Raw genomic sequence first — 55,173 nt, 5'->3', positions numbered from 1 at the left:
GAAAGCTATTAATCCAGGCGTACATTTCCGCATTACCTTTTAGCGATAAGCGTTTCATGGCGCTGTTCTTCTGAGCGCTGATGGTTTTATTACTTTTCTTAAGCAACTGGGCTATCTGGTTAATACCCCAGCCTTTTCCCAAAAGGCGTAATACTTGTCGTTCTGAAGAGGTTAAAGTACAAGCCGCACTAACTTGACCGGGTATTTTTACCTCATGAGGAGAAAGCAATAACTGGCTGATACGTTCCGCGCGTTCGCTGCCAAGACGTATAGCCTCAATCAAGCCCTCAACCGACTCCGTCGTCGCCAGAAGCGTAGTTTCAGGGCGCATTAAATACTCTACCGCCAGGCTGAATACGTTCTTTGGCACCATAAAAATCCAGTGGATGCCGGGCAACTGGGCGATCAGCCGATAGCAGGCCTCACACTCCGCTCGCGCGTCGTCTGCTACTGGCGGGATTTCCTGAATAATCAGGTTGGCGCGCCGCATTAGCAACGGAGAAAGCCCACAACTGCTCTGATAATGATGTAATTCCATGTCAGGGAAATGGTGGGCGATAATAGCTTTAAGCCCGTTATGCATAACGGGTAACGCGCTGACAATAATGCCCTGCTTGCAACGTCCTGGTATCATATATCCTCCGGCTAAACCCTTCCGGCAAAAGCATGACGACTAACTAATAACAACGCTTATAATAATGAGGTAATTAAATATAAAAAGAAAAAGCCATCGACGTCATTGTTAATAAAACGCGCCAGGACTTTTATTCAAAACAGACAATTAAAATTCATCCGGGATGAGCGTCAGTAGTTTATGAAGCCTCCAGGCGAGTGTCAATGCGTTAAAAATAACAAAACCGTGCTTCTCTACACACTGATATACTCTTATTTAAAATAATTAAAATTATGTAGATTAATACACATTAAAAAAGCAAAGCTTTAATAAGTAATATCGCAATTAGATTATCTAAAACAGAGTTTTTAGTTTATTTATTTCTTTAGCAAAGCGTTTACCGCGCCCGCATCGCGAAACGCCTTCGGCGTAACGCCAACCGTACGGCGAAAAAAACGGGAGAAATAGGTGGCGTCGCTAAACCCCAGATAATCTGAAACCTGGCTTATGGTCATGCTGGTATAAAGCAATGTGCGACGAGCTTCCAGCGTGAGGCGCTGGTGAAGAAGATTCAACGCGCTGGCGCCATGAAACTCGTGACATAACGTATTGAGATGCGTGACGGAAAGCCCAAGCTTTTGCGCATATGCCGTTACAGGCAACTGCTCACGGTAGTGGCGTTCCAGCAGCTTTGAGAACTGGCGCATCGCCGCCTTGTTGCGTTTTGGCCGCTCCGGCAGCGCTTCGCTCTGGGCGCACTGCCGATTTAGCCAGACCAGCAGCGCGCTGATAAGCGAATGCAGCATCATCTCTCGTGCCAGGTTGTCGCCTTCATATTCGCTCTGCAGCGTGTTGAATAGAGCGTTAATACGATGGCGCGACGCTTTTACCGGCAGGCAACGCGGCCGGGTAAGCACTTCCAGAGGTTGCCCAAAACGTTGCTCAAAAAGCGCGACCAGCGGCGAAGAAAAGGAGAGCGAGTAACCCTGCGCGCCTGGCGAAAACTTAAAGCTATGCACGCAGAGCGCAGGCACGACCTGAATACAAGCCTCAGAGACGCGCCGCTTTCCTCCCTCAATTTCGATTTCCGCACTGCCTGTATGCAGGTAAAGCAGTTGAACGATATCCGCATGCTGATGGATGCGGATATGCCATTCATAAAGGCTGCTGCGGCTGTGAATAGATTCGCAGTGCAGCAGGTCCGGCGTTGGCCAGTTAAGGCTTTCGCCATAAAGCGTAAATACGGGAACCGGCGTTACAGGCTTCATGTTCTGACTTCTTCGCTCATTTTTAAAGAGTGTAGAAAAGATCCTGCCGGTTACCGCACCGCTTCAAACGGCAGCCCCACGTAGTTTTCAGCGATGGTGGTAAGCCCGGCCTGCGATCCCAGGAAATAGTCGCGCTCAGCCTGTTGCATCCGGCGGTCAAAACCGCTTTGCTCCTGAAAATCATGCAGCAAACGCGTCATAAACCAGCTGAACCGCTCTCCCTTCCATACCCGACGCAGCGCCAGTTGCGAGTAACACGCCAGCAAGTCCCGCCTTCCCTGATGGTAAACGCCGCATAAAATGCGGTAGAGATAATTAACGTCTGACGCCGCCAGATTTAGCCCCTTCGCCCCTGTCGGCGGGACGATATGCGCCGCGTCGCCCACCAGAAACAGCGAGCCATACTGCATAGGCTCCACCACAAAACTGCGCAGCGGCGCGATGCTTTTCTCAAGCGAAGGGCCGGTAACCAGCTTACCCGCAAGCTCTTGCGGCAGGCGGCGCTTCAGTTCATCCCAGAAGCGTTCGTCGGACCAGGCTTCGGCTTTATCGGTAAGCGGCACCTGCAAATAGTAGCGGCTGCGCGTTAGCGAGCGCTGGCTGCAAAGCACAAAACCCCGGTCATGGTGGGCGTAGATAAGTTCATGGTGAATGGGCGGCGTATCGGCAAGCAACCCCAGCCAGCCGAACGGGTAAACGCATTCATACTCCCGCAGTACGCCTGTGGGGATCGCTTTGCGCGAAACGCCATGAAATCCGTCGCAGCCGGCGATGTAATCGCAATCAATGCGGCACGGTTCGCCGTCCTTACTAAAAGTGACATACGGCTTATCACTTTTAAGGTTATGCAGCGCAACGTCACTGACATTGTAAAACGTTGGCGCCCCGGCTTCGCTTCGCGCCTGCATCAAATCACGCGTGACTTCGGTCTGGCCGTAGACCATGACCGATTTGCCGCCGCTCAGGGCTTTGAGCGGCACCGGAATACGCCTGCCCTCGACCAGAAATTCAACGCCGTCATGCACCAGACCTTCGGCGTCCATACGCTGATGCGCGCCCGCTTCCCGCAGCAGCTCGACAGTGCCGCTTTCCAGAATGCCGGCGCGAATGCGGCTAAGCACATAGTCCGGGGTCTGGCGTTCAAGAATAATGTTGCTGATGCCAGCGTTATGCAGCAACTGGCCAAGCAGCAGGCCGGACGGACCGGCGCCAACGATCAGAACCTGAGTTTTCATAGGGTCGCTCGCCTCGGAAAGGTGATTGAATTGTTATTTTTATGTTTCACAAATGAGTGAAAATGCATTTTTCACCGTTCCCCATGCGAAAAGAAGGTCAATTTCGGGTTAAAAGCTGCACTTTTCGACACTCACGCAATTTTGCGGACGGGTTCAAATTTTCCACCTCCAGGTAAAAACGTCTGCAACCCGCTGAAAATTTGATCTGCCTGCGCCCGTGCCGTTTCAGCCCTGTGCTACAACCTTTTTTCGCCTTTTCGCGCCACGGGCGCCTTACTTAACGGCAAGGTCAACTATGGAAGTTGAGTGTTCATCGCAACGCGATATCACCCGCCTCTGCATTGAGTGCGGGCTTTTCCTTTTACAGCACGGCGCGGAAAGCGCGCTGATAGATGAACTCTCTACCCGGCTTGGGCGCGCGCTCGGCATGGATAGCGTGGAGAGTGCCATCTCAGCGAACTCCATTGTGCTCACCACCATTAAAGACAACCGCTGCTTAACGACCACCAGAAAAAATATCGATCGCGGCATTAACATGCACGTGGTAACCCAGGTGCAGCGCATCGTCATCCTGGCTGAACATAAGCTGCTGGATTATCGCGATGTGGAAAAGCGCTTCGCGCAGATTAAACCGCTGCGCTACCCGCGCTGGCTGGTAGTGCTGATGGTAGGCCTCTCCTGCGCCTGTTTTTGCAAAATGAACAACGGCGGCTGGGACGGCGCGCTGGTCACTTTTATCGCCAGCACTATCGCCATGTACGTTCGTCAGGTGCTGACCAGCCAGCACCTGCATCCACAAATCAATTTCTGCATTACCGCATTTGTGGCCACCACCGTGTCGGGGTTGATGCTGCGGTTGCCGCTTTTCGCCCAGGTGCCGACTGTAGCGATGGCGGCCAGCATCCTGCTGCTGGTGCCCGGCTTCCCGCTTATCAACGCGGTAGCGGATATGTTTAAAGGACATGTGAATACCGGACTTGCGCGTTGGGCTATGGCGAGCCTGCTGGCGCTGGCGACCTGTATTGGCGCGATAATCGCGCTGGCCTTATGGGGGCTGCCAGGATGGGCATAATAAACATTGCGCTGATTCTGCTGCAGGATATGGTGCTGTCGGCAATCCCCGCGGTGGGCTTTGCGATGGTATTTAACGTGCCTTTGCGCGCATTGCCGTGGTGCGCGCTGCTCGGCGCTATTGGCCACACGTCACGTACGGCGATGATGCTTTGCGGGCTCAACATCGAGTGGAGCACTTTTCTGTCGGCGATTCTTGTCGGCAGCATCGGCATTCAGTGGTCCCGCTGGTATCTGGCGCACCCGAAAGTCTTTACCGTCGCGGCGGTGATCCCGATGTTTCCCGGTATTTCCGCCTACACGGCGATGGTTTCCGCCGTTAAGCTCAGCCACTTCGGCTATGACGAGGTTTATCTTATCGCGCTCGTCACCCATTTTCTGAAGGCATCGTCCATTGTCGGCGCGCTCTCCATCGGCCTTTCGTTGCCGGGTTTATGGCTTTATCGTAAACGTCCGCGCGTGTGAGCCGCCCGACTCTCTTTTTGGTTTAACGCAGAGAATTGCCATCGCGGGCTTGTGCATCGCGCCCGCGCTGCCATAATCGCCCTGCTCATCCCTGCGGGACCAAGGAGTTGTAGTGGAAAATCATGATGTTTATCTGCCCACGCGCTTTGACGAAGCCAGCCTGAAAGAGAAGATTTTCTTCAGCGCCATTGAGCTGTTTGCCGAATACGGCCTTAACGGCGCGCGCATGGAGCAAATTGCCGAAAAGGCGGGCACCACCAAGCGCATGGTGGTCTACCACTTTAAAACGAAAGAGCGGCTCTATGTGCAGGTGCTGGAGTATGTCTATACCCAAATCCGCGCCAGCGAAAAAGCGCTGAACCTGTCGGCGATGCCGCCGGTTGAAGCGATGGTGCAGTTGGTGGAAGCTAGTTTCGACTACCACGCCGCCCATCCGGATTTTGTTCGCATCATTTGCATGGAGAACATGCAGCGCGGCCGTTATATGCGAGAATCGGCCTGGATCCGCGATATCAACCGCAGCGCCCTGACGCTGCTGGAAGAGATCCTGGCCCGCGGCCAGGCACGTCAGCTCTTCAGCAAACAGGTAAACGCCCGCGACGTTCATCGGCTGATAAGCAGCTTCAGCTTTCACCACGTCGCCAATAGCTACACCTTCTCTATGCTGTTTGAAGAAGAGACCGACAGCCGCGCCCAGCTCGACTATTACCGGGAGATGGCCGTCCAGGTCGTTCTGCGCTATATCTGCCCTTAAAAAATAACTTGCAATTAAATTGCGCACTATCTATATTGAAAGCCATGAAAACGACATTACCTGCTGATGAAGAGAAAACGCTCAGGCTGGATAACCAGCTCTGCTTCGCGCTTTACTCCGCGAGCCTTGCGTTGAATAAGCTGTACCGGCAATTGCTGGCGCCGCTTGGCATTACCTACCCGCAGTATCTGGTGTTGATGGTGTTGTGGGAGCAGGATGACATTACCGTCTCGCAGATTGGCGAGCGGCTGTTTCTGGACTCCGCTACGTTGACGCCGTTGCTGAAGCGGATGGAAAGCGCCGGTTTGTTATTGCGCCAGCGCTCACGCGAAGATGAACGCCAGGTTGTCGTCACGCTGACCGAGAACGGACGCGACCTCCAGGCGAAAGCGCTATCGCTGCCGGAATCGGTGCGTTGCGCCGCGAACTGCGACGTTGATACGCTGGTTAGCCTGAAAACCCAGCTTGAAACGTTCCGTGACAGCCTGAATAAAGCTTAACGCCCTCCTGCGGGAGGGTTTTAAAAAAACCATATATATAGCGCGCTATTTTATAGCTCAATATATTTACTTTAAAACGAAACGACGAGGAACCTGCCATGTCATTAGAAAAAGTGATCTACACCGCTAAAGCAAAAGCCACCGGGGGCCGTGATGGCCGCGCTACCTCCTCTGACGGCGTGCTGGACGTGAAGCTTGGCGTGCCAAAAGAGATGGGCGGTATGGGTGGCGACGTCACCAACCCGGAACAGCTTTTTGCCGCAGGCTACTCCGCCTGTTTCCTGGGCGCGATGAAGTTCGTTTCTGCGCGCGACAAAATCACCATGCCGAAAGAGGCGTTCATTGAAGGTGAAGTGGGGATCGGGCCGCTGCCGACCGGCTTTGGCATCGAAGCGAAGCTGAATATTCACCTGCCGGGAATGGACGCAGCGGAAGCGAAAAAACTGGTCGATGCGGCGCATATTGTTTGCCCTTACTCCAACGCGACCCGCGGCAACATCGACGTTACGCTGAACATCATTAGCTAACTCGCTGCATTAATTTAAAATACTGCCCTGCCGGGGAATTCAGGCGCGTAAAACGACTTGCGCGCCTGCGTTTTTTTTCAACATATCTGCCCTTTCCTGCGCCTGCGGCCTCAAACACGCAGCCCGACTGTGCTACTATGAAGCCATAAACGCTATGACGCGTTCCCCCTCAAGCGAATCTTAGCTAACCCGTTGATTGAGATAGTTTTATGTCTTCCAGAGTATTAACCGCAGACATCGTCGATATTAACGCCTTCCGGCGCGATCCCGACAGCGTGCTGGCGCAGGCCGAACGCGGCGCCGTGGCGGTTTTCGATAATAATGCGCCCGCTTTTTACGCCGTTACGCCGGAACGCATGGCGGAACTGCTGGCGAAAGAAGCGCAACTTGCCGCGCCGCAAACGGATGTCGTCCTGGATGCGCAGTTGTATGAAGAGTTTGTCGACCCTGCGCAGCCTGTCCCTGCGCCGGCGGGTAAATTTCGCATGTACCTGGGCTGGCAGCCTGACGCGGAGTTCCAGCGCATGGCGGCGCTATGGGGCATCCCGCTTGCTCAGCCGGTCACGCCGCAAGAACTCGCCTCTTTCGTTACCTACTGGCAGGCGGAAGGCAAAGTGTTTCACCATATCCAGTGGCAGCAGAAGCTGGCGCGCAGCGTGCAGATGAACCGCGCCGCCTCTGGCAATGGAGCGCGACGCGATGTGAATGCCATCGCGCAACCAGACGACCACATTCCTGACGGATTCCGAGGTTAACGATGAAAAACGTCACTGACCTGATGGCACGTCTTAAGCGGCTTATGCCGCCCGACGTGACGCCCGCGTTTAAAACCGGCGAAGAACTTCTCGCCTGGCAGCAGGAGCAGGGGCGTCTTCGCTCAGAAGCCATCGAGCGTGAAAACCGGGCGATGAAAATGCAGCGTACGTTTAATCGCTCCGGCATTCGCCCGCTGCACCAGAACTGCTCTTTCGACAACTACAGAGTTGAAAACGAGGGGCAGATGAATGCGGTTAACAAGGCGCGTCAGTATGTCGAGGCATTTGATGGCAACATTGCGAGCTTTGTATTTGCAGGCAAGCCAGGAACCGGCAAAAACCACCTTGCCGCCGCTATCTGCAATGAGCTGCTGCTGCGCGGCAAGTCGGTCATGATAATCACGGTGGCCGATATTATGTCCGCGATGAAAGATACCTTTGGCAATCGTGAAACCAGTGAAGAACAGCTGCTTAAGGATCTCAGCAACGTCGATCTGCTTGTCATCGACGAGATAGGTATGCAGAGCGAATCGCGCTATGAAAAAGTGATAATCAACCAGCTTGTGGATCGCCGTTCCTCCTCTAAACGTCCCACCGGCATGCTCACTAACCAGAACATGGAAGAGATGACCAGGCTTCTGGGCGAGCGCGTGATGGACCGTATGCGCCTTGGCAATAGCCTGTGGGTGAATTTCAACTGGGACAGCTACCGCAGCCGCGTCACCGGCAAAGAGTATTAATTTTTAGGCTCCCGCCCACGGATAGCTCTCCCCCACCCGACGTTACTTAATACGCACCGCCCGCTGTCGGCAGCGGGCGAAGGCGTTAATACCAACATCGCCCTGCGTGAAGCCGATGGCCAGCGCCCTTTTGGTAAAACGCGCCCTGCCGCCTAAGAAAAAACTGGAAAGTGCCGTTGTGCAGGCCGTTTTGCGAATTAGCGCGCAGTGAGAGCTTATTTACGCCGCCAGCGTCGTTATACTCGGGCCAGTTTTCCGGCGTTATTGCCATAAAAGAGAGTAAGCGTGATGAAAGCAGTGAAAAGTATTTGCCTTGCGGCGATCGCCGCTGGCTTGATGAGCGGCAATGCCCTGGCCGCCAGCTGGCAGGAATCCCTTTCCAGCGCCGCCAGTCAACTCAGCCAGCAGAGCAGCAGCGGCGCAACCGCCTCCACTACCCAGCAGGGCGGCCTTTCGCTCTCCTCGCTCACCGGCCTGCTTAACGGCGGCGCCTCAACGCTGAGCGCGGAAACCATGCCTAACGCGGCAGGCATTCTGCAATATTGCATTAAGCAGAAGCTGGTTTCCGCCACCAGTACGGAGAATATTAAAAATCAGGTGATGGAAAAGCTCGGCATCACGACGCCGCAGGAGCAGCAGCAGGAGCCAGATTTCCTGCAGGGCGCTCAGGGCCTGCTTGATACAGGCGATGGCCAGCCTTTGAATCTGAACAACATCGGCACTACGCCGCTTGCCCAGAAGGTGAAAACCAAAGCCTGCGACATTGTGCTGAAACAGGGCGTGAATTTCCTCTCCTGACGCCTCTCCCGGCGCGCGTCGCCGCGCCGGGTTCGCTTTTGCTCCCCTCGCCTGTCTGGCTTACAAAGCGCCCTGAAGCCCCTGCTTATTTCGTATTGACCGCATTGTGCAAACCGCCAGGCAGGAAAAAGGCTAACAGACGGCAAACCGCCGCCGCACAGCGATGCGATACGCGTCAAAAAATAACGTATCTAAACCAATTCCGAACAACAGCACAAAACCATGACACTAGAATTGCAGGAGCGTGACAGCAAAGTTAGATTGTAGCGCTAAAAAAGTGGGATTAAGCCTGTCGGCGTGAGCCGTCTGTGAGGGTGCAGTAGTGTCAGAATTGCTTTCCGTGGTCTTTTTTCTCGCCTCCGTGGCGATTTATGCGCTAAAAGCGGGCCGCAATACCTGGTGGTTTGTCGCCACGCTGGTGGTGTTAGGGCTGTTTGTCATCCTGAACATTACGCTTTATGCCAGTAACTATTTTACCGGCGACGGCATTAACGACGCGGTGCTTTACACCCTTACCAACAGCCTTACCGGCGCAGGCGTGACCAAATACATTCTGCCCGCCGTCGGGCTTATCGCCGTCCTGGTGGCCGTATTCGGCCTGCTCGCCTGGATATTGCGCCGCCGTCGCCATCCGCATCACCTTGGCTATAGCCTGCTGGCGCTGGCGCTGGCGCTCGCCTCGGTGGACGCCAGCCCGGCGTTTCGCCAGATAACCGAACTGGTGAAATCGCAAACCCGCGAAGGCGACCCTGATTTCGTCACGTATTATAAAGAGCCGAATAAAACGATTCCGGACCCGCAGCTGAACCTGGTATATATCTACGGCGAAAGCCTGGAGCGCACCTATTTTGACGATCAGGCGTTCCCGCAGCTTGCGCCGGAACTGGGCGCGCTGAAAAACGAAGGGCTGGATTTCAGCAAAACGATGCAGCTTCCAGGCACCGATTACACCATCGCCGGTATGGTCGCCTCCCAGTGCGGCATTCCGCTTTTTGCGCCGTTCGAGGGCAACGCCTCGGCCTCGATGTCGAGCTTCTTCCCGCAAAATATCTGTCTTGGCGATATCCTGAAAAACTCCGGATACGAAAACTACTTTATGCAGGGCGCGAATCTGCGCTTCGCCGGCAAAGATGTCTTCCTGAAATCCCATGGTTTTGACCACCTGTACGGCGCGGAAGAGCTGAAAGGCGTCGTGGCGGACCCGGCCTATCGTAATGACTGGGGCTTCTACGACGACACGGTGCTCGAGCAGGTCTGGAAAAAGTATGAAGAACTGTCGAAAGCGGGCAAACGCTTTTCCCTTTTCGCGCTGACGGTGGACACCCACCACCCCGACGGCTTCGTCTCGCGCACCTGCCAGCGTAAAAGCTACGCCTTCGAAGGCAAACCGAATCAGTCATTCAGCGCCGTAACCTGCAGCCAGGAGCATATCGCGGCGCTTATCAACAAAATCAAAGCCTCGCCGTACTTCAAAAATACGGTCATCGTGGTCTCTTCCGACCATCTGGCGATGAACAACACGGCTTATAAATACCTGAGCAAGCAGGACAGGGAAAATCTGTTTTTTATCGTGCGCGGCGATAAACCGCAGCAGGACGTGGTGGCGGTGAAGCGCAGCACCATGGACAACGGCGCAACGGTGCTGGATATCCTGGGCGGCGACAACTTTATCGGACTGGGGCGCAGCAGCATCTCCGGCCAGTCGCTCTCGACCGTATTCCTGAACATGAAAGAGAAAGTGCTCGCCTGGAAGCCGGACATCATCCGTCTGTGGAACTTCCCGACCAAAATCGATGATTTCACGGTCGATCAGCAGAAAAAAACCATCGATTTCTCCGGCAGCCGCTTTCACTTGCCGCTGCTGCTGCGCGTTGCCGATAAGAAAATTGAGCCGCTGCCGGAGAGCGAATACTCCGCGCCGCTGCGCTACCAGCTGGCGGACTTCGCCCCGCGCGATAATTTCCTGTGGGTGGATAACTGCTACAAGATGGCGCGCCTCTGGGCCCCGGCGCTGGCGCTCTCTACCGACCTCTGCGTCTCGCAGGGCCAACTGGGCGGCGAGCAGAAAGTGCAGCGGGTGGATAAAGCCATCTGGCAGGGCAAAGCGGCGTTTCGCGATACCGTCATCAACACCGACCGCTACCAGCGCAACGTCGACCTGCTGAAAATCGTCGATAACGATATTCGCTACAAAGCCGACAGCTTCGTCTTTAACGTGGCGGGCGCGCCGGAAGAGGTGAAGCAGTTCACCGGCATTTCACGTCCGGAATCCTGGGGACGCTGGTCAAACGCGCAGCTCGGCAATGAAGTGAAGATTGAGTATAACGCGCCGCTGCCGGAGAAATTCGACCTGGTTATCACCGCGAAAGCCTTCGGCCCGAACGCCAATAAACCGATTCCGGTGCGGGTGGGAGACAAAGAGCAGACGTTGACGCTTGGCAACGATGTCTCAACCACCACGCTGCATTTTGAAAACCCGTCGCGCAGCAACACGCTGGTCATCGTGCCGCCGGACCCGCAAACCACTAACGAGGGTAATATCCTCGGCCACTCGCCGCGCCAGTTGGGTATCGGCATGGTGGATATCAAAGTGGTGAATGTCGAAGGGTGACAGACCGCGCCGCTGGCCCTTTTACGCCAGCGGCCTGACGCCGTTTCTGCCTCGCCGCACATGCTGCTATGCTGCTCTTTTCCTTTTCGTACGCGAGAACGCCATGACCACGCCTTCCCCTGCCGAACTGGCCGCCGCTTTTCCCTTACTGAACGATCTTATCGCCCTGAGCGAAACCGCCTGGTTTAACCCCGCCGCCACTACCCTTGCTGAAGGGCTGCCTTACGTCGGACTGACGCAAGCCGACGTGCGCGACGCCGAAGCGCGGCTGGCCCGTTTTGCGCCTTATATCGCCGAGGTGTTCCCACAAACGCGCGCCATGCAGGGGATCATTGAATCGGAGGTGGCGCCGGTGCCCGCCATGCAAAACGCGCTGGCGCAGCGTTACGGTCAGCCGCTGCCCGGCGCGCTGTGGCTGAAAAAAGACAGCCATCTGCCTGTCTCCGGCTCCATTAAAGCGCGCGGCGGCATCTATGAGGTGCTGGCTCACGCCGAGAAGCTGGCGCTGGAGGCGAAGCTGCTTAGCCTTCAGGATGATTACCGTAAACTCGCCGCCCCCGCCTTTCGTCAGTTCTTTAACCAGTATCGCATCGCGGTAGGTTCTACCGGCAATCTGGGGCTGTCGATTGGCATCATGAGCGCGAAGCTCGGTTTTAACGTGAGCGTGCACATGTCCGCCGACGCCCGCCAGTGGAAAAAAACGCTGCTGCGCGAGCATGGCGTAGAGGTAGTGGAATACGAGCAGGATTACAGCGTGGCGGTGGAGCAGGGGCGCAAGGCGGCAGAGCGCGATCCGCGCTGCTTTTTCATTGATGATGAAAATTCCCGCACGTTGTTCCTTGGCTACGCGGTAGCAGGGGAAAGGCTTAAGCGACAGTTTATGCATCAAGGCGTGACCGTGGACGCCGATAACCCGCTATTCGTCTACCTGCCCTGCGGCGTGGGCGGTGGCCCAGGCGGCGTCGCCTTTGGCCTGAAGCTCGCTTTCGGCGATAACGTTCACTGTCTGTTTGCCGAACCCACGCACTCTCCATGCATGCTGCTTGGCGTGCACACCGGCCTGCACGACGCGATTTCCGTTCAGGAACTGGGCATTGATAACGTCACGGCGGCCGATGGTCTTGCCGTTGGCCGCGCTTCCGGCTTCGTGGGGCGGGCGATGGAACGGCTGATAGACGGTTACTTCACGGTAGCCGACGAAACGCTGTTCGCCCTGCTGCGCCAGCTTCATGAAGCAGAACATATTACGCTTGAGCCTTCCGCGCTGGCGGGCATGCCAGGCCCATGGCGGCTGACGGCGGATTACCTCTCCCGTTTCACCACGGCGCAGCTTAACAACGCCACCCATTTGGTCTGGGCCACCGGCGGCGGCATGGTGCCACAGGCTGAGCGGGAAAAATACCTGCAAGGCCAGCGTTAAGATCATCACGCGATCCTGGCGGTGTAGCCGGGATCGCGTTTTTTATCGCCAGTAATGTACATTTATATTCATTGATGTACATTCATGAACATTACATACCAATGAAATGGCGATATGAAACTCTTCCCTGATGAACGGCAGACCATCATTCTTAACATCCTGAAAGAGGATGGCAAAGTGATGGCCGCCGACCTGGCGCTGCGCCTTGGCGCCACCGAAGCGACCATCCGCCGCGACCTGCGTGAACTGGCCCGCCAGGGGAGATGCAAACGCACCTACGGCGGCGCGCTGCTTCCCTCCCCCGCCAGCGGTACGCCGCAAATGCGCCTTGCCGTAAGCGCAGATGAAAAGCAGGCGCTGGCGCAGGCGGCGCTGCACATTCTCTGCCCAGGCCAGCTGCTCTATCTCGATGCGGGCAGCACGCACCTGCTGCTGGCGGATTTGCTGCCGCGCGACAGCGACCTGACTGTCGTCACCAACAGCGTCGATATCGCCGCCCGGCTGCTGGCGAAACCGGGTATCCGCACCATCATGCTGGGCGGAGAGCTAAACGAGCAGGTCGGCGGCGCGGTGGATATCCGGGCGCTTGAGCAACTCAGACCCTTTCGCTTTGATATCGCTTTTATCGGCGTCTGCGCCTTTGAAACGCAGAGCGGCTTCGGCGCGCTGCATTATCAGGACGCGCAGTTTAAGCAGCAGCTTCTGGCCCATACAGGAAGCGTGGCGGTGTTATGCAGCAGCGACAAACCCGGCCGCTTTGCCCCGTACCATTTCATGGGCGCAGCCGATGTCGATTACCTCATTACTTCACGCAACGCGCACCCGGAGATGGAGCTGGACGTTCGCCAGCACGGCGGCGCGGTGCTTCATGCCCTCTTACCTTCGGGAGAAAATGTGAATGAAAATCGCCCATGTCGCCCTGTGGACAACTGATCTCGACGCGCAGGCCCGCTTCTGGGCCGACTGGTTCCATGCTGAAGCAGGCGAGCTTTACGTCAGTAAAAATCGCCCGGGCTTTACCTCGCGTTTTGTAACGCTGTCGGAAGGCGCCACGCTTGAGTTGATGTCGCTGCCCGCGCTCCCCGACGGGCCTGCCGATAAAGAACATGGCGGCTGGGCGCATATCGCGCTGGACGTCGGCGATAAACAGGCGGTGGATCGGCTGGCGCACCGGGCGAAAGAGGCGGGCATTCTGCTGAGCGGGCCGCGCATGACCGGCGACGGTTTTTACGAAGCGGTATTGAAAGACCCGGACGGCAACCTTGTAGAGATAACCGCAGGCTAAGAGCAATAAAAAACCCGCGCTGCGGGGCAGCGCGGGCCGGTTTTGCTGAGACGAGATTATTTACGCAGCAGCGGATCGTCATCTTCTTTCAGGCGGTCGCTATCGGTATCCGAAAGGCGGTCGGCGCCAGATTTATCCACTTCCACTTCCTGGCGGCGCACGGTATCTGTCACCGTTTCCACGCGCTCGTTGCCTTCGGTGCGCAGCCCCACTTCTTCACGCACGCGGGCGGTTTTGTTCACCGTCGGCACTTCATGAGACTCTTCCACCTCGATGGTTTTTTCCGACCAGTCAACGTCGTTCAGGTAGGCGGGTTCGTCTACCGCATGGCGGAACACATCGGCATGCTGATCGAAAAGCGAAATATCTTCCGAAACATCTTCTTCCACCGTGTAACGGCGCAGGCGCACTACGCCATCGCTCACGCGACGTTTGCCAATTTCCACCTGCTCTTCTGCAAGTTTCAGCGTCTCATCGCGGTCGGTGTCGCTTATCGCGCCAGCGGCTGTTGGTACGGCGCTGCCCGGCGTTCCTGTATAACCACGGTTGCTGATGTCATCATCATCCACCAGCCCTGCACCGGTACGGCCCGTCACATCGCGATCGCGCAGGGTATCGTCATCCACGTAATCCGCGCCGCCCTGGCCGGTCAGAGTGCGATTGCGGGTTAAATCATCCGCATCCGGCACCGTATCGTCGCTTGTGCCTGGCACTTTTTCAGACGGATCGTTAATGGTGCCGCCCGCCACGCCTGCGCCAGCCGCGCCAATGCCCGCCAGGCCGCTGTTCAGGCTGCCCGTCGTGCGGCCGGTGCCGGTCACGTCATCGGTTTCGCCCATAAATTCGCGGTCGCGGTCGGCGTTTTCCGGGCTTTTACCCACGCCATAGCCGCCATAAGTGCCGGAGGAAGCATAATCGGATGAATATTCATCCAGCAGCGCCTCAATACGGTCTGCGTCATCTTTATCCACGCGCGCTGTCAGCAGCACGCCGCCAGTACGAATCGCCTGGTTGTACTCTTCTGCGTAATCATCATCCACGTCATCGCCAAACAACCGCTGCCAGAAGCTTGGGTGGCGTATTTCTTTGTCTTCAACCCGCAGCCGTTCACCTGAGATGATATCGATGTTGTGTTCCGCGATACCCTCTGCAATCAGTTTCTCTTTTGCCACTTCCGCCTGCTGAAGCTGTTTAAAAGCAGTAACGATTTTCTCATGTGCCATAACAGATTCTCCTCGTGCTTCGGTTTTGGGTTACGTTCCGTTTATTCCTCATCCGTGGAAATATCAAACTCCTGGCGTCGTAAAATCACTTTTTCCTGATAAGGCTCGGTCGTTTTCACTTTGCGAATATGAACTTCCTCTTTCAGGACATAACGCCTGATAATTTCGACCTGCTCTTCTATTACCGGGATAATTAATGTATCCCCCTGCTCACGAACCTGTGGAATGTTATTTTCATCAACGGGTTCATTTTTTATGACATGCTCGATGAATACCTGTTCCTGAGATAATTCTGTTTCAAGCAATTTCTCGTCTGAGTGCGTAGTTCGGGTTAAGCGAATACGGCGATCCACAACTTTCGTTTTAGTGATTTCCGCCTGCTCTTCGGCCAGCGTCAGCGTCTGCTCTGCGTCCGGCTTTGTCGTTTCGTTATCATCATGTTTATCTGACATAGCGTTTCCTGGCTCTGGTCGACATTCCCGAAAAATATTCGCGTAATAAATAGTCATTATTCAATCACATAGTCTTAAGCATAGACTACGGCACGGGAGGCAAATAAAAGCGGAGTGAAAGAAATTGTTAATAAATATAAAAACGCTGTTAGCTTACGCAATTAATAAAAAGTCAGAGGAAAAATTTTATTTTTATCGGCACGGAAGGCGAGACTTTACCGCCACGCTTATACATGGAGCCACATAAAAATAAGCGAAGCGCATAAGCCCGCCGTGTGGAAATTATTTCAACGAAACCCGAAAAGCGGCTAAGAATATTCCGGTAACAGTTTTATCGCTCGGCTGAAAAAAGAAAACCCCCGTCACAGGACGGGGGTTGATGGACTTAGCGGAGAGGAATCAGAAGGTTTCCCAATTGTCGCCGCCATCAGCCACTACCGGCTTGCGGGGAGCGACCGGGGCGACAGGCGCTTTGGGCGCAGGCGTCGCCTGAACCGCTTCACGGGCGTCCTGCTTGATGCGGAACACCGTGACAGCCTGCGTCAGGCGGCTCGCCTGCTCTTCCAGCGCCGCCGCAGCCGCAGCGGACTCTTCCACCAGCGAGGCGTTCTGCTGGGTCACGCGGTCCATTTCAGACACCGCCAGGCCGACCTGGTCGATACCGCGGCTCTGCTCATCAGAAGCAGAAGCGATTTCGCCCATGATGTCGGTTACGCGCGTCACCGCGCTGACGATTTCCCCCATGGTTTCGCCCGCGCTTTCCACAAGCGTTGAACCCACGTCGACTTTGCTCACGGAGTCGTCGATAAGGCCTTTAATCTCTTTTGCCGCCTGAGCGCTGCGCTGCGCCAGGTTGCGCACTTCGCCTGCGACCACCGCAAAGCCGCGGCCCTGTTCGCCCGCGCGCGCCGCTTCTACTGCGGCGTTAAGCGCGAGGATGTTGGTCTGGAAGGCGATGCCGTCGATAACGCTTGTGATGTCGGCGATTTTCTGCGAGCTGCCCGCGATATCGCGCATGGTCTGCACCACATTATCCACCACTTTGCCGCCTTTCTGCGCCGTTTCAGAGGCGCTCAGCGCCAGCTGGCTCGCCTGACGGGCGTTTTCGGCGTTCTGCTTCACGGTTGCGGTCAGCTGCTCCATGCTGGCTGCGGTCTCTTCCAGCGAAGCCGCCTGCTGCTCGGTACGGGAGGAGAGATCGTTATTGCCGGCGGAAATTTCGCTGGCGCCGCTGTAGATAGCGTCCGCGCCGGTGCGCACCACGCTTACCGTGCGTACCAGTTCGCCCTGCATATGGCGCAGGCTATCGGCCAGCTGGCCCATTTCGTTGGTGCCTTCCACGTCGATACGACGCACCAGGTCGCCGCTCGCGATATGGCGAATGCTCTCAATCAGGCTGTGAAGCGGCGCCAGCAGCGCTTTCTGAATGCCGAACCAGACCGCGATAATCACCGCAAGCACAACCGCCAGCACGCCAATCAGGATCCAGATAGCCAGGCTGTAAGAGCCGTTATTGCCATCTACGGCCAGCTGATAGAGGCTGTCGTTCTGCTGCATGTAGTCGTTATATTCTTTCTCGAAGCCATCCTGGTATTTCTGGGTCGGCTGATCGAAGAAATCATTGATTTTGCCCGCGCCCAGCAGCTGGATAAGCTCGGCCAGCGCGCCGTGATAGATATCGTAGTTGCGCTTAATTTCCACCGCCGCCTGCTCGCTCTGGCGAGGGTCGCGCGGCAGCGCCTGATAGGCCGCCCACTTCTCTTCCGCCTGCTTAAGCGAGGTGGTGGCAATCTGCATCAGTTCGTTAACGGTCGCGCCGCTGCCCATGTTGTTGGCGTCCATCATGTAGCGGATGCCGGCGCGGTTCAGGGTGTTGCGGGTCTGGAGCAGGGCCACCCAGCTGGCATTCAGCGTAGACTGCTGCTGGCGGATGGTTTGCAGAATTGTGAAGTTCTCTTTGTCATTTTTGATGGCATTAAAGAACAGACCACCGGAAGCCATTTGTAAAATCCCAAATAGCCCCAGCACAAATAATAAGCTGGTAACAACTTTGACTCGGTTTAACATGGTTTCTCATTTCCGGTACGACAGAGTCACTGGTTTCGGCACATACCGGGAAAACTTTATACAAAATGAAGGGTTTTCATGACGTATCGCCTGTGGTCAGGCCTGTAAACAACCGCGTTCAGATGACGATATAACAAAATGGCGTATCTTCAATGGGTTCCAGCAGTACGTGCCTGTCCCGGCTTTTCGTCTGGTAGTACTTATCTATCAGGTAGCGATCGATTAGCGCTTCCAGCCTTTCGCGTTCAATCGTACGGGTAATGCCAAGCGTCCAGAAGCTGCGCAGATCGATTTCCGACGCTTTGATGCGCGCGCTTTTCTCAAGGTCGAGCACCATGTTGCGCACGCAGCTGGTCGGATCGTTATTCTGCTTAATCTCCAGCGCGATATAGCTGTCCAGGGTCCAGCCTTTCTTGCGCAGCAGGAAGTCGGTGCGCAGCGAGTTGCGTACCGGGTTTTTACGTAAATCGGCGTTCAGCGTTTGCTCGCGCCACCACTCATGCCCGGTGGAAACCAGCAGGTTCGAAAACTCAATCTGCAGCCAGACTTCCCAGCCGGTAATGTTGTTCTGGTCGATGATATTGAGCTTCTGGCGAATATCTTCGCGGATAAAAAACGGGTGAAGGAGCGTGCAGAGGTGGTCAAAATCGCGGTTAATCATTTTACTTTTCTGCTGTGCTGATAAAAAACAGCATGTTACGAGCCCAGACTGCCAGCGAAAAGCACGGATAAACCCCTGGCGTTAATAAGCCATCTTCCTCTTCCCTGAGGAAAATTTGCCTGACGATATGCTAAAAAACGCCGCAGGTTAGATCCCCAGCGCTTTTTTCACCGCCGGCTCCGCAGGTTTCCCGTCGCGGGTCGTTACGCCGTTAAGCCAGCCGGAGAGCAGTTCCGGACGCTTCGCCAGCTCCGCTTTCGCCGCCTCGTTCACATCCTGCTTGTCGTCCAGCACGCGGGCGATAACTGCGTTTTCCAGCGCGACATCGAACTTCAGCTGGGTAAAGAAGCGGTTAAGGTTCGGGCACTGCGTTGCGTAGTCCTTGCGCGTCACGGTGTTTACGGTGGCGCTGCCGTAGTTCGGGCCGAAGTAAGCGTCGCCACCGCTCAGGTAGGTGAGCTTAAAGCGGGTGTTCATGGCGTGCGGCTCCCAGCCAAGGAACACCACCCACTGTTTGCGGTTCACGGCGCGGGTCACCTGCGCCAGCATGCCGCTCTCGCTCGATTCCACCAGGTTCCAGCCCTGCAGGCCAAAGTCGTGTTTATCGAGCATCTTTTTGATGTTCTGATTAGCGGGCGCGCCGGGAGCGATGCCGTAAATCTTATGGTCGAACTTATCGGCGTTTTTTTGCAGATCGGCAAAATCCTTCACGCCAGCGGCGGCGACATAGTCGGGAACCGCCAGAGTGAATTTCGCGGCAGGCAGGTTCGCGCCTACCACCTTAACCGAGCCATCTTTGGTAAATTTGCTGATAACCGGCTGCTGGGCGGGCATCCAGTTGCCAAGAAAAACGTCGAGCTGGCCGGTTTTTAGCCCCTGATAGGCCAGCGCCACGGAAAGGTTCTGCACCTTCTGCTCGTAGCCCAGCGCTTTCAGCACCGTGCCGGAGAGCGCATTGGTCGCGGCGATATCGGTCCAGCCCGGGTCAGACTGACTGACGGTGGCGCAGCTTGCCGGCTCGGCGGCAAAGCCCGGGAAAGCGGTGAGCAAGGCGATGCCAGGCAACAGCATGGCGGCGAGTTTTTTCATTTTCATTATTTGTCCCCGGCTGGGTGGGTGTGAGGACGCGGGTAGCGGGCGAAAGCTTCCTGCTCGTCCAGCGTCTGGTGGTTGCGAATGTAGCGCTCTGAGGCCGCCCTGAAGGGCTGGAAGTCCCATTTCGCAATGGCGTCGCGGCCCGCTACGCGGGTTAAAAACAAACGCTTCTTCTGGCTTGCCAGCACCTGCTGGTTCAGATCTTCCACGTTCCAGTGCGCGGCTGCGTGCGCGGCGAACTCGCGGGCGACGTCCTGATGCGAAGCCTTGCCGGCAAGGTTGTTCAGCTCAAACGGGTCTTGCTCCAGGTTAAAAAGCTGCGGCGCGTCGCTCAGCGAATACATGTATTTCCACGGACCGCGACGCAGCATCAGCATCGGCGCGATAGCGCCCTCCGCCAGATATTCGCTCACCGCCCCGTCCGGCCCCGGCTCGCCGCGCAAATGCGGCACCAGGCTCTGGCCGTCCAGCGGCGCGACAGCCTCATCGCGGCGGTCTTCGCCGCTCGCAAGCTCCACAAGCGTCGGCAGCAAATCTACCAGCGACACGCTCGCTTTTATGCGCCCCGGCGCAAAGCGCGACGGGCTGTGGACAATAAGCGGGATGCGCGCCGCGTTCTCAAAGAAAGACATCTTGTACCAGAGGCCGCGCTCGCCGAGCATTTCGCCATGGTCCGAGATAACAAAGACCACGGTGTTATCCGCAAGCCCCGTCTCCTCCAGCGTGCGCAGCACTTCGCCAAAGCAGTCGTCGACGTAAGCCAGCGCGCCGTAGTAGGCATGGCGGGCTCGTTTGATTTGCTCTTCGCTCAGCAGCCCCTCTTCTGACTGGTACATGGCTCGCAGCCGCGCCGAGTGCGGATCGTTTTCTACGTCCCGGGCCTGAACCTGCGGCAGATCGATATCGTCTTCCCTGAACCGGTCGAGGTAGCGCTTAGGTATCGCGAAAGGATCGTGCGGGTGCGTCAGCGAAAGCGTCAGCAGGAACGGCCGCTCGTCGGGCTGGCGCGCGGCGTCATAGAGCCGCTGGCGCGCCATAAAGAGCGCCTCGTCGTCAAAATCAAGCTGGTTGGTGCGCACGCACTCGCCCGCCTCCAGCACTGAACTCATGTTGTGATACCAGTCGAGGCGGCGCTCCGGGTGTCGCCAGTCCGGCGTCCAACCGAAATCGGCAGGGTAAATATCGGTGGTAAGCCGCTCGTCAAAACCGTGCAGCTGGTCCGGGCCGCAAAAATGCATCTTGCCGGAAAGCCAGGTGCGGTAGCCCTGTTCGCGCAGGTAGTGGCAGAAGGTGGGCGAATCGGCGCGAAACTCAGCGGCGTTATCAAACACCTTGTTGCGGGAGATAAACTGCCCTGTCATCAGCGAAGCGCGTGAGGGCGCGCAGAGCGGGCTGTTGCAGTAGGCGGATTCAAATACCACACCTTCACGCGCCAGCTTATCGATATTCGGCGTCAGGCTGACTTTATTTCCATAGGCGCGCAACGCGCTCGCAGTTAACTGATCCGCCATCAGAATAACGATATTCGGTTTATTTATAAGCATTATTAACTCGCCACAGAAATAAAAACATGGCAGGTTTATCGCACGCCATTTTCATTCTGTGAAGAGGCTATTTTATTATCATGGCATAAGGTCAGTTTATGGCAGGTAAATTACAGCTTCCGCCTTTACAGGTATTAGTCGTATTTGAAGCCGCAGCCCGTCACGGTAATTTCACCGCGGCGGGAAACGAGCTTGGACTTTCGCAACCGGCGGTCAGCCAGCGTATTCAGCTGCTGGAAAATCTGCTCAACGCGCCGCTATTTGAACGTCGTCATCGGGGGGTGCAGTTGACCGAGGCGGGCAGCGGGCTTTACCAGATAGTGCGCGCAAGCCTCAACGAAATAAGCGAGCAGATTGAGCGCACGCGCCACCAGCGCAGCGTGCTTCGCATCGACACCGATATGGGCTTCGCCAGCTACTGGCTGCTGCCGCGCATGAACGCCCTGCAGGCGCTGATTCCGGGCGTGGAGGTGCAGGTATCCACCTCGCCTAACGACTATAACTTTCGCGACAGCAACGCTCATCTGGCTATCTATTTCGGCGCGGGGAACTGGCCGGGAACCCAGGCGCAGCGGCTCTTTCCTGAATCGGTCATTCCGGTTTGCAATCAGAGCCTTGCCCAGGAAATCGGCGGCAACCCGACGGCGCAGCGGCTGCTTGATTTCCCCCTGCTGAAGCTTCCGGAAACCCGCCCGCAGCGCTGGCTTAGCTGGGAAGACTGGTTTCGCCACCACCACATCAGGGGCCAGAGCCACGGCGCGTCGCGCACCTTCAACGCCTACTCGCTGGTTATCCAGGCGGCGATTGAAGGACAAGGCGTGGCGCTTGGCTGGCGGCCTCTGGTTACGCCGTTTCTGGCAAGCGGCCAGCTTCTTCAGTGCGGGCCGGAAGTGCGTACCGAGCGCGGGTACTATTTAATCTCCGCCAGCGGTAAACCTTTATCCGCACAGCAGGAGAAAGTCCGCGCCTGGTTATTAGATGAAGCCTGGCATTTTCACCTGAACCATAATCCATTGCCGGAATATAAATAAGCTAATGCGGAAATTGTCTATTGCCTGCATTAAAAGCATTAACTTTATTTTGCTTTTTTAATGTAGGGTGTAAACATTGCTGAAAAAGATAATTACGCCATGTCTGAACCGATAATTGAATTACGCGGGGTAAATAAACATTATTACCCAACGGCGAAGCGCGCGTTTTTTTCACGCCCGGAAAACGCGCAGCCGGTAAAAGCCCTGAATGCGGTTTCGCTGTCGATATTTCCCGGCGAGATTTTTGTCATTGTCGGCCTTTCCGGCTCCGGCAAATCTACGCTCTTGCGCACGCTTAACTACCTGATCCCGCCGAGCAAAGGCGCGGTGCTGTTTCAGGGGCGCGAGCTTGGCTCGCTGACGGCCGCGCAAACTGTCGCTCTGCGCCGTGAGCACATCGGCATGGTCTTTCAGTCTTTTGCGCTTTTTGATGAGCGAAGCGTGCTGGACAACGTCGCCTTCGGGCTGGAAGTGGCAGGCATGGCGCGTGCAGAACGCCACGAACGGGCGCGCGCCATGCTTGCGAAAGTAGGGCTTGGCGACGTGGCGAACCAGTACCCGCACCAGCTCTCCGGCGGCATGCAGCAGCGCGTGGGGCTTGCCCGGGCGCTGGTGGTGAACCCTTCGGTGTTGCTGATGGACGAGGCGTTCTCGGCGCTCGACCCGATTATCCGCCGCGAAATGCAGTCGCTGCTGCTGACGCTTCAGGCCGAATCTCGCCGCACCGTTGTTTTCGTTACCCATGACATGGAAGAGGCGCTGCGCCTCGGTACGCGCATCGCCATTATGGAAAAAGGCGAGCTGGTGCAGGTGGGCGCGCCGGAAGCGCTGATCAACGCCCCTGCCACCCCTTATGTGCGCCATTTCTTCTCCGGCGTGGACACGTCCCGCTGGCAGATGGCGGAAACCTACACCGACATCTGGCAACCGCGCTGAGGAGCTTATGACCTACCCGCTTGATTTCAGCCGCCAGATTGACGAGGCCATCCACTCGCTGCTCGCCCACGCGGGCGGCTTTTTTGATGCGCTGGCGGTGGTGATTGATACCTTCGCCGGCGGCCTTGAAACCGTGACCGCCTGGCTCACGCCCTGGGGGCTGGTGATGCTGGCGACCGGCATCGGCGCCTGGCGCATCGGCAAGGGCTTTGCGCTTTTCGCCCTGCTCGCCACGCTCTACATCATTTACAGCGGCTACAGCGAGCACGCCTCAATTACGCTTGCGCTGACGCTCTCCTCCACCTTTTTCAGCCTGCTTATCGGCATTCCGCTTGGCATCTGGAGCGCCCGCCGGGCGCGGGTGGGAAGCGTGGTGCGCACCCTGCTCGACTTTATGCAGACCATGCCCGCCTTCGTTTACCTTATCCCGGCCACCATTCTGTTTGGCCTTGGCAGGCCGCCGGGCATCTTCGCCACCATTCTTTTCTCTATGCCGCCGGTGGTGCGCCTGACCGATTTGGGCATTCGCCAGGTCAGCGCCGCGCGCCTTGAAGCGGGCATCGCTTTTGGCTGCACTCCCTGGCAACTGCTGTGGAAAGTGCAGTTGCCCGCCGCCCAGCCTTCCATTATGGCGGGTGTGAACCAGACCATCATGATGGCGATGTCGATGGTGATTATCGCCTCGATGGTCGGCGCAGGCGGGCTTGGCAACGATATTCTCAGCAGCATCCAGCAACTGGATATCGGCCTTGGCTTGCAAAGCGGCATTGTGGTGGTGCTGATGGCTATCCTGCTCGACCGCCTCTCGGCGAGCTTCGCCCGCCGCAGGGAGAGATAAAAATGAAAAAAGGCTTTCACCTGATGGCCAAGCCCGCCAGCTTTCACTGCAACCTGGCGTGCGATTACTGCTTCTACCTGCCGAACGGCGAAACGGTGCTGCACGGCCAGCCGCCGTCGCGGGCGATGTCCGAACCGGTGCTGCGCCAGTTTATTAAGCGCTATATCGAAAGCTCGCCTGGCAATGAAGTGGCGTTTACCTGGCAGGGCGGCGAGCCGACGCTCGCGGGGCTGGACTTCTATCGCCGCGCCGTGGCGCTGCAAAAGCAGTACGCGGGCAACAAGCGCATCACCAACAGCATGCAGACCAACGGCGTGCTGATTAACGACGAGTGGGCGCGCTTTCTGGCGGAACATCATTTTCTGATGGGCATCTCTGTAGATGGCCCGCAACCGCTTTACGACGCCTACCGCAAAACCCAGTCGGGCGGCAGCGTTTTTCACAAAGTGGTCGACGCTATCGGCCACCTCAAGCGCCACGGCGTGGCGTTCAACCTGCTGGCGGTGGTCAACGACGTCACCGCGCAATACCCGCTGGAGATCTACCGCTTTTTGACTCAGGAGTTAGGCGGCCAGCACCTGCAATTTATCCCGGCGGTGGAGCCGATGCCGCGCGCGGCGCAAGCGGCCCGCTTTGGCGAAACCATCGCGCTGGAGCACGGCAGCGCGGTGGCGCCGTGGTCGGTCTCCGGCGAAGCGTATGGCCGTTTTCTGATAACGCTCTTCGATGAATGGGTGCGCCGCGACGTAGGCCGCGTTTTCGTGCAGATGTTTGATAACACGCTGACGGCCTGGACCGGCAACACGCCGGAGCTGTGCGTGATGCAGCCAACCTGCGGCGCGGCGCTGGTGGTGGAGCAGAACGGCGATGTCTACAGCTGCGACCACTTCGTCGCGCCCGAGCACCACCTCGGCAACATCCTGCGCGACGCGCCGGACAAGCTGGTCGCCAGCAAGCAGCAGCGGCGCTTCGGCAATGCCAAAACGCCCACGTCGCCCACCTGCCAGCGCTGCGAATACCGCTTCGCCTGCCAGGGCGGCTGCCCGAAGCACCGCCTGGCGCGAGACGGCAAGCACCGGCAAAACCACCTGTGCAGCGGCTATTACGCCTTTTTCCGCCACGCCGCGCCTTATATGACATGGATGGCGCAGCAGCTGGCCCGGCGCCAGCCGCCAGCAGAGATTATCAACGTCGCGCCGTTTATCGCGGCAAAGCAGCGTGAGCGCGACCAGGCGTAAGCCATTGGCGCAAAACGCTACAAGGCCTGTTTTTTCATTGTCAGACAAAGCAAAAGCCCCTTTTTATGCTCGGGCTGTTTACGAAAACCTATAACTATTTCACGAGAGGGATCGATTTTGGCAAGGTTAATCAATGTATTACAACTCGCTTCGCCGTCATTTCTGAAGGCGGCGCTGGTCGGCGGCGCGGTCGTGTTTTCCTCGCTGAGCCTCGCGGACGATGTGCTCAAAGAGGGCATTACGCCCGCGACAGACGCAAACCAGCTCCCCGCTGCGGCAAAGCTTCGTAAAGACACGGTGGTGGCGGGCATCTCTGAACCGCAGGGGATCTTTAACCCTTACTTTTTTGTTAACGGCTGGGATGAGAACGTGACCAACGTCATTTTCTCGCGCCTTATCGACTGGGACAGCCAGGGCAAACTGGTGCCGGGACTGGCCGAAAGCTGGACGGTAAGCCCCGATGGCAAAACCTATACCATCAAGCTTCGCCCGAACCTCACCTTCAGCGACGGCTCGCCGCTCACCGCCGAAGATGTGGCGTTCACGCTCACGCTTTTGCATGACCCGAAATATGACGGCGACACCGACATCACGCTTGCCAATATTGAAGGCGGCGCAGACTACAAAGCCGGCAAGGCGCAGCGCGTCAGCGGCCTGAAAGTGCTCGACCCGCTGACCTTGCAGGTCACCACCACCCAACCGGGCGCCACCACGCTTGCGAAAATCGGCGGGCCGGTGCTCTCGAAGGCGTATTACGGCAAAGGCTACCAGCCCGGCCAGCTTGATTATCTGCGCACGCTGCACGGCAAGCCGCTCGGCAACGGGCCCTACGTGTATGAAAAATACATCCCCGGCCAGGAGATCCGTTTCCACGCCAATACCCATTTTTATCGCGGCACGCCGCCTACCCCGCGCTTTATCTACCGTGTGACTAACCCGTCCACCAACTTCCAGCTGTTCCAGACCGGCGAGACGGATTATGACGCCTTCACCTCGCGCCCGGATGACATCGAACAGCTCAAGCTGCTGGGCTTCGCTAACATCAACCTTTATGGCTCAAGCGACTACAGCAAGGTGGAGTTCAACCTCAAGCGCCCTGCCCTGCAGGATGTAAAAGTGCGCCAGGCGCTGATCTACGGGCTGGATCGCCAGAAGCTGATTGACGTGGTCTACCAGGGCTACGGCTCGGTAGCCATCGAACCCATCGCGCCTATTTCCTGGGCCTACGACACAAGCGGCGTGAACCCGTATAAATATGACCCGGCGCAGGCGAAAAAGCTGCTGGAGGAAGCAGGCTGGAAGCCCGGCCCCGACGGCATTCGCGTGAAGGACGGCAAGCGTCTGGAGCTGAGCCTGCTGGTGAGCAAGAAGGTGCTGAACGACGCGCTGGTGCCTGTCGCCAAAGAGAACTACCAGCAGATTGGCGTGCTGCTCAAGCCGCAGGTGGTGGACTTCAACGCCCTGATGGCGGCGCGCAAAGCGGGCAACTATGACATGGCCTCTTTCAGCACCAGTACGCTGAACGACCCGCACGACGGCGTCTGGGATTATTACAGCAGCGAGGCGGCCGTGCAGGGCTACCACAACGCCGAAGTCGACAGGCTCATCACCGAAGGCAACGCCACGCTGGAGGTGGAAAAACGCAAGCCGATTTACCACCAGCTCTACAAGGTGCTGGCGGAAGACCCGCCGGTTATCCTGCTCGGCAACCGCAAAATTTTGTCGGCCAGCAGCGCCCACGTCACTGGGTTTAAGCCCGACATTTATAACGGCCTGACCGGCAGCCTGCCGGATGTGAAAATCGTTAAGTAAGATCCGTTGAACCCCCGGCCGCCGCGTCTTACCGGGCGCGGCGGCGCTGAGAACGTCATGAGAAACTTTATTCTGCGCCGGCTGCTGCAAACGCTTCCGATGCTGTTCTTCGCCTCGTTCATTATCTTTCTGCTGTTCGCTAAAACGCCCGGCGATTTTATTGACGGCAACGTGACGCTGACCGCCCAGCGCGCCGCCGAGCTGAAGGCGCTCTACGGCCTCGACCAGCCGCTGCTTTCGCGCTATCTGCACTGGCTGGGCCAGCTGCTGCGCGGTGATTTAGGCTTTTCGCTGCAATACCAGATCCCGGTCAGCCAGCTGTTGAACCAGTACATCTGGAATTCCTTTCTGCTGGCGAGCATCGCCATGATCCTCTACTGGGTTATCGCGCTGGCGGTGGGCATTATCTCGGCCATGAAGCCCGGTTCGCTGTTCGACCATCTGGTGAGCGTGGTGATTTTCGCCGCGATGTCTTTTCCCACCTTCTTTCTCTGCCTGCTGCTGATTAAGTGGTTCGCAGTCGATCTGCACTGGCTGCCGGTGGGCGGCATGACCAATACCGGCAGCGATGCGACGGGCTGGGCGTGGGTCGCCCAGGTCGCGGCGCATCTGGCATTGCCGGTGCTGGCGCTGGTGATGCTGCAGGCGGGCAGCCTGACGCGCTATTTTCGCGCCAGCCTGCTTGATGTGGTGAAGATGGATTTTATCCGCACCGCCCGCGCCAAGGGGCTTCGCGAGCGTACGGTTATCCTCAAACACGCCCTTCGCAACGCCCTGCTGCCCATCATCACCCTGCTCGGCTTTGAGCTGCCGGGGCTTTTCTCCGGGGCGTTGATTACCGAAAAAGTATTTAACTGGCCCGGCGCCGGCCATATTCATATCGACTCGCTGGCCGCCCGCGACTACCCGGTGCTGATGGGCTTCACGCTGTTTCTGGCGGTGTTAACCATTCTTGGCAACCTGCTTGCCGACGTGCTTTACGCGTGGGCCGACCCGCGCATTCGGGTGAGGTCGTGATGCTCAATTCGCTTTTTTCCACTCAACGTCGCCTGCGCAAGGCGGCGATCCCGGCGCTGGCGCAGGCCGCGCCCTCTCCCTGGCGCCAGGCATGGCAGCGGCTTAAGCGCAACCGGCTGGCGATGCTTTGCCTTGCGCTGCTGGCGGTGATGGCGCTCTGGTGCGTGCTGGGGCCGCTGTGGTCGCCCTGGCGCAACGACGCCACCGACGCGCTGATGATCAACAAAGCGCCGAGCGCGGCGCACTGGCTCGGCACCGATTTTCTTGGCCGCGACATTTACACCCGCCTGCTGCTGGCCGGGCGCATTTCGCTGATAGTCGGGCTGCTGACGATGCTGCTTTCCGTCACCCTCGGCTACCTGCTGGGCGCGCTTTCCGGCTACGTGGGCGGCGTGACGGACAAGCTGATTATGCGCTTTGCCGACCTGGTGATGACCATCCCCAGCCTGCCGCTGTTAATTGTGATGGGAGCCATGCTCTCGGAACTCGATTTCTCCGCCGATGCCCGGGTTTATATGGTGATTATTATGCTAAGCCTGCTGGAGTGGCCGAAGCTGGCGCGGCTGGTGCGCGGGCAAATTCTCTCGCTGCGCGAGCGGGATTTTATGCAGGCGACGAAAGTGCTGGGCTTAAGCGCCCGCCGACGCCTGTTCGGCCACCTGCTGCCTAATACGGTGCCGATTCTGGTGGTGATGGCGACCATGGCGGTGGCCAACGCGATTCTCAGCGAATCGGCCTTAAGCTACCTCGGCCTCGGCGTGGTGCCGCCTACCCCTTCCTGGGGCAACATGATGGACGCCGCCAACAGCCTTATCGATTTTCAACGTCGCCCGTGGCTGTGGATGCCGCCAGGCGTGGCTATCCTGCTCACCGTTATCGCCATTAACGTGCTGGGCGACGGTCTGCGCGACGCCCTCGACCCAAAAATGCAGCGGAGGATCACATGACCGAACCGCTTATTCGCTTTAATCAGCTCTCCCTTTCTTTCGCCGCCGACCACGGACGGGTGCGGGCGGTGCAGGAGGTCTCATTCGGGGTGAAGGCGGGACAGATTGTCGGCATTGTCGGCGAGTCCGGCTGCGGCAAGAGCGTCACGGCAATGTCGCTGATGGGCCTGCTGCCTCCCCAGAGCGCGCGCATCGACGGCGGAGAAATCCTTTATCAAGGCAGCGATCTGCTCAAGCTGCGCCCGTCTCAAATGGCCGACCTGCGCGGCAACCGGCTGGCGATGATTTTCCAGGAGCCGATGAGCGCGCTCAACCCGGTGCTGACGCTTGGCGAGCAGCTGGTGGAGCCGCTTATCCGCCACCGGGGCGAGTCGCCTAAGGCCGCCTGGCAACACGCCACGCAGCTTCTTCGCGAGGTGGGGCTGGCGCGGGCGGAAAGCCTGATGGAGAGCTACCCTCACCTGCTTTCCGGCGGCATGCTGCAACGGGTGATGATTGCGATGGCGCTTAGCTGTAAGCCGCAGTTGCTGATAGCCGACGAGCCCACCACCGCGCTGGACGTAACCGTGCAGGCGCAGATCCTCCGTTTGCTGCGCGATCAGGCAAAGCAGCAGCAGATGGCCTTGATGCTGATCACCCACGATCTGGGGGTGATCGCCCAGATGGCGGAGCATGTGGTGGTGATGTATGCCGGCCGGGTCGTGGAACAGGGGCCGACCGCCGACGTGCTGCGCCAGCCGCAGCACCCTTACACCCGCGGGCTTATCGCCGCGCGCCCGGTGCCGGGCACGCGACGCCGCCGCTTAGGGTCGATTCCAGGTCAGGTGCCGGATCTCGCCGCCCTCCCGCCCTGGTGCGCCTTTGCGGACCGCTGCGCGCGCGCCACCCCGCGCTGTCGCGAGGGCATTCCGCCCTTAAGCGGGCAACGACAGCAGGCGGCCTGCTTTTATCGCGGTCAACTTTCCCCTCAGGAGCGAGCGGAACAGGAGGCGCGCCCGTGAGCAACGATTATGTAATTGAAGTCGAAAACCTGGTGAAGCACTTTCCCGTCTACGACGGTCTTTTCGGCGCGGCCACCGGCCAGGTGCGGGCGGTGGACGGCGTAAGTTTCGCGATTCGCAAAGGAACGATTTTCGGGCTGGTGGGCGAATCGGGCAGCGGGAAAACCACCGTGGGCCGCACCCTGCTCGGGCTTTATGCGCCAACGGCGGGCAGCGTGAAGTTTCACGGCGAGCCGCTGCACGCCTTAACACCCAAAGCGCGCAAAGCGCTAAGCCCGAAGCTGCAAATGGTGTTTCAGGACCCGTACAGCTCGCTCAACCCGCGCATTCGCGTGGGCGACGCCATCGGCGAGGCGATGCTGGAGCATAAGCTTTGCAGCAGAGCGGAGCTTGCAGGCAAGGTGGCGCAGGTGATGCAAATCTGCGGCCTGCCGGCGCAATACGCCAGCCGCTTCCCGCATGAGTTTTCCGGCGGCCAGCGCCAGCGCATCGGCATCGCCCGGGCGCTGATTTTACAGCCGGAGTTTATCGTCGCCGACGAGCCGATTTCCGCGCTGGACGTGTCGATCCAGGCGCAAATCATCAATCTGTTTGCCGACCTTCGCGATGACTTAGGCGTGACGTTTCTTTTTATCTCCCATGACCTCGGGGTAGTCGAACACCTGTGCGACGACGTGGCGGTGATGTACCTGGGGCAGCTTGTGGAAACCGCAAGCCGCGACGCCCTCTTTCGCCAGCCGCTGCACCCCTACACCCAGGCGCTGCTCGCGGCGGTGCCAACGCTTGACCCGAACAGCGAGCCGGTGGCGGCCGTCCAGGGCGATATCCCGGACCCAACCCGCCCGCCGCCGGGCTGCCGCTTCTCCTCGCGCTGCCCCAACGCCACCGACCTGTGCCGGCGCGAAGCGCCGCTTTTGCGCGACGTCAACGAGCCGGGGCACCGCGTGGCCTGCCATCACGTGTAGCGGTTTTACGCCACCGCGCGCTTTCCGCTTAACGCATCGAGTCGCCTTACTCGACGGCCCGCCAGCACCGCACCGCGCAGCCGCCCTCACCTTCGCGCAGCGCCTGGGGTTGTTCGCAGCCGCTTGCCGCCCTGGGGCAGCGGTCGCGAAAATAGCAGCCCTGCGGCAACCGGCGGTTGCCGGGCAGCTCGGTTTTGCGCGGGGCGTCGTCCAGCAGCGGGCGCCCGGCCTGCGGCACCGACTCCAGCAGCAGCCTCGTATAGGGATGCTGCGGCGCGCCCAACACCTGCTGCGCCTGGCCCAGTTCGACAATCTGCCCGAGATACATCACCGCCACCCGGTCGCTCATGTGGCGCACCACCGAGACGTTATGAGAAATCAGCACATAGGTGAGGTTGCGCTGCTGCTGAAGCGTCACCAGCAGGTTGAGGATTTGCGCCTGCACCGAGATATCCAGCGCCGATGTGGGTTCGTCCAGCACGATGATATCGGGCTCGGAAGAGAGCGCCCGGGCGATGGCGATGCGCTGGCGCTGCCCGCCGGAAAAGGCGTGCGGCAGCCGGTCGAGGTATTCCGGGCGAATGCCTACCTGCAGCGCCAGCTTCTCCGCCAGCGCCCGACGCTCGTTTTCGCTGTTGTGCTTTTGGATCCACACCGGCTCGGTGATGACGCGCCATACCGGCAGCCTGGGGTCGAGGGAAGAGAGCGGGTCCTGAAACACCATCTGCATGCCGCTGCCCGCCCAGGAGTTGGGCCCGCGGGCGCGGTTGCATTCGCCTGAACTGGGTTTCAGCATGCCCATCAGCAGCTGCGCAAGGGTGCTTTTGCCGCAGCCCGACTCACCGACGATGCCCAGCGTTTCGCCGCGACGAATTTGCAGGTCCATCCCGTTTAGCGCATGAACCCGTTCGGTGACGCGTCCCAGCCAGTTGCGGCGCGCCGGGAAATTCACGTGCACATTATCAAGTTCCAGCAGCACGTCAGACATGAGTTACCTCCCCTTGCGGATACCAGCAGGCGGCCTGTTGACCGGGCGACGCACACGGGCGCAGCGCGGGCTTTTCGCCGCAGCGCGGTCCCGCCGCGAAACAGCGGTCGCGAAAGGCGCAGCCGACGGGCAGTTGAGTGAGATTAGGCACCGTGCCGGGAATGGCGGGCAGCGGCGCGCGCGGTTCGCCATTCTCCGGCGCGCAGCGCAGCAGCCCCAGCGAATAGGGGTGCGTGGGATGTTCAATTAGCTGCGCCGTCGGGCCGCTCTCAATCACCGCCCCGGCGTACATCACATACATGCGGTCGCAAAGCTGCGACACCACCGCCATATCGTGGCTGATAAACAGCACCGCCGTGCCGCTCGCTTTCGCTTTTTGCTTCAGCAGGCGCAGCACCTGACGCTGCACGGTCACATCAAGCGCGGTGGTGGGCTCATCGGCGATAATCAGCTGCGGCTCGCAGGAGAAAGCGAGCGCAATCATCACCCGCTGGCGCATGCCGCCGGAAAGTTCGAACGGGTAGCGGGCCAGCACCTGCTCCGCGTCCGGGATCTGCATCTCGTCGAGCAGGGAAATCGCCTTTTGCTTCGCCGCCTCGCGGGAGAGCGATTGATGCTGGCGGATCACCTCCACCATCTGTTTGCCGATGCGCCGCGTCGGGTTCAGCGCCGTCATCGGCTCCTGGAAGATCATCGATACCCGCGCGCCGCGCCACTGCCGCAGCTGTTTCTCGCTCGCGTTCAGGATATCTTCGCCAAGCAGCGTGACGCGCCCGCCGCGAATGCGGTAGCTCTCCTCCGGCAGCAGGCGCATCGCCAGCATCGCGGTCACGGATTTACCGGAGCCGGATTCCCCCACAAGGCCGACTATCTCGCCGCGCTTCACCTCAACCGAGACGCGGTTGAGGGCGCTTACCTCGCCGCGCCACACCGGGAAGCTCAGTTGCAGATCGTCGATGTGCAGTACGGTATCGCTCATCAGTGTCGTCCTCCCGCTTTCGGATCCAGCAGGTCGCGGATGCCGTCGCCAAACAGGTTAAAGCCCACGGCGGTGATAAGGATCGCCGCCCCCGGAAAGGTGCAGTACCACCACTGGTCGAGCACGTAGTTGCGCCCGATGGCCACCATCGCGCCCCACTCCGCCGAAGGCTGTTGCGCTCCCAGGCCGATAAAACCGAGGGTGGCGGCCATTAAGATGGCGCTGCCGATATCGAGTGACGCCTGCACCACCAGCGGCGGCAGCGCGTTGCGCAGAATATGCCAGCTGATGAGGTGCCAGCGCGATGCGCCGAAGGTGCGGCTCGCCTGCACGAAGGTGAACTGACGCACCACAAGCGTCTGCCCCCGCGCCAGGCGCACGTAAAACGGAATGCGCACAATGGCGATGGCGAGCATAGCGTTAAACAGGCTCGGCCCGAGCGCCGCCGCCAGCGCCATGGTCAACACCAGTGACGGAATGGAGAGCATGATATCCATCAGGCGCATGATGGCGGCGTCGCCGCGTCCGCCAAGCACGCCGGAGAGACAGCCCAGCAGCGAGCCGAGGCCGCCCGCAATCACCACCACCACCAGCCCGGCGGTGACGGACTGCTGGCTGCCCACCAGCACCCGGCTGAAGAGATCGCGCCCCACTTCGTCGGTGCCGAACCAGTGCAGCGCCGAGGGCGGTTGCAGCCGGGCGGTGAGATCCAGCGCGTTCGGATCGTAAGGCGTCAGCCAGGGCGAGAAGATCATCAACAGCAGCATCAGCGCCATAATGACGCCGCCCGCCAGCGTCAGCGGGCTGCGTCTGAGCAGCCAGAAGGTTTTCGCCCAGTCGATGCGGCGACGGCGCGACGCGATCGCAGCCGGTCTCTCTTCGGTCATCATCATTGCGTCTCTCCCCGACCGATACGCGGATCGATCCACAGATAAAGCAGGTCCACCAGCAGGTTAACCAGCACGTACGCGAACGACACCACCACGGCGAACCCCATCACCGCCGGGAAATCGAGCGCCTGAATGGAAGCCACCACGTAAGCGCCCATTCCCGGCCAGGCGAAGACGGTCTCTGTCAGCACCGCGCCGTAGAGCAAGTCGCCCAGCGCCAGCCCGAGCACCGTCACGGACGGGATCAGTGCGTTCGGCAGCGCATAGCGCAACACGATGTACCAGCCCGGCAACCCGCTCGCTTTGGCGGTGCGGATGTAATCTTCGCTAAGCTGCTCCAGCATGGCGGAGCGGATCTGCCGCGCCACTATCCCTAAATGGACGAAGGCCAGCGTCAGCGAAGGCAAAATCAGGTGCTGGAGGGCGTTGAAAAAGACTTCGCCATCGCCCGCCAGCAGCGAATCGATAAGATAAAAACCGGTCACGCGCGCGGGGGGATCGAGCCAGTCATCCAGCCGCCCGCTGCCCGGCAGGATCTGCCAGTGGCCGTAGAACAGCACGATGACGCCAAGCCCCAGCCAGAAAGCGGGCGTGGAGATCCCGGTGATCGCCATCAGCCGCACCAGGTGATCGAGCCAGCGGTTGCGGTAAACGGCGGAGAGAATGCCGAGCGGGATGCCGATGACCATCGCCAGCACCAGCGAGCAGAGCGCCAGTTCAAGCGTCGCCGGGAAAAAGGTTTTGAGATCCGCCAGCACTGGCCGCCCGGTGCGGATCGACGTGCCCAGATCGCCCTGAAACAGATCGGTCACATAGCGATAAAACTGGATATAGAGCGGTTGATCCAGCCCCAGCTGCTGGCGGATGTGCTGCACTATTTCATCCGTCGCTCTGTCGCCCGCCAGCAGGCGCGCCGGATCGCCGGGGATCAGATGCGAAATAATAAACGTAATAACGCACACGCCCGCCATTACGAGAACAAGCCCCCAGCTGCGCTGGCGCAAAATGGTCCAGAAAGTCATAGATCCCCCCTCGCGGAGCCGCTGCTTCGGCCCCGCGTTTCAGTGCTTACTTGCTCATGGTGGCGACATTGAAGACCTGCTCGAGCATCGGGTTGAAGACGAAGCCCTTCACCTCTTTGTTCATCGCCAGCTGGTAGTTTTTCTGGAACAGATAGACATAGGCCGCCTCGTCGATAACGGTTTTCTGCGCCGCCTGGTAATCCTTCGTGCGCGCCGCCTGGTCAGTGGTGGCGAGCGCCTGTTGCAGCAGCTTGTCCACCTGCGGGTTTTCATAAAACGAGCGGTTGCCCGGCAGCCCCTTTTTATCCGACTCGAACCAGTAGTTCATAAACATGTACGGGTCGGCGAAGTCCGGGCTCCAGTTGCCGATGGCGATGTCGTAGTCGCCCTTGCCGACGCGGTCGCGCATGGTGGCGTTGGCGAGCTTCTCAAGCTTCACGTTAATGCCAAGCTTGCTGAGGCTCGCCTGGGTGGAGAGCGCGATAGGCTCCCAGTTCGGGTCGTTGTCGGAGTAGAGGAAGCTTAAGGTTTTTGGCTTATCCGCCACTTTCTCGAAGGCCGCTTTCGCCTTCGCTTCATCGAACGTGTACTGCATCGCCCCCGCGTCATAGCCCCACATCCCTTCCGGGATAGGCCCGCGCATCTGCTTGCCGTTGCCGCTCAGGATGCCTTTCACCATCCCCTGATAGTCGGTGGACCAGGAGATAGCGCGGCGCAAATCCGCCTGGTTCAGCGGCGCTTTGCTGTTGTTGAGATAGAGATAGGTCACGCGCAGCGCCGGGAACTCCGCTACCGCGACCTTGCCCTCCTGCTTCAGCGCGGTTAGCTGGTCTGTCGGCAGAGAATCCGCGATATCAATATCGCCGCGGGAAAGCTGCAGGCGACGCGAGGCGCTCTCGCCGATAATCTTCACCGAAACGCGCTTAAAGTTGGGCTTCGGCCCGGCGTAGTGCGGGTTCGGCACCAGCACCAACTGCTGCCCTTTCTGCCAGCTTTTCAGCATAAACGGCCCGGAGCCAGCGGTGTTCTCCGCTAAAAAGCCGCGGGCGTCATCCGCCGCGTGCGCTTTTAATACCGCCGGGTTGATGATGGAGGCGCCGTCGTTGGCCAGCGTATAGAGGAACGGCGCGAACGGCGTCGCCAGCGTGAACTTCACGGTGTGTTCATCCACCGCGTCCACTTTCAGGTCTTTGGGAAACGCCTCTGACGGCCCCTGGTTGATTTTCAGCAGCCGCTCGAATGACTGTTTCACCGCATCAGCCGTCACCGGCGAACCGTCGGCGAACTTCGCGTTTTTGTTAAGCGTAAAGGTCCAGGTTTTCTGGTCTTCCGAAGCCTGCCAGCTTTCCGCCAGGTCCCCTGTCACCTCTGTCGACCCCTTGCCCCCGTCGGTTTTGTACTGCACCAGACGCTGGTAGGCGGGATAGGTAATCGTCCAGTCGTTGTTGTCGATGGTGACCGCCGGGTCGAGGGTTTGCGGGTCCGCCGCTTTGCCGATAACCAGCATATCTTTCGGCACCGCCGCCTGGGCTGCGGGCAGACAGAGGGCGATAGCGGCGGCAATCAGGGCCGGACGTAACAGCGAAACGCAGGTGTGTGTTGTCTTCATCACAAAGCTCCGGATCAAAGGGGAAGTGTCGTTATGGTTTTTGGCGCATAGCAGCCGAACAGGTCGTTCAGCAGCGGATAACTGGCGGCGTTGGGCAGCTCAAAGTGCCACCATTCGCTTTCGATGCCGACAAAGCCGCCGCCGTACATGATGGCGTTCAGCAGCAGGCGGTTGCGCTGGGCGGCGGGCGGTACGGAGGGGTGGTACGCGTGCGAGCGGTCGTGCATTTCGTCAAAGCCCGCGCCCATATCGAGAATGCGGCCCTGCTCGTCCATCAGCGTAAGGTCTATCGCGGTGCCCCGGCTGTGGTTGGAGCCGATATCCACCGCGACGACATATTCCGGGTTCGGGCAGGCCTGCCAGAGCAGCGCCTGCGCCTGCTGCGGGCGGTACGCGTCGTAGACCATCAGCCGCAGCCCCGCCAGCGCGGCGATATGGATGCTTTTCGAAAGCGCCTGCGCGGCGTCCGGGTGCAGCAAACAGCGGGCTTCGCGGTAGATTGGCGCGCCGGTGATGTTATCTGCGCTGGCGTATTTCAGGTCGATACAGAGCGTCGGGAAAACGGCGTCCAGTTCGACCAGTTCATATGGCTGAGTCATAGCACCTGTCCTGTTTAGCGTTCAAATTGACCAAATTCCTGCTGCAGCTGGCGGTTCGCCGCAAGACGGCCCGCCAGCCGCTCGCCCAGCTCATCCACCACGGCCGAGAGCAGCAGGTTGAAAAGACAGCTCACCGGCGCGAGGGAATCCCAGAAGTGGCCGGTATCGGTTTTGACCTGCAGCAGATCGAGCTCGAAATCCCGCGCCCAGGGGCACCAGAGATCGGTGACCAGCGCAAGCCCGATGCCGCGGCTGCTCGCTACCCGGCAATACTGGCGGGCCACGCTGGAGTAAGCGCGGGTGTCCGTCACCACCACATAGGGGCGGGCATATTCGGAGTTCAGCGACTCGAGCCAGCTACCGGAAAGCCCTTCGGCGTAACTCACGCGGGGGCGCAGATATTCCAGATGGCTAAAGAAGGCGTTGGCGATGCCGCGCGTGGACTGGATGCCAAGAATAAAAACCGCGTCAGCGCTGGCGAGCCGCCCCGCCACGCGGCGAAACGCTTCGCCCTGCGCCAGCTGGTAAACGTGATTGATGGCGTCGAGCTCCAGCGCCAGCGACTGGCGAGCGCGGTCCGGCAGTCCGCGCTGCTGCTGCCAGGAGTCGAGCCGCTCGTTGATGCCCCACGGCTGATAGGGCGCCTGCGGCTGCTCGCGCAGGCCGCTTTTCACATCCTCCAGATTGCGGTAGCCGAGCTTGCGCAGATAGCGCCCGACGGTAATGCCGCTGGTGCCGGTGGCGCGCGCAATGCTGTCTGCCGTTTCAAACGGGATTTGCGCCGCGTGGTTGAGCAGCCACCCCGCCACGCGTTTGCCGCTGGGGGTTTGCTGGCTGAATGTCGCTTCGATTCGGGCAATCAGTTCAGGTTTGCTCGCCATTACCGCCTCGATGTTATTTCGCTGTCATCGCTCGTCATGCTGTTACATGACTAACAATGCATGGCATGTGCCAGGTTTACGCCGAAGGCAAAAACGGCGCGCTGCAGCGGGCTGGCAGGGTCATAAGAAATACTTCTGATTAACAAAAGATCAACAATTGTGCAGCATAGTGCAGTTTTGGTGCAGATAAACGGCGGGGCGCGGGTTTCGTCGGCGAGGTCACGGTTCAGGCCCGGGCGAAGCAAGAAGAAGTGATGAAGGCGGCAAAACGGACGCGTGTAAGCGTTGTTTCGGATTATATAAATAGCCCGTTAAATTTAACTGTATATAATCACAGTATTTTAAGGGTGAGCCGCAGGGCATTTTGCCGCTTACCCGTACCGCAAACCGTTTCAGGAGGGAAAATGATGATGACAGTGGATGGAAATAACATAACGTCAGAGCCGGGCGTGGAAGAAGCTTCGCTGCATCGTATTAAAGTAAGCTACGCAAGGCGCCACAGCGACCACGTGCCTGTTCCGGCGCTAAACCTCAAAGGCAAATGGCTCGAAGCTGCCGGTTTTCCCACCGGCGCCGAAGCGGATATTCGCGTTATGGCGGGCTGCCTCGTCATCACCGCCCGCCCCGCCGCGCGGGAGCCGGAAGAGCCGGAGCTCATGAAAGCGCTGCGCAAGGTATGCAAGCTCTCGGCGCGCAAGCAAAAGCAGGTGCAGGAGTTTATCAGCGTAGTGGCGGGAAGCGCGACGCGGAAATAAACGCTGGCAAAATGAAAGATATATGTCTTCTCATGCATCGCATAACAGGGCCACTGGTTATTTTCGCTGACCCTGTTGAGTTTTAGATGAATAAAGTAAGTAAGATGTGCCGGTCCCGTATAATGCTATTTAACCTTATCAATGTGCCCATCGCGGCTTCGTATATATATGCTGTTGTCGATTCGGAATTCCGTGTCACCTTTAGGGTTTGAGCTTACTGACATAAGGATATTCTTCTCTATGCAATTTTTGGCTGTTGCCATATCAGAAAAACAAATCTCATCCTGCTTCCCTTGTATTTTGTATCCTTCTCCGTAAGCGTAAATATAATAATCTAAAACATCTCCAGAATTATTTTCCTGTAAATGGAGCGTAGACTTTATAACTTTCTCATTTTCTAGCCACCAATCAATCTTAGCTGAAGAAGTCCAGGGAAGATCATCAACAAGGATTTGGGCAGTAAACTCACCTCGATGTACGTCATAAACCCTGACGGGACGATGTTCTGAGTAAAGAAAAAGCCCTGATGCGACAAGGATGGCAATGGCCAGGGCATAAGCTAGTTTTTTCATAATAGCGCTCCTTCAAGGTCTATAGTCGCTTCCATGTTGGTCATGAAAGGTCGAAAACCGAATCGCTCAAAACGTTGTAAAATAAACCAAATTTTAAAAAACTGAAACTGTCTGAATTTCTTATTTTGTATGTCGCTAATATCCAGCCCAAAATGGTCTTGTGCAGTGTACTTTACTCGTGCCCGCCATCGGTTCTGACGCTGTTCTAAATCTATAAGATCAATTTTAGTGGCATGCACATCATGAACCGTTACCCCCATACCATTAAACTGGTCAGCAAAAGTATTAAACTTTGGCAGCATTGAGCTATTAATGTTTTCAGCCAGTTCCCGGATGAGCGTGCCGGCCTTAGCGTTGTTTATGTAGGAGGCATGTCTGTTCAATACTTTTATAATAGTATTACGCGTACTGTTAGTATTTCTGTCGTTTAAAATTTGACTTTTATAAGCAAGATGGAGCTGACCATCGATAAATGCTGCACCAGTATTATTTTGCATGTGGTTAAGCATCTGATTAATAAGATGCCTGTATTGCCCGTACAGTGAAAAGGGAAGCGATATCCTTTTCATTTCATCAAATAGCAGGCTAGCACATTCCTTAACCGTTAGCATTTTTGGTTGTCTGTTAATATAAACGCCTGCGAAGGGGGACTGAGGGTTATCAAAAGGAGTTAATTGCACTAATCTGTAAGGATCTGCAACATTAGAAATATTTATAAGGCCCAGGCTATGCTTTAGTGTTGATTCAGACAGATCACCATACCTCATATCCGGGGCGCCAAAATCATTAAATCTTTTTTTTGTAGTAAAAAGGGTTACAGGAAACCTTAATGATTCAGACATAACTCAGCACTCCTTGCATATTTTTTGACCAGGACATCACTGTCAACGTATTAATAATTAACCACGTAATAAAAAGAGCGAAATAGCTATCCAGGCTGGCATTTTAATACTGAATTTAAAAAACTCAATAAAATATGCATAAGAAACAGAACCCCTTACTTTATGCCTTAATGTAATATTGCTACCGTAGTCACTCGCTAAGGGGAACAACATCTTTTTGAGCTGCTGTGAAAGCCCGACAAATTATCCCGTTTCCTCATTATCTGTTTCCCCCTTTGCACCATCCCCCCCTTCGCCTCTATGCTTAACCCATGGAAAAATTAGCTGAACTCAAACGCACCAAGCGCCTGGCGCTTTCGCTGCTGCTGGTCGCGATAGCGACCTTTATCTCAACCCTCTTTCTGCCGCCGAACTTCTGGGTGAGCGGCCTGAAGGCGATTTCGGAAGCGGCGATGGTCGGCGCGCTGGCGGACTGGTTCGCGGTAGTGGCGCTGTTTCGCCGCGTGCCGCTGCCGTTTATCTCTCGCCATACCGCAATCATCCCACGCAATAAAGACCGCATTGGCGACAACCTCGGGCGCTTCGTGCAGGAGAAGTTTCTCGACACTCAGTCGCTGATAGCCCTTATCCGCCGCCACGAGCCGGCGAACATAATCGGCGCCTGGCTCAGCCAGCCGGATAACGCCCGGCGAGTGGGGCAGCAGCTGTTGCAGGTGATGAGCGGCTTTCTTGAGCTGACTGACGACAGCCGCATCCAGGGGCTGTTGCGTCGGGCGGTGCACAAGGCGATTGATAAAGTGGACCTCACCCACTCGAGCGCGCTGGTGCTGGAGAGCCTGACGAAAAACAACCGTCACCAGGTGCTGCTGGATGCGATCATCGCGCAACTCATCAAGCTGATTCAGAAAGAGAGCTCGCGTGAATTTATCGCCCGCCAGATTGTGCACTGGCTTAAGACCGAGCATCCGCGTAAATCCAAAATTCTGCCTACCGAGTGGCTGGGCGAGCACAGCGCCGAACTGGTATCGAGCGCGGTGAACTCCATGCTCGACGACATCAGCCAGGATCAGGCCCACCAGCTGCGCCAGGCGTTTGACCGCGCCACCCTGAAGTTTATCGACAAGCTGAAAAGCGACCCGGAGATGGCGGCCCGCGCGGAAAACATCAAAAGCTACCTGAAGGAAGACGAGGCGTTTAACCGTTATCTGGGCGAACTGTGGGGGGACCTGAGAAACTGGCTGAGGGCGGATATGCACAGCGAAGACTCGCGCACCCGCCAGCGCATCGCCGACGCTGGCCAGTGGTTCGGTGAAACGCTGGTAAACGACGCCACGCTTCGCGCTTCGCTGAACGAGCACCTTGAGCGTGCCGCCACCAACGTCGCGCCGGAATTCGCCGCGTTCCTCACGCGCCATATCAGCGACACGGTAAAAAGCTGGGATGCGCGGGATATGTCGCAGCAAATCGAGCTGAATATCGGCAAAGATCTCCAGTTTATCCGCATCAACGGCACGCTGGTCGGCGGCGCAATAGGGCTGATGCTTTATCTGCTGTCGCAAATACCGCTGCTGCTGCGCATGACGGGCATCTGAAAAATGGCGCGACCCTGCGCCGTTTTATTTCCCTGAATACATTACGCAAGGCGAAAAGGAATTAAAGAAATCCTTTTCGCCTTTATTTTTGCGGCGTAATCCATTTTATAAAAAATGCCACCATACATTTTCATGTCTTATCGATAAGCCGTTGCACAACCCCGTGTGAATCCAGTCACAAACGGGGAAAACAGGTTTTTTATCCATATCTGTAGCAGCTTATTAACTATCTCTGTTATAGCGGCCTGTTTACTCTCAAATATATTCATTAAAAAAATCTTATAGATACCCCTGGAAGCGGGACGTTATTTCCCCCCGCACCTCTGCTCCCTGATAAATCACGAGGCAACGCCATGAATAAACGTTTGGTTGTGAACACGGTTTCCTCTTTATTACTCGGCATCGCGTTTGCCTCTGCGCCTCTTTATGCAGCGGAAAACGCGGCGCAAAAAACGGTGGTGAATATCTCCAAAGTGGACGGCATGCCCTGGTTTAACCGCATGGGCGAAGGCGTGGTTGAAGCGGGCAAAGAGTTTAACGTCAACGCCTCGCAGGTCGGCCCCGCCAGCACCGACGCCCCGCAGCAGGTGAAAATTATCGAAGACCTGATTGCCCGCAAGGTCAACGCCATCACCATCGTGCCGAACGACGCCAACGTGCTCGAACCGGTCTTTAAGAAAGCACGGGATGCGGGGATCGTAGTGCTGACTAATGAATCTCCCGGCCAGCCGAGCGCCAACTGGGATGTGGAAATCATCGATAACGAGAAGTTCGCCGCCGAGTATGTGGAACACATGGCGAAGCGCATGGGCGGCAAAGGCGGCTATGTGATTTACGTCGGCAGCCTGACGGTGCCGCAGCACAACCTGTGGGCCGACCTGCTGGTGAAATACCAGAAAGAAAAATACCCGCAGATGCATGAAGTCACCAAACGCATGCCGGTGGCGGAAAGCGTGGACGACTCGCGCCGCACCACCCTCGACATGATGAAAACCTACCCGGACCTGAAAGCCGTGGTCTCCTTTGGCTCTAACGGCCCGATTGGTGCCGGCCGCGCCGTGAAAGAGAAGCGCGCCAAAAACAAAGTGGCGGTTTACGGCATGATGATCCCGTCGCAGGCGGCGTCGTTAATCAAGAGCGGCGACATCACCGAAGGCATTACGTACGACCCGGCGACCGCAGGCTACGCGCTCACCGCCGTGGCCAGCACGCTGTTTAAAGGCGAAGAGATCAAGCCCGGCTTTGAGCTGAAAAACCTCGGCAAAGCAGACGTGGATACCGACAAGCGCATCATTCGCTTCCACAAGGTGCTGCTGGTTAACAAAGATAATATCGATTCACTTTATTAATCCATTTTCGGGGCGGGCGACCGCCCCGCGCTAACACCAGGGGATGCCATGGAACCTTTCCTTTCCCTTCGTCACGTCAGCAAAACCTTTCACGGCACCCGCGCCCTTAACGATGTCTCGCTCGACTTTATGCCGGGCGAGGTGCATTGCCTGGCGGGGCAGAACGGCTGCGGAAAATCGACGCTGATTAAGATTATCTCCGGCGTTTACCAGCCGGATAACGGCGCGCAGATAACGCTTGGCGGCAAAAGCTGGCCGCGCCTGCACCCGGCGGCTTCTGTCGCGCAGGGCATTCAGGTGATTTACCAGGACTTATCGCTGTTCCCGAACTTAAGCGTCTGGGAAAACATCGCCATTAACCATTATCACCACGGCGTGCTGGTGAAGCGCCGCCAGCTTCGCCAGACGGCGCAAGAGGCGATGGCGAGCATCAATGTGCGCCTGCCGCTGGATGCGCCGGTGGAGTCGTTGTCCATCGCCCGCTGTCAGCTGGTCGCCATCTGCCGGGCGCTGGCGCAGGACGCGCGGCTTATCATCATGGACGAGCCCACCGCCTCGCTCACCCATCAGGAGGTGGAAGGCTTGCTGCACGTGGTGCGCCAGCTTCGCGAGCGCGGCATCTGCGTGGTGTTCGTCAGCCACCGCCTTGAAGAGGTGATGGCGGTGTCAGACCGCATCTCGGTGCTGAAAGACGGCAACCTGGTCGGCACCTGGCAGGCAAGCGAAATAACCACCAAACGCCTGGGCTTCCTGATGACCGGCATGGAGTTCGAGTATCAAGTGCGCGAGCTGCGCCAAGGCGCGCAGAGCACGCCGGTGCTGGAGGTGCGCAACTTAAGCCGCCGCGGCGAGTATGAAGATGTGTCGTTGAAGGTCGAAGCGGGAGAAGTGGTCTCCATCGTCGGGCTGCTGGGCGCGGGCCGCACCGAGCTTTGCCTGAGCCTGTTCGGCATGACGAAGCCCGACAGCGGCGAGATCCTGATTAACGGCCACCCGGTGCGCTTTCACAACAACCAGGACGCCATCCGCCACGGCATCGGCTACGTGTCGGAAGACCGCATGTCGCGCGGGCTGGTGATGAGCCAGTCGATTGAGAACAACGTCATCAGCACCGTGTTTCACCAGGTGAAGGGGGCGTTCGGGCTTATCAGCGAGTCCAGAACCCGGGCGCTGGTGTACAGGCTGGTGAAGGCGCTGACCATCAAAACGTCGGACACCGGCTTGCCCGTCAACACCCTTTCCGGCGGCAACGCCCAGCGCGTTTCCATCGCCAAATGGCTCGCCATCACGCCGAAGCTGCTTATTCTCGACAGCCCCACCGTGGGGGTGGATATCGCCAACAAGGCGGGGATTTATCACATCATCAGCGACCTGGCCTCGCACGGCATCGCGGTGCTGATGATTTGCGATGAGATTGACGAGGCGTGGTATCAGAGCCACCGCATTCTGGTGATGCAGAAGGGGCGTATTACCCACAGCTTCCTGCCGGACCAGAGTTCACAGGAGCAGATTGCCGGGGTGGTGAATGGCTGAACTGAGAAAAAGGCATGAAGTCTGGCTGGCGTTGCTTATCGTCATCCTGTTCGCCGCGCTCGCCTGGCGCACCGATGAGTTTCTGACCTTCGGCAACCTTTATGATCTGGTTAACAACTACGCGATGCTGACCATCCTGGCGTGCGGGTTGTTTGTGGTGCTCATTTCCGGCGGCATCGACATCTCCTTCCCCGCCATGACCATCATCGCCCAGTACGGCATGGTGCTGCTGTTGCAGAAGATTGGCGGCAACTTCGCCGTGGCGTTTGTGATAGCGGGCGGCATTGGCGTGCTGCTCGGGCTTATCAACGCGCTGCTGGTGAACCGGCTGCGGGTGCCTTCCATTATCGTCACTATCTCGACACTGAACATCTTTTACGGGCTGCTGCTGTGGTTCAGTAAAGGGGTGTGGCTGTATGACTTCCCGCCCTGGTTTGAGCAGGGGATCATGCTGTTTAAGTTCACCGACGCCAACGGCTACGACTACGGGCTGGGGCTGCCGCTTATCGCCATGATTGCGGTGGTGCTGCTGACCGCCTTTATCATGAACTTCACCGCCGTGGGCCGCCAGATTTACGCCATGGGCGGCAACCGGGAATCCGCCAGCCGCATCGGCTTTAGCGTGCTGAAGCTGCAGCTCTTCGTTTACGGCTACATGGGGCTGATGTCCGGCGCGGCGGGGGTGGTGCAGTCGTGGACGGTGATGACCGTGGCGCCCGATTCGCTGCTCGGCTACGAGCTGACGGTGCTGGCGGCGGTGGTGCTCGGCGGCACCAGCCTGATTGGCGGGCGCGGCACCCTCACCGGCACGCTGCTGGGGGTGGTGCTGCTCGCCGTGATGCAGAACGGCCTCAACCTGCTTGGCGTCTCTTCCTACTGGCAGACGCTGATTACCGGCGCGATCATCGTCTTTAGCATCAGCGCCACCGCATGGAGCCAGCATCAGAACCGGAGCCTGTTATGAAGCGATCGTGGCGTAATAACGTTGAAACTTACCTGATTGGCCTGCTGGTGCTGGTGGTGATTGCCTTCAGCATCACCATGCCGGATGTTTTCTGGTCCGCCAGCAACTTTCAGTCCATCGCCTCGCAGATGCCGGTGCTGGGCATTCTGGCGCTGGCGATGGCGGTGACCATGCTGTGCGGCGGCATTAACCTGTCGATTATCGCCACGGCCAACGCCTGCTCGCTGGTGATGGCGTGGGTCGCCACCAGCTATCCGCCGGGCGTCGGCACCGCCATCGCCACCCTGCTGGTGGGCGCGGGCGCGGCGGTGATCATTGGGCTTTGCAACGGCGTGTTGATTGCCGGCATTCGCGTATCGCCGATTCTGGCGACGCTTGGGATGATGACGCTGCTGAAGGGGGTGAATATCCTGATAACCGGCGGCAGCGCCATCGCCAACTACCCCGCCTGGGTGCTGTGGCTGAACGGCGCGCAGTGGTTCGGCATCCCGCTGCCGATGTGGCTGTTCGCAGTGGTGGCGCTGGGGCTGTGGGTGCTCCTTGAGAAAAGCCCGCTCGGGCGCGCCATCTACCTGATTGGCGCCAACGAGCGCGCTACCTGGTACTCGGGCATTAACACCCGCCGCGTGCTGATTTGGGTTTACGTCATCTCCGCCCTGCTCTGCTGCGTGGCGGCGTTTCTGATGATGTCGAAGCTTAACTCCGCGAAAGCGTCGTATGGCGAATCTTACCTGCTGGTTTCGATTCTCGCCGCGGTGCTTGGCGGGGTGAACCCGGATGGCGGCACCGGGCGCATCGTCGGCATGGTGCTGGCGCTGTTTCTGCTGCAAACCATCGAGAGCGGTTTCAACATCCTCGGCATCAGCCCGTACCTGACCATGGCGCTGTGGGGGATACTGCTGCTCTGCTTTATTCAGGCGAGAGGGATGCTGGGGCTGGAGCGGGTTTAAGAGAAGCAAATCCACCATCAAAAGCCAGCGGCGCTGGCTTTTGCTTATTCCTGCCGCGTTAAAATATTCTCCAGATAGTCATCCGCAAGATTGTGCTTTTGCAGGTAGGCGGTCACTTCCCGCGCCCAGGCTTCGCCGTTGCCTAAAATGGCGCGGCTGTGGGTGGGAGCGTAGAAGTAGCGGTTGTCGTAGAGGTTCATCAGCGTCTGGTTGATGCCGTCGACGTTGTACTGCGGGTTTTTACGCTGCTGCATCTCGAGCGAGCGCAGGATGCGCGCCTCGTGCTCCGGGTCGAGCGGGTAGTTGTGCTCGCCCAGTTCGCTCAACACCAGGAAATCGGGCGGGATGCCCTCTTCTATTGCCGCCTGCAAGCGGTAATGGCCGTCCAGCACCACGAACGACGCGAGGCCCGCGATATACCAGACCAGCACTGGCGGCAGCGCCCCTTCGCGGCACTTCTTGCGCCACCACTTCAGCCGCCCCGCTTCAGGCGTAATGGCGTAGCGCCCCAGCAGCAGGTTGCCGCCCCACCACCAGTCCACCAGCTTCACCTTTTCGGGTTTGGTCAGGTCCGGAAAGTCTTCGCCGTAGAGCGTCCAGTCGCACCAGATGTGCTGGCTGCTGGCGGGCGAGTTAAAACGCCACTGCGCCAGCGGCAAAGCGGTGTTCACCACATAAGGCGCGGTGGGCTTCACCTGCGTCATCGGACGCAGCAGCCAGCGCCGGGCGGGCAGCAGCGCGGCGGGGGAGTCTATCAGGCGCTGCGTGAAGTAGCGGCACCACTGCGCAAGCCAGGCCTCCTGCCCCGCTTTTTTGACGGCTTCGACATCCGCCGACGTCACGGGCGGCAGCAGCGCCTGCGCGCAAGGGTTATCACTATTGAACACCAGCCAGACGCCGGAGTGGTCTTCCAGCACCGAGGCCCAGAACAGCGGCGTGCCGTGGGCGGTGAGCGCCATCCGGCCATAGTGGCCGCTCAGCATCTCCATGGCGAGCCCCGTGGCGGGGTTATCCTGAATCGTAAATTCCAGCCCCTGCCAGCTGTTGTCTCTGTCGAGAAGATCTTTCCAGTAACCCGCCATCTATTATTCCTTTTATTCAGTTACGGGAAGTGTAAAGCAAGCGGAGGGAGAGCGACATTCATCAATTCAGGGAGGGGAATAAGCGGCCCGTAAGGCCGCCTGATGTCATTACGCGCCGGAATAAATATCGAAGCTGAAATATTGCGAGGCCAGCTTTTTATAGGTGCCGTCCGCCAGGATCTCGGCAATGGCGCCGTTAATCGCCTCGCGAAGCGCGGCGTCGTCTTTACGCAGGCCAATCGCCGCGCCCGCGCCGAACAGGTCGTTATCCTGCAGCGCGCCACCCACGAATGCGTAATCTTTCCCCTGCGGCTTTTTCAGGAAGCTGTATTCCGCCATCACGCCCGAGAGCACGGCGCCGTCGATACGCCCGGACTCCAGGTCCTGAATCACACGGTCCGCGCCCTGGTAAGCCACCACGTTCACGCCCGCGTTGCGCCAGTATTTATTGGCATAGGTTTCCTGGGCGGAACCCTGCTCCACGCCGATGGTTTTGCCTTTCAGCACTTTCACATCCGGTGCGGTAAACGCGCCCTTGCGCGCCACTAAAAATACCGGGCCGTTATAAAGCTTGTTAGAGAAATCGATTTGCTCTTTGCGCTTATCGGTGACGTACATGCCGGAGAGAATGGCGTCGAATTTACGCGCCTTCAGCGCCGGAATAATACCGTCGAAGTTATTTTCCACCCAGACGCATTTCGCCTGCAGCTTCTGGCAAATGGCGTTGCCTAAATCGACATCGAAACCAATCACCTTGCCGTCGATATCTTTCGATTCAAACGGCGCGAAGGTCGGGTCCACCCCAAAACGAATCTCTTTAATATTATTCGCAAGCGTGGGCGCGCTGATTAACAGCGCGAGCAGCGGCAGCATAAACGTTTTCATAGCAACATCCTGTATTAGCGGCAGTAAGATTCAACCAGGCGCGAGAAAAAGGAGGCGCCGGTGGAGATGATTTCATCGTTAAAGTCGTAGCCCGGGTTGTGGACCATGCAGCCGCCCTTCTCCCCTTTTTCGCCATTGCCCAGCAGGAAATAAGTGCCGGGGCGTTTTTCCAGCATGAAGGCAAAATCTTCACTTCCCGTAGAGGGGTGGATTTCATCCAGCACCGCGTCGGCGCCGAACACCTCCACCGCCAGCGCGCGGGCGTACGCCGTCTCTTCATCGCGGTTAATCAGCACCGGGTAGGAGTCGTACACTTCTACATCGCACGTCGCGCCATAGCTTTTGGCGGTGAGCTCGGCGATTTCCTGGATGCGTTTGATGAGCAGGTTGCGCACGTCTGGCTTCATGGCGCGCACGGTGAGCTCCATGACCGCGCTTTCCGGGATGACGTTCGAGGCGATGCCGGACTGGAAGGTGCCGACGGTGACGATGGCCGTCTCGCCCGGCGTGACGTTGCGCGAGACGATGCTTTGCAGCGCCATGATGATGGCCGCGCCGGTGACTATCGGGTCTACCGTGCGGTCCGGGTGCGCGCCGTGGCCGCCGTAGCCGTTCACGGTGAGCTTCACCGTATCCGCAGAGGCCATAAAGTTGCCGGCATAGAAGCCGAACTTGCCGACCGGCAGGCCGGGCATATTATGCAGGCCGAAGACGCAGTCGCACGGGAAGCGCTCGAACAGGCCGTCTTTGATCATGAGATCCGCCCCGCCGATGGCCTCTTCCGCAGGCTGGAAGATCAGGTGCACGGTGCCGTTAAACTCACAGGCGGGCGACGCGATGTATTTGGCGGCGGCCAGCAGGATGGTGGTGTGGCCGTCGTGGCCGCAGGCGTGCATTTTGCCAGGCGACGTGCTGGCCCACGGCAGGTTGGTGGATTCGAATATCGGCAGCGCGTCCATATCTGCCCGCAGGCCGATGGACTTGCCGGAATTGCCTTTGGTAATCGACCCGACGACGCCCGTTTTGCCAAGGCCGCGCGTCACGTTATATCCCCACTCTTCAAGCTTACCGGCGACCAGTTCGCTGGTGTGAAACTCTTCCAGACTTAATTCTGGGTGAGCGTGCAGATGATGACGGATGGCAATCATTTCATCTTCAGACGCTTTTATTTCTGGAATAACGAAATCAGTCATGCGGGGTCTCCGGCTGGATTTATTTTTTAGCGCGCTAATTAACTTATCGGGAAGAGGTTTTTATGCAAGCAGGATTTCTTATGACGAGACGGTAAATTATCAGGTTTATTAATGATGCAGTTAAAAGTGCATAACGTGCATTTTAAATAATTTTTTACTTCCTCCTTAATTTACGTTGTGTTTATTTTGTTTATTCTTTGCGTGTGAAATTTTGCAGAGGTAACGGCTGACCTGCTGTAAATTGGACGTTGTTTCAGAGGCATGGGCAGGCGGTGTTTCCTGGCGTGGAAAATGCGTAAACAGCTGAAGGTGAATGATATCATAATGGAATAATAACGCTTCGTAAAAGTTAATGCTGCACAGGTAAACCGTGTTAATCAAATAGCCTGCGTCCGGCTTCTGTGAGCTCAATCAGTACTTGCAGAGTGGATAACGCGCCTTCGTGATGATTCAGTTTTATACAGGCTGGCGCGATGGCGTTCGGCAGGAACCCGAGCCCTCATCCGGGAAACAGGTAAAGAAGGTAAACCCGATTAAATCCACTACCAGCGATTCGAAATACTCTTCAGCTTCCTTCGCCAACACGGCGATTTTTCTGGTGCTAAGCGACGCGTTCCCCTCCATTTTCGACAGGTGCTTTTTTATTAGCGTGCGGACGGCTTCGGCTTTGGTCATATCGGGGTTCCGGATAGTGGGCGATGGAAAAGGTTATTAAGAGGATACAGGATCAATTATTAAGGTATGCGTTAAAATTTAAAGCTTAGTAATTCTGGTTACATAAAAGCGTAGTTGAAGAGGTCTGGAAAAAGGCTTGCAAAAGAATTAACCTAAACTAATCCCTTTTAAGGTTCGAGCTCTCAGGGCTTTCAGGAAGGTATTTATATGGATGTACAAAATTTAGATTTACAGGCACGGCTTCGGGTTGTTCTCACTAAAACAGCAGCTTTAATGCCAGCCGACATTGGGCAGCAGCTACTGGCTATTATCTCCCCGCAATCGCTGGCTGTTATGGCTTCAGTTATTACTATTTGGGCAGGAGCCCATTTCTTTGGCATCGGCGAAATCGCTGATCTCATTTTGCTTATAGTGGGCTGGGCGGCAACGGGAGGAATAGCTCTGCAAGCAGGACAAAAACTCTACAGCTTTGCCATCAAAACGAATGAAGCGCATATAGAGGCAGAACTCGATATTGCGGCCAGTGAACTTGCTGAAGCCATTACGCTTATTGGTGTTAATACTTTTCTCGCGCTTTTGCTTAAAAAGAAACCAAACGACACGTTTAAGAAGCCTTTTCGAGGCGTGTCCATGCCTACTTACAGTAAATCAATCGCGGCTCGTATGAACCTGCCGAAAAATGGAGGATGGCGATATACCCCAACGATAAAAATAAGCAAGCGCAAAGATGTCAATCAGGGGGCAACTAAGCCCTGGGGTGATGCGGTTGTCGGACGTAATTACTACCCTGCTGCTATGCCGAAAGATGAAGCTTATCTGAAGATGCTTACCACGCTTTATCATGAGCAGGTACATATGGCCCTTGCGCCAAAATTCTATTTGTTACGTGAATTGCGCGTATTCCTGAAACAGAGTGGATACAACAAGTCTTACCTGCTCCGTTACCTTGAGGAAGCTTTTGCAGAAACGGTTGGTTTAATGCGCGCAAGAGGTATGAGCGCTCAATATATTATTGAAGGCTTTAAATTTCCCCTGGGCAATACTTACGAGATTACCTTTTCCTTGTTGAGGCATGAAGCGGCTGGCATTCTTCTTGGGCCGGTTGTTGTCGGTGGATTGATGTATAACGTGTGGTATGGGGTGCAGAGATGATTACGAAACAACAGGCCTTAGCCATAGCCAAATCTTGGGCGGAAACGAGTGGCAGAGGATGGGATGAGCATTTCCATGAAGCCACAGCCATAACGTTAGAAGGCGAACCGGTGTGGATGATTGCCACGTCAGCTATTGCTTACTCAACAGAGCTTCCCTGGATGATAGAAGAAATGCCTGAGCCTTCTTACTATTACATCAGTATGGTTGAAGGAAAATGCATAGCCGTAGGGTCAAGGCAACATGAAATACAGCGCGTTAAATCGTAGTGCTCATTAATTTAGCGAACAATGAGCTTGAGGATAGCGTCTTTTGTTTGCTGATCGAGCTGTTTCCAGTGAAGCAGTAGCGTGGCCAGTTCATCATCTTCAGTATAAAAGTAGGCAAGCGGAACATTCAGAACGTCCGCTAGCTGCTGTGCAACTTCAATACTTGCCTGATGCACACCTTTCTCGTAACGGTTTATACGTGTACTCGCGACGAACTCATCTATCCCGGCAAGTATGCCGAGTTTCTTTTGAGATAGCCCTTTCGCCTCACGTGCTGATTTCAGGCGCAGACAAAAAATTTGAGGGTAGTTAGTCGATTCGCTCATGACTACGATAGTCGTAGTTTTCTAAGCGCAGCGATACTACGTTATACGTAGCATGAATTATTCAAGGCATTACATCGGGCGTTTCACAGCTTTCTGCTTTCAGTCACAGAGCTACGAAATACGTAACAATCTCATTGAAAGCAAAACTACGAATAACGTAGCATTTAATTAAGAACGTAATGTTTACCGCAATAACGTCAGGAGGGAATCATGACAAACGACTGGCACCAGGCCGACATCATCGCCGCGCTTCGCAAAAAAGGCACTTCACTCGCCGCGCTTTCACGCGCTGCCGGGCTGGGTTCTTCCACGCTCGCTAACGCGCTTACCCGCCCGTGGCCGAAAGGGGAATATTTAATTGCCGAGGCGGTGGGTGTTCATCCTTCAGTGATATGGCCGAGCCGATATTTCAAGGACGGGGTTATGGTGGAGCGAAGTGTGTTGATACGGCGGAGGGGTTGAGGTTGAGGAGTGAAGGTTGAGACGCCCGGATGGGGCGTCTTTTTTATAAAAATTCAGCGTTGGTTTTGCTGAAGGATTTTAAGTCTGCCGTCTGCGTCTTGAGATAAAGTGAACCTTGCAGCAAAGAGTCGCCCTTTCTCCGTAGTTGTCTTTTCCAGACTGGAATAAGCCGCGTAGCTGTTGCCCCGCTTGAAATCAAAACCATACGTGGGGAGGCATTCCCCCTTCACTGCTCGAGGTTGCGAAGCAGGTTCACCAAATGTCTTGAGCATTTCCTGCTCGGCCTCGCTGCCTATCTGAACGGAGAATATCCGCTCACCTTCTTCTGCCGGAACCAAAATACAGACTTTGTTATTTACCAACGTTACCTGAGCAGGCAATTCAACCCGTACAGGGTCCATCGGTCCGGGGCAGCCAGTAAGCAGAAACACAGCGCCTGGTAAGAGAAGTTTTTTCATGTCTCCCTGCTTTCATCCTGGTAGAATTTTATGCAGTGAATTAGTCGTATGAGATATCAACATTCGGGCTATGAGAAACACTGAATAAAGGATCTTTTTCAATACAATTTGCCGGACCCGGCATATCCTCAAAACAGAGTAAGTCTGAGTCTTCATCCGTACCGCTGTCGGCACGGTAACCCTCCCCGAACCCCTGAAAATAAACGGTATAGAACCCTTCCTCATCCAGCACTGGAATACCGTATTTCTCTTTTATCATCTCTTTGTTGGCTTCCCACCAGGCGATTTGCCGACTTTTCAATAACGGAAAATTTTTTACCAACAATGTGTTGTGGTCGTGAACTGCAACAATCTCAACTGGTTTTAAAGACCACCATACCACCACTGCCAGAATAGCTAAGCCTGCTACTAAAAATATCCGTTTAATCATATTTTGTTCCTTCAATAGTCACCGTTGCGCTTATTTCTGTAATGAAGGGCTTATAACGGTATTTTACCCAACGTTGAAGAATAAACCAAATTTTAAACATCCTTATATGGTTGTAAAGCGAATGTAGTATGTCTTTGTCATCCAAACCAAAATGATCTTGTATGCGATAATGCACTACCGCCCGGAAGCTGTTGTGAGTAATTAATAATGATTGAAGTGTAATGTGAGTAGCCCATGTATCATGAACGCTAATCCCCAGACCGTTTACCCTGTCTTTTAATCTGTCAGTTGTGGAGTTTTTCGGATGGTTTTGGAAGTACTAATGGTGTGAAGGCCGGACTCGACCACAAAAACAAGCCATTGAAATAATTTAAAAATTCATGAAAGAATATTAAGCCCCTCCATTTGTGCCCCCAAGCATTTTAGCCTATGACCATATCGTTAACCATCAAGTCTCCTTTAGGTAGATTCCGTGTAGCGGTTCCTAACCGGATCAATCTACCATAAGGCTGTTCATTCTGATCCGTCCTCACCCGCTTCATGCCAAAGCTGAATCCTTCAGATACATGGAAAAAAATTTTAAGGAAAGCTACTCAAACTATTCAAAAATAATTTTATCTTTTACATTCAATGAGTTATCTAGGGAATGGTTGGTGAATAGTGAATGCTTTTCTCTTAACCAACGCAGGATTATAGGTGCAACTGGAATAGGCTGCTGTGAGGGAGGAGCGGACGTTCATAGCGTCCGCTTGCCCCCTCAACATCTTGAAGATGTTTTCTAAGGGCGTAATACTTTTCGCTTTATCAAACCGCTCTCTCCTTTACGCCTATTAATAATATAATGCACTTCACAAAGAACCCTATACTGCGAAAAAAAATCTGATAGCGCCACATGTAATTCACGTGCCCATGCAAGACGTTCGACTTTCTTATTAAAAAATTGGCGTATAAACCCAGCATTCTCTCTAAGATGAAAAACATTATTTCTAAATATTCTCAGCGAATCCGAATGTTCTTTCATTAACTTTCCGATATCATCTGAAGTTGTTAATAGTTCTTTGAAGTTTGCAGGGCGCTCTTTCTCGATCAAAACTCGCATATTTAACTTGCGGAAGCCTTCGCAGACAACACCTAAAAAACCTAGCCATGTAGAGAAATATATACCCATATCAAATTGTTCGCGATGATTCAAATGGTCGTTCTTTTTCATTTTCTGATTGAGCTTATTGTAATTTTTAAACATAAGATCAGCCGTCTCGAAATAATGAATTTGGAGTGTCAATACACGATCATGATTGCGACTTGGGAGAATATCCTCAGGGTTTCGGCAATCTATTTCAATAGCGTAAGTGAGTGGCTCATTAGAAAAATAATAAAGATCATTATTTAGAAAAATCAATTCTCCGTCATCTAGCGCCTTGTTTAAGTGTTCTTCAACCTCATTATAATTCCTGAAACCGTAGGCTGTAAGATTCTTCCCAGCAAAGTTGGCTAACCACCAAGAATTAAACCCTCCTACCTCACCCTGTTCCCCAAAATCAAAATCTACGGTACCTGAATTCAACTCCACCCGGCATCCAGCCCCATGTTTATAATATTTAACACCACCTTCTAATTCACCTAAAATTGGCATATCGGATTTAATCCATCCATAGCTACTTGACGGCATTTGGATGCCAGACCGATGCATTAGCTTTAAAGCAACCTGGACACTATCTTGAAAGTTAACAATTAAACGATAAAGATTTTCATTCATAACACAAACCCGCTTCATTCTTCTTAGAAAGTGATGCCAAATGTCCCCTGGAACCAGAAGACACTATTGTATAGATAATATCTCCCTTTCC

At 56.6% G+C, this 55,173-nt stretch carries 57 protein-coding genes (1 of these 57 only partly in view); 30 read left to right on the top strand and 27 right to left on the bottom strand.

Annotated elements, in window-relative coordinates:
• From ACU4F7_RS03060 to pobA, 3 genes are all read right to left on the bottom strand, one after another.
• A protein-coding gene (locus ACU4F7_RS03060; protein WP_035887814.1) for a helix-turn-helix transcriptional regulator crosses the window boundary here: on the bottom strand, nt 1–634 show its 5' portion. It extends 74 nt beyond the left edge of the window; the window shows 634 of its 708 coding nt (coding positions 1–634); it begins with the start codon at nt 632–634; the stop codon falls past the left edge of the window.
• A gap of 356 nt (nt 635–990) precedes the next feature.
• On the bottom strand, nt 991–1,881 hold the full coding sequence (locus ACU4F7_RS03055; RefSeq protein WP_029591300.1) for a helix-turn-helix domain-containing protein: 891 nt from the start codon (nt 1,879–1,881) through the stop codon (nt 991–993).
• A 50-nt stretch (nt 1,882–1,931) separates the two neighbouring features.
• On the bottom strand, nt 1,932–3,116 hold the full coding sequence (gene pobA / locus ACU4F7_RS03050; RefSeq protein ID WP_029591301.1) for a 4-hydroxybenzoate 3-monooxygenase: 1,185 nt from the start codon (nt 3,114–3,116) through the stop codon (nt 1,932–1,934).
• A gap of 295 nt (nt 3,117–3,411) precedes the next feature.
• Here pobA and ACU4F7_RS03045 point away from each other — a divergent pair, with 295 nt between their 5' ends.
• The 12 genes from ACU4F7_RS03045 to ACU4F7_RS02990 all read left to right on the top strand — a co-directional run bounded on the left by ACU4F7_RS03045 (nt 3,412) and on the right by ACU4F7_RS02990 (nt 14,042).
• Nucleotides 3,412–4,188 (top strand): threonine/serine exporter family protein, encoded by a 777-nt coding sequence (locus ACU4F7_RS03045; RefSeq protein WP_481638013.1) that lies wholly within the window; start codon nt 3,412–3,414, stop codon nt 4,186–4,188.
• Nucleotides 4,179–4,652, top strand: coding sequence for a threonine/serine exporter (locus ACU4F7_RS03040; RefSeq protein ID WP_048887754.1), 474 nt, complete (start codon nt 4,179–4,181; stop codon nt 4,650–4,652). Before ACU4F7_RS03045 ends, ACU4F7_RS03040 begins: the two co-directional genes overlap by 10 nt.
• Before the next feature lie 112 nt (nt 4,653–4,764).
• Nucleotides 4,765–5,406: a TetR/AcrR family transcriptional regulator gene (locus tag ACU4F7_RS03035; protein WP_024559380.1), complete on the top strand. Its 642-nt coding sequence runs from the start codon at nt 4,765–4,767 to the stop codon at nt 5,404–5,406.
• Between the two features lie 44 nt (nt 5,407–5,450).
• Complete coding sequence (locus tag ACU4F7_RS03030) at nt 5,451–5,906, top strand: MarR family winged helix-turn-helix transcriptional regulator (RefSeq protein ID WP_481638012.1); 456 nt, start codon at nt 5,451–5,453, stop codon at nt 5,904–5,906.
• 98 nt (nt 5,907–6,004) lie between these two features.
• Nucleotides 6,005–6,433 (top strand): organic hydroperoxide resistance protein, encoded by a 429-nt coding sequence (locus ACU4F7_RS03025; RefSeq protein ID WP_481638011.1) that lies wholly within the window; start codon nt 6,005–6,007, stop codon nt 6,431–6,433.
• 209 nt (nt 6,434–6,642) lie between these two features.
• On the top strand, nt 6,643–7,188 hold the full coding sequence (gene dnaT / locus ACU4F7_RS03020) for a primosomal protein DnaT (RefSeq protein WP_029591305.1): 546 nt from the start codon (nt 6,643–6,645) through the stop codon (nt 7,186–7,188).
• A 2-nt stretch (nt 7,189–7,190) separates the two neighbouring features.
• Entirely contained in the window at nt 7,191–7,928 is a 738-nt protein-coding gene (dnaC, locus tag ACU4F7_RS03015) for a replicative helicase loader DnaC (protein WP_481638010.1), read from the top strand.
• 288 nt (nt 7,929–8,216) lie between these two features.
• A complete protein-coding gene (locus ACU4F7_RS03010; RefSeq protein ID WP_029591306.1) occupies nt 8,217–8,726 on the top strand; it encodes a YjjA family protein in 510 nt (169 codons plus the stop codon).
• A gap of 322 nt (nt 8,727–9,048) precedes the next feature.
• Nucleotides 9,049–11,337, top strand: coding sequence for a phosphatidylglycerol--membrane-oligosaccharide glycerophosphotransferase (opgB, locus tag ACU4F7_RS03005; protein ID WP_481638009.1), 2,289 nt, complete (start codon nt 9,049–9,051; stop codon nt 11,335–11,337).
• 103 nt (nt 11,338–11,440) lie between these two features.
• A complete protein-coding gene (gene dsdA / locus ACU4F7_RS03000) occupies nt 11,441–12,757 on the top strand; it encodes a D-serine ammonia-lyase (RefSeq protein WP_481638008.1) in 1,317 nt (438 codons plus the stop codon).
• Between the two features lie 114 nt (nt 12,758–12,871).
• Nucleotides 12,872–13,690, top strand: a complete 819-nt coding sequence (locus tag ACU4F7_RS02995) for a DeoR/GlpR family DNA-binding transcription regulator (RefSeq protein WP_481638007.1) — start codon at nt 12,872–12,874, stop codon at nt 13,688–13,690.
• The gene (locus tag ACU4F7_RS02990; RefSeq protein ID WP_024559389.1) at nt 13,656–14,042 is read left to right on the top strand and encodes a VOC family protein; all 387 of its coding nucleotides are present in this window, start codon (nt 13,656–13,658) and stop codon (nt 14,040–14,042) included. The genes ACU4F7_RS02995 and ACU4F7_RS02990 overlap by 35 nt, the downstream gene beginning before the upstream one ends.
• 56 nt (nt 14,043–14,098) lie before the next feature.
• Here the strand turns inward: ACU4F7_RS02990 and ACU4F7_RS02985 are convergent, their stop codons facing one another.
• The 6 genes from ACU4F7_RS02985 to betC form a co-directional block, all read right to left on the bottom strand.
• Nucleotides 14,099–15,265, bottom strand: coding sequence for a YsnF/AvaK domain-containing protein (locus ACU4F7_RS02985; protein ID WP_481638006.1), 1,167 nt, complete (start codon nt 15,263–15,265; stop codon nt 14,099–14,101).
• Nucleotides 15,266–15,306: 41 nt separating this feature from the next.
• On the bottom strand, nt 15,307–15,717 hold the full coding sequence (locus tag ACU4F7_RS02980; RefSeq protein ID WP_029591312.1) for a YsnF/AvaK domain-containing protein: 411 nt from the start codon (nt 15,715–15,717) through the stop codon (nt 15,307–15,309).
• A 399-nt stretch (nt 15,718–16,116) separates the two neighbouring features.
• Nucleotides 16,117–17,784 (bottom strand): methyl-accepting chemotaxis protein, encoded by a 1,668-nt coding sequence (gene tsr, locus ACU4F7_RS02975; RefSeq protein ID WP_029591313.1) that lies wholly within the window; start codon nt 17,782–17,784, stop codon nt 16,117–16,119.
• 118 nt (nt 17,785–17,902) lie between these two features.
• Entirely contained in the window at nt 17,903–18,445 is a 543-nt protein-coding gene (locus ACU4F7_RS02970) for a hypothetical protein (protein ID WP_029591314.1), read from the bottom strand.
• Between the two features lie 147 nt (nt 18,446–18,592).
• Nucleotides 18,593–19,540, bottom strand: a complete 948-nt coding sequence (gene choX / locus ACU4F7_RS02965) for a choline ABC transporter substrate-binding protein (protein WP_481638005.1) — start codon at nt 19,538–19,540, stop codon at nt 18,593–18,595.
• A complete protein-coding gene (gene betC / locus ACU4F7_RS02960) occupies nt 19,540–21,084 on the bottom strand; it encodes a choline-sulfatase (protein ID WP_481638004.1) in 1,545 nt (514 codons plus the stop codon). The genes choX and betC overlap by 1 nt, the downstream gene beginning before the upstream one ends.
• A gap of 98 nt (nt 21,085–21,182) precedes the next feature.
• Here betC and ACU4F7_RS02955 point away from each other — a divergent pair, with 98 nt between their 5' ends.
• The 9 genes from ACU4F7_RS02955 to ACU4F7_RS02915 all read left to right on the top strand — a co-directional run bounded on the left by ACU4F7_RS02955 (nt 21,183) and on the right by ACU4F7_RS02915 (nt 30,869).
• Nucleotides 21,183–22,115, top strand: coding sequence for a LysR substrate-binding domain-containing protein (locus ACU4F7_RS02955; RefSeq protein WP_024559950.1), 933 nt, complete (start codon nt 21,183–21,185; stop codon nt 22,113–22,115).
• Nucleotides 22,116–22,214: 99 nt separating this feature from the next.
• Entirely contained in the window at nt 22,215–23,051 is an 837-nt protein-coding gene (locus ACU4F7_RS02950) for an ATP-binding cassette domain-containing protein (RefSeq protein ID WP_024559397.1), read from the top strand.
• Between the two features lie 7 nt (nt 23,052–23,058).
• On the top strand, nt 23,059–23,889 hold the full coding sequence (locus tag ACU4F7_RS02945) for an ABC transporter permease (RefSeq protein ID WP_481638003.1): 831 nt from the start codon (nt 23,059–23,061) through the stop codon (nt 23,887–23,889).
• Nucleotides 23,890–23,891: 2 nt separating this feature from the next.
• On the top strand, nt 23,892–25,127 hold the full coding sequence (locus tag ACU4F7_RS02940) for an anaerobic sulfatase maturase (RefSeq protein WP_024559399.1): 1,236 nt from the start codon (nt 23,892–23,894) through the stop codon (nt 25,125–25,127).
• A 117-nt stretch (nt 25,128–25,244) separates the two neighbouring features.
• Nucleotides 25,245–26,939: an ABC transporter substrate-binding protein gene (locus tag ACU4F7_RS02935; RefSeq protein ID WP_481638002.1), complete on the top strand. Its 1,695-nt coding sequence runs from the start codon at nt 25,245–25,247 to the stop codon at nt 26,937–26,939.
• A 57-nt stretch (nt 26,940–26,996) separates the two neighbouring features.
• On the top strand, nt 26,997–27,956 hold the full coding sequence (locus ACU4F7_RS02930) for an ABC transporter permease (RefSeq protein ID WP_028019942.1): 960 nt from the start codon (nt 26,997–26,999) through the stop codon (nt 27,954–27,956).
• Complete coding sequence (gene opp4C / locus ACU4F7_RS02925; RefSeq protein ID WP_481638001.1) at nt 27,956–28,903, top strand: oligopeptide ABC transporter permease; 948 nt, start codon at nt 27,956–27,958, stop codon at nt 28,901–28,903. The genes ACU4F7_RS02930 and opp4C overlap by 1 nt, the downstream gene beginning before the upstream one ends.
• Nucleotides 28,900–29,904, top strand: coding sequence for an ABC transporter ATP-binding protein (locus ACU4F7_RS02920; RefSeq protein WP_481638000.1), 1,005 nt, complete (start codon nt 28,900–28,902; stop codon nt 29,902–29,904). Before opp4C ends, ACU4F7_RS02920 begins: the two co-directional genes overlap by 4 nt.
• Nucleotides 29,901–30,869, top strand: coding sequence for an ABC transporter ATP-binding protein (locus tag ACU4F7_RS02915; protein ID WP_024556524.1), 969 nt, complete (start codon nt 29,901–29,903; stop codon nt 30,867–30,869). Before ACU4F7_RS02920 ends, ACU4F7_RS02915 begins: the two co-directional genes overlap by 4 nt.
• A gap of 46 nt (nt 30,870–30,915) precedes the next feature.
• Here the strand turns inward: ACU4F7_RS02915 and ACU4F7_RS02910 are convergent, their stop codons facing one another.
• The 7 genes from ACU4F7_RS02910 to ACU4F7_RS02880 form a co-directional block, all read right to left on the bottom strand.
• Nucleotides 30,916–31,857, bottom strand: a complete 942-nt coding sequence (locus ACU4F7_RS02910) for an oligopeptide/dipeptide ABC transporter ATP-binding protein (protein ID WP_481637999.1) — start codon at nt 31,855–31,857, stop codon at nt 30,916–30,918.
• Nucleotides 31,850–32,836: an ABC transporter ATP-binding protein gene (locus ACU4F7_RS02905; protein ID WP_481637998.1), complete on the bottom strand. Its 987-nt coding sequence runs from the start codon at nt 32,834–32,836 to the stop codon at nt 31,850–31,852. The genes ACU4F7_RS02910 and ACU4F7_RS02905 overlap by 8 nt, the downstream gene beginning before the upstream one ends.
• A complete protein-coding gene (ddpC, locus tag ACU4F7_RS02900; RefSeq protein WP_024556527.1) occupies nt 32,836–33,729 on the bottom strand; it encodes a D,D-dipeptide ABC transporter permease in 894 nt (297 codons plus the stop codon). The genes ACU4F7_RS02905 and ddpC overlap by 1 nt, the downstream gene beginning before the upstream one ends.
• On the bottom strand, nt 33,726–34,748 hold the full coding sequence (locus tag ACU4F7_RS02895) for an ABC transporter permease (RefSeq protein WP_024556528.1): 1,023 nt from the start codon (nt 34,746–34,748) through the stop codon (nt 33,726–33,728). Before ACU4F7_RS02895 ends, ddpC begins: the two co-directional genes overlap by 4 nt.
• Nucleotides 34,749–34,794: 46 nt before the next feature.
• Entirely contained in the window at nt 34,795–36,255 is a 1,461-nt protein-coding gene (locus ACU4F7_RS02890; RefSeq protein WP_229701854.1) for an ABC transporter substrate-binding protein, read from the bottom strand.
• Between the two features lie 116 nt (nt 36,256–36,371).
• Entirely contained in the window at nt 36,372–36,956 is a 585-nt protein-coding gene (gene ddpX, locus ACU4F7_RS02885) for a D-alanyl-D-alanine dipeptidase (protein ID WP_024559735.1), read from the bottom strand.
• A gap of 14 nt (nt 36,957–36,970) precedes the next feature.
• A complete protein-coding gene (locus tag ACU4F7_RS02880) occupies nt 36,971–37,837 on the bottom strand; it encodes a MurR/RpiR family transcriptional regulator (RefSeq protein WP_481637997.1) in 867 nt (288 codons plus the stop codon).
• 410 nt (nt 37,838–38,247) lie between these two features.
• Here ACU4F7_RS02880 and symE point away from each other — a divergent pair, with 410 nt between their 5' ends.
• Nucleotides 38,248–38,592 (top strand): endoribonuclease SymE, encoded by a 345-nt coding sequence (symE, locus tag ACU4F7_RS02875; RefSeq protein ID WP_481638686.1) that lies wholly within the window; start codon nt 38,248–38,250, stop codon nt 38,590–38,592.
• 125 nt (nt 38,593–38,717) lie between these two features.
• Here the strand turns inward: symE and ACU4F7_RS02870 are convergent, their stop codons facing one another.
• The gene (locus tag ACU4F7_RS02870; protein WP_029591326.1) at nt 38,718–39,164 is read right to left on the bottom strand and encodes a DUF943 family protein; all 447 of its coding nucleotides are present in this window, start codon (nt 39,162–39,164) and stop codon (nt 38,718–38,720) included.
• The gene (locus ACU4F7_RS02865) at nt 39,161–40,006 is read right to left on the bottom strand and encodes a DUF3289 family protein (RefSeq protein WP_029591327.1); all 846 of its coding nucleotides are present in this window, start codon (nt 40,004–40,006) and stop codon (nt 39,161–39,163) included. Before ACU4F7_RS02865 ends, ACU4F7_RS02870 begins: the two co-directional genes overlap by 4 nt.
• 311 nt (nt 40,007–40,317) lie before the next feature.
• Between ACU4F7_RS02865 and ACU4F7_RS02860 the strand changes: the two genes are divergently transcribed.
• The 5 genes from ACU4F7_RS02860 (at nt 40,318) to ACU4F7_RS02840 (ending at nt 46,394) form a co-directional block, all read left to right on the top strand.
• Nucleotides 40,318–41,598: a DUF445 domain-containing protein gene (locus ACU4F7_RS02860; protein ID WP_481637996.1), complete on the top strand. Its 1,281-nt coding sequence runs from the start codon at nt 40,318–40,320 to the stop codon at nt 41,596–41,598.
• A 353-nt stretch (nt 41,599–41,951) separates the two neighbouring features.
• Nucleotides 41,952–42,947, top strand: a complete 996-nt coding sequence (locus ACU4F7_RS02855; RefSeq protein WP_029591329.1) for an autoinducer 2 ABC transporter substrate-binding protein — start codon at nt 41,952–41,954, stop codon at nt 42,945–42,947.
• Nucleotides 42,948–42,995: 48 nt separating this feature from the next.
• The gene (locus tag ACU4F7_RS02850; RefSeq protein WP_481637995.1) at nt 42,996–44,480 is read left to right on the top strand and encodes a sugar ABC transporter ATP-binding protein; all 1,485 of its coding nucleotides are present in this window, start codon (nt 42,996–42,998) and stop codon (nt 44,478–44,480) included.
• On the top strand, nt 44,473–45,444 hold the full coding sequence (locus ACU4F7_RS02845; protein WP_481637994.1) for an ABC transporter permease: 972 nt from the start codon (nt 44,473–44,475) through the stop codon (nt 45,442–45,444). The genes ACU4F7_RS02850 and ACU4F7_RS02845 overlap by 8 nt, the downstream gene beginning before the upstream one ends.
• A complete protein-coding gene (locus ACU4F7_RS02840) occupies nt 45,441–46,394 on the top strand; it encodes an ABC transporter permease (RefSeq protein ID WP_029591331.1) in 954 nt (317 codons plus the stop codon). Before ACU4F7_RS02845 ends, ACU4F7_RS02840 begins: the two co-directional genes overlap by 4 nt.
• A 44-nt stretch (nt 46,395–46,438) precedes the next feature.
• On the opposite strand, the gene ACU4F7_RS02835 is transcribed toward ACU4F7_RS02840, so the two are convergent.
• The 4 genes from ACU4F7_RS02835 to ACU4F7_RS02820 form a co-directional block, all read right to left on the bottom strand.
• On the bottom strand, nt 46,439–47,476 hold the full coding sequence (locus ACU4F7_RS02835) for a hypothetical protein (protein WP_481637993.1): 1,038 nt from the start codon (nt 47,474–47,476) through the stop codon (nt 46,439–46,441).
• A gap of 108 nt (nt 47,477–47,584) precedes the next feature.
• Nucleotides 47,585–48,361 carry an ABC transporter substrate-binding protein gene (locus ACU4F7_RS02830; protein ID WP_024559729.1) on the bottom strand — a complete coding sequence of 259 codons (777 nt, stop codon included), beginning with the start codon at nt 48,359–48,361 and terminating at the stop codon, nt 47,585–47,587.
• Between the two features lie 14 nt (nt 48,362–48,375).
• Nucleotides 48,376–49,554, bottom strand: a complete 1,179-nt coding sequence (locus tag ACU4F7_RS02825; protein WP_029591334.1) for a M20 aminoacylase family protein — start codon at nt 49,552–49,554, stop codon at nt 48,376–48,378.
• Between the two features lie 456 nt (nt 49,555–50,010).
• Nucleotides 50,011–50,229: a hypothetical protein gene (locus tag ACU4F7_RS02820; RefSeq protein ID WP_481637992.1), complete on the bottom strand. Its 219-nt coding sequence runs from the start codon at nt 50,227–50,229 to the stop codon at nt 50,011–50,013.
• Between the two features lie 207 nt (nt 50,230–50,436).
• Between ACU4F7_RS02820 and ACU4F7_RS02815 the strand changes: the two genes are divergently transcribed.
• Together ACU4F7_RS02815 and ACU4F7_RS02810 are read left to right on the top strand one after the other, a co-directional pair.
• Nucleotides 50,437–51,381 (top strand): hypothetical protein, encoded by a 945-nt coding sequence (locus ACU4F7_RS02815; protein ID WP_481637991.1) that lies wholly within the window; start codon nt 50,437–50,439, stop codon nt 51,379–51,381.
• Nucleotides 51,378–51,650: a hypothetical protein gene (locus ACU4F7_RS02810; RefSeq protein ID WP_024556544.1), complete on the top strand. Its 273-nt coding sequence runs from the start codon at nt 51,378–51,380 to the stop codon at nt 51,648–51,650. The genes ACU4F7_RS02815 and ACU4F7_RS02810 overlap by 4 nt, the downstream gene beginning before the upstream one ends.
• Before the next feature lie 11 nt (nt 51,651–51,661).
• Here the strand turns inward: ACU4F7_RS02810 and ACU4F7_RS02805 are convergent, their stop codons facing one another.
• Nucleotides 51,662–51,976, bottom strand: a complete 315-nt coding sequence (locus tag ACU4F7_RS02805; protein ID WP_481637990.1) for a helix-turn-helix domain-containing protein — start codon at nt 51,974–51,976, stop codon at nt 51,662–51,664.
• A 210-nt stretch (nt 51,977–52,186) separates the two neighbouring features.
• On the opposite strand from ACU4F7_RS02805, the gene ACU4F7_RS02800 reads away from it, so the two are divergent.
• The gene (locus ACU4F7_RS02800; protein ID WP_028019940.1) at nt 52,187–52,438 is read left to right on the top strand and encodes a helix-turn-helix domain-containing protein; all 252 of its coding nucleotides are present in this window, start codon (nt 52,187–52,189) and stop codon (nt 52,436–52,438) included.
• A 53-nt stretch (nt 52,439–52,491) separates the two neighbouring features.
• On the opposite strand, the gene ACU4F7_RS02795 is transcribed toward ACU4F7_RS02800, so the two are convergent.
• The 4 genes from ACU4F7_RS02795 to ACU4F7_RS02780 form a co-directional block, all read right to left on the bottom strand.
• Complete coding sequence (locus ACU4F7_RS02795; RefSeq protein WP_481637989.1) at nt 52,492–52,896, bottom strand: putative T6SS immunity periplasmic lipoprotein; 405 nt, start codon at nt 52,894–52,896, stop codon at nt 52,492–52,494.
• Nucleotides 52,897–52,936: 40 nt separating this feature from the next.
• On the bottom strand, nt 52,937–53,326 hold the full coding sequence (locus ACU4F7_RS02790; RefSeq protein WP_349951716.1) for a DUF943 family protein: 390 nt from the start codon (nt 53,324–53,326) through the stop codon (nt 52,937–52,939).
• Nucleotides 53,319–53,579, bottom strand: a complete 261-nt coding sequence (locus ACU4F7_RS02785; protein ID WP_481638685.1) for a DUF3289 family protein — start codon at nt 53,577–53,579, stop codon at nt 53,319–53,321. The genes ACU4F7_RS02790 and ACU4F7_RS02785 overlap by 8 nt, the downstream gene beginning before the upstream one ends.
• A 525-nt stretch (nt 53,580–54,104) precedes the next feature.
• On the bottom strand, nt 54,105–55,082 hold the full coding sequence (locus ACU4F7_RS02780) for a DUF6896 domain-containing protein (RefSeq protein ID WP_481637988.1): 978 nt from the start codon (nt 55,080–55,082) through the stop codon (nt 54,105–54,107).
• Nucleotides 55,083–55,173: the final 91 nt, after the last annotated feature.

The sequence above is a fragment of the Franconibacter pulveris genome, assembly GCF_056780215.1.
The sequence above is the reverse complement of the archived record's forward strand: the minus strand, read 5'-3'. Positions and strand labels throughout refer to the sequence as shown.

Coding starts and splice junctions, on each gene's coding strand:
- ACU4F7_RS03055 (WP_029591300.1), bottom strand. CDS start 1,881: ATGAAGCCTGTAACGCCGGTTCCCGTATTTACGCTTTATGGCGAAAGC.
- ACU4F7_RS03040 (WP_048887754.1), top strand. CDS start 4,179: ATGGGCATAATAAACATTGCGCTGATTCTGCTGCAGGATATGGTGCTG.
- ACU4F7_RS02905 (WP_481637998.1), bottom strand. CDS start 32,836: ATGAGCGATACCGTACTGCACATCGACGATCTGCAACTGAGCTTCCCG.
- ACU4F7_RS02945 (WP_481638003.1), top strand. CDS start 23,059: ATGACCTACCCGCTTGATTTCAGCCGCCAGATTGACGAGGCCATCCAC.
- ACU4F7_RS02990 (WP_024559389.1), top strand. CDS start 13,656: ATGAAAATCGCCCATGTCGCCCTGTGGACAACTGATCTCGACGCGCAG.
- ACU4F7_RS03025 (WP_481638011.1), top strand. CDS start 6,005: ATGTCATTAGAAAAAGTGATCTACACCGCTAAAGCAAAAGCCACCGGG.
- ACU4F7_RS02940 (WP_024559399.1), top strand. CDS start 23,892: ATGAAAAAAGGCTTTCACCTGATGGCCAAGCCCGCCAGCTTTCACTGC.
- ACU4F7_RS02920 (WP_481638000.1), top strand. CDS start 28,900: ATGACCGAACCGCTTATTCGCTTTAATCAGCTCTCCCTTTCTTTCGCC.
- ACU4F7_RS02890 (WP_229701854.1), bottom strand. CDS start 36,255: ATGCTGGTTATCGGCAAAGCGGCGGACCCGCAAACCCTCGACCCGGCG.
- ACU4F7_RS02820 (WP_481637992.1), bottom strand. CDS start 50,229: ATGACCAAAGCCGAAGCCGTCCGCACGCTAATAAAAAAGCACCTGTCG.
- ACU4F7_RS02895 (WP_024556528.1), bottom strand. CDS start 34,748: ATGACTTTCTGGACCATTTTGCGCCAGCGCAGCTGGGGGCTTGTTCTC.
- ACU4F7_RS02855 (WP_029591329.1), top strand. CDS start 41,952: ATGAATAAACGTTTGGTTGTGAACACGGTTTCCTCTTTATTACTCGGC.
- ACU4F7_RS02795 (WP_481637989.1), bottom strand. CDS start 52,896: ATGAAAAAACTTCTCTTACCAGGCGCTGTGTTTCTGCTTACTGGCTGC.
- ACU4F7_RS02780 (WP_481637988.1), bottom strand. CDS start 55,082: ATGAATGAAAATCTTTATCGTTTAATTGTTAACTTTCAAGATAGTGTC.
- ddpC (WP_024556527.1), bottom strand. CDS start 33,729: ATGATGATGACCGAAGAGAGACCGGCTGCGATCGCGTCGCGCCGTCGC.
- ACU4F7_RS02870 (WP_029591326.1), bottom strand. CDS start 39,164: ATGAAAAAACTAGCTTATGCCCTGGCCATTGCCATCCTTGTCGCATCA.
- ACU4F7_RS02985 (WP_481638006.1), bottom strand. CDS start 15,265: ATGGCACATGAGAAAATCGTTACTGCTTTTAAACAGCTTCAGCAGGCG.
- ACU4F7_RS02815 (WP_481637991.1), top strand. CDS start 50,437: ATGGATGTACAAAATTTAGATTTACAGGCACGGCTTCGGGTTGTTCTC.
- ACU4F7_RS02995 (WP_481638007.1), top strand. CDS start 12,872: ATGAAACTCTTCCCTGATGAACGGCAGACCATCATTCTTAACATCCTG.
- ACU4F7_RS03030 (WP_481638012.1), top strand. CDS start 5,451: ATGAAAACGACATTACCTGCTGATGAAGAGAAAACGCTCAGGCTGGAT.
- ACU4F7_RS02825 (WP_029591334.1), bottom strand. CDS start 49,554: ATGACTGATTTCGTTATTCCAGAAATAAAAGCGTCTGAAGATGAAATG.
- ACU4F7_RS02790 (WP_349951716.1), bottom strand. CDS start 53,326: ATGATTAAACGGATATTTTTAGTAGCAGGCTTAGCTATTCTGGCAGTG.
- pobA (WP_029591301.1), bottom strand. CDS start 3,116: ATGAAAACTCAGGTTCTGATCGTTGGCGCCGGTCCGTCCGGCCTGCTG.
- ACU4F7_RS02850 (WP_481637995.1), top strand. CDS start 42,996: ATGGAACCTTTCCTTTCCCTTCGTCACGTCAGCAAAACCTTTCACGGC.
- tsr (WP_029591313.1), bottom strand. CDS start 17,784: ATGTTAAACCGAGTCAAAGTTGTTACCAGCTTATTATTTGTGCTGGGG.
- ACU4F7_RS02910 (WP_481637999.1), bottom strand. CDS start 31,857: ATGTCTGACGTGCTGCTGGAACTTGATAATGTGCACGTGAATTTCCCG.
- ACU4F7_RS02830 (WP_024559729.1), bottom strand. CDS start 48,361: ATGAAAACGTTTATGCTGCCGCTGCTCGCGCTGTTAATCAGCGCGCCC.
- opp4C (WP_481638001.1), top strand. CDS start 27,956: ATGCTCAATTCGCTTTTTTCCACTCAACGTCGCCTGCGCAAGGCGGCG.
- ACU4F7_RS02950 (WP_024559397.1), top strand. CDS start 22,215: ATGTCTGAACCGATAATTGAATTACGCGGGGTAAATAAACATTATTAC.
- ACU4F7_RS02805 (WP_481637990.1), bottom strand. CDS start 51,976: ATGAGCGAATCGACTAACTACCCTCAAATTTTTTGTCTGCGCCTGAAA.
- ACU4F7_RS02930 (WP_028019942.1), top strand. CDS start 26,997: ATGAGAAACTTTATTCTGCGCCGGCTGCTGCAAACGCTTCCGATGCTG.
- ACU4F7_RS02955 (WP_024559950.1), top strand. CDS start 21,183: ATGGCAGGTAAATTACAGCTTCCGCCTTTACAGGTATTAGTCGTATTT.
- ACU4F7_RS02810 (WP_024556544.1), top strand. CDS start 51,378: ATGATTACGAAACAACAGGCCTTAGCCATAGCCAAATCTTGGGCGGAA.
- ACU4F7_RS02880 (WP_481637997.1), bottom strand. CDS start 37,837: ATGGCGAGCAAACCTGAACTGATTGCCCGAATCGAAGCGACATTCAGC.
- ACU4F7_RS02835 (WP_481637993.1), bottom strand. CDS start 47,476: ATGGCGGGTTACTGGAAAGATCTTCTCGACAGAGACAACAGCTGGCAG.
- dnaC (WP_481638010.1), top strand. CDS start 7,191: ATGAAAAACGTCACTGACCTGATGGCACGTCTTAAGCGGCTTATGCCG.
- ACU4F7_RS02970 (WP_029591314.1), bottom strand. CDS start 18,445: ATGATTAACCGCGATTTTGACCACCTCTGCACGCTCCTTCACCCGTTT.
- ACU4F7_RS02980 (WP_029591312.1), bottom strand. CDS start 15,717: ATGTCAGATAAACATGATGATAACGAAACGACAAAGCCGGACGCAGAG.
- dsdA (WP_481638008.1), top strand. CDS start 11,441: ATGACCACGCCTTCCCCTGCCGAACTGGCCGCCGCTTTTCCCTTACTG.
- ACU4F7_RS02865 (WP_029591327.1), bottom strand. CDS start 40,006: ATGTCTGAATCATTAAGGTTTCCTGTAACCCTTTTTACTACAAAAAAA.
- choX (WP_481638005.1), bottom strand. CDS start 19,540: ATGAAAATGAAAAAACTCGCCGCCATGCTGTTGCCTGGCATCGCCTTG.
- dnaT (WP_029591305.1), top strand. CDS start 6,643: ATGTCTTCCAGAGTATTAACCGCAGACATCGTCGATATTAACGCCTTC.
- ACU4F7_RS02800 (WP_028019940.1), top strand. CDS start 52,187: ATGACAAACGACTGGCACCAGGCCGACATCATCGCCGCGCTTCGCAAA.
- ACU4F7_RS03045 (WP_481638013.1), top strand. CDS start 3,412: ATGGAAGTTGAGTGTTCATCGCAACGCGATATCACCCGCCTCTGCATT.
- symE (WP_481638686.1), top strand. CDS start 38,248: ATGACAGTGGATGGAAATAACATAACGTCAGAGCCGGGCGTGGAAGAA.
- ddpX (WP_024559735.1), bottom strand. CDS start 36,956: ATGACTCAGCCATATGAACTGGTCGAACTGGACGCCGTTTTCCCGACG.
- ACU4F7_RS02840 (WP_029591331.1), top strand. CDS start 45,441: ATGAAGCGATCGTGGCGTAATAACGTTGAAACTTACCTGATTGGCCTG.
- ACU4F7_RS03010 (WP_029591306.1), top strand. CDS start 8,217: ATGAAAGCAGTGAAAAGTATTTGCCTTGCGGCGATCGCCGCTGGCTTG.
- ACU4F7_RS02860 (WP_481637996.1), top strand. CDS start 40,318: ATGGAAAAATTAGCTGAACTCAAACGCACCAAGCGCCTGGCGCTTTCG.
- ACU4F7_RS02845 (WP_481637994.1), top strand. CDS start 44,473: ATGGCTGAACTGAGAAAAAGGCATGAAGTCTGGCTGGCGTTGCTTATC.
- betC (WP_481638004.1), bottom strand. CDS start 21,084: ATGCTTATAAATAAACCGAATATCGTTATTCTGATGGCGGATCAGTTA.